General features: G+C 73.5%; 36 protein-coding genes, 1 tRNA gene and 1 riboswitch (1 of these 38 running past the window's edge). Of the genes, 19 read left to right on the top strand and 18 right to left on the bottom strand.

Going from position 1 to position 42,376, the window contains the following annotated elements; all coding sequences use genetic code 11:
- Window positions 1–143: 143 nt before the first annotated feature.
- Window positions 144–974 (bottom strand): SAM-dependent methyltransferase, encoded by an 831-nt coding sequence (locus OEB99_RS12415; protein WP_263577578.1) that lies wholly within the window; start codon window positions 972–974, stop codon window positions 144–146.
- A gap of 259 nt (window positions 975–1,233) precedes the next feature.
- Here OEB99_RS12415 and OEB99_RS12410 point away from each other — a divergent pair, with 259 nt between their 5' ends.
- Window positions 1,234–1,917, top strand: a complete 684-nt coding sequence (locus OEB99_RS12410) for a MafI2 family immunity protein (RefSeq protein WP_263577577.1) — start codon at window positions 1,234–1,236, stop codon at window positions 1,915–1,917.
- 169 nt (window positions 1,918–2,086) lie between these two features.
- Here the strand turns inward: OEB99_RS12410 and OEB99_RS12405 are convergent, their stop codons facing one another.
- The gene (locus OEB99_RS12405) at window positions 2,087–2,482 is read right to left on the bottom strand and encodes a hypothetical protein (RefSeq protein WP_263577576.1); all 396 of its coding nucleotides are present in this window, start codon (window positions 2,480–2,482) and stop codon (window positions 2,087–2,089) included.
- 1,377 nt (window positions 2,483–3,859) lie between these two features.
- Between OEB99_RS12405 and OEB99_RS12400 the strand changes: the two genes are divergently transcribed.
- Genes OEB99_RS12400 through OEB99_RS12390 form a run of 3 tightly spaced genes read left to right on the top strand, consistent with a single transcriptional unit; the run spans window position 3,860 to window position 6,312 of the window.
- Entirely contained in the window at window positions 3,860–4,072 is a 213-nt protein-coding gene (locus tag OEB99_RS12400) for a helix-turn-helix domain-containing protein (protein WP_263577575.1), read from the top strand.
- A complete protein-coding gene (locus tag OEB99_RS12395; protein ID WP_263577574.1) occupies window positions 4,072–5,208 on the top strand; it encodes a tyrosine-type recombinase/integrase in 1,137 nt (378 codons plus the stop codon). The genes OEB99_RS12400 and OEB99_RS12395 overlap by 1 nt, the downstream gene beginning before the upstream one ends.
- Before the next feature lie 33 nt (window positions 5,209–5,241).
- A complete protein-coding gene (locus tag OEB99_RS12390; protein WP_263577573.1) occupies window positions 5,242–6,312 on the top strand; it encodes a hypothetical protein in 1,071 nt (356 codons plus the stop codon).
- 481 nt (window positions 6,313–6,793) lie between these two features.
- Here OEB99_RS12390 and OEB99_RS12385 read toward each other — a convergent pair.
- A tRNA-Arg gene (locus tag OEB99_RS12385) sits at window positions 6,794–6,866 on the bottom strand.
- A gap of 227 nt (window positions 6,867–7,093) precedes the next feature.
- On the opposite strand from OEB99_RS12385, the gene OEB99_RS12380 reads away from it, so the two are divergent.
- Together OEB99_RS12380 and OEB99_RS12375 are read left to right on the top strand one after the other, a co-directional pair.
- Complete coding sequence (locus OEB99_RS12380) at window positions 7,094–9,406, top strand: putative bifunctional diguanylate cyclase/phosphodiesterase (RefSeq protein ID WP_263577572.1); 2,313 nt, start codon at window positions 7,094–7,096, stop codon at window positions 9,404–9,406.
- A 101-nt stretch (window positions 9,407–9,507) separates the two neighbouring features.
- Complete coding sequence (locus OEB99_RS12375) at window positions 9,508–10,392, top strand: hypothetical protein (protein ID WP_263577571.1); 885 nt, start codon at window positions 9,508–9,510, stop codon at window positions 10,390–10,392.
- 9 nt (window positions 10,393–10,401) lie between these two features.
- Here OEB99_RS12375 and OEB99_RS12370 read toward each other — a convergent pair whose 3' ends face one another.
- Complete coding sequence (locus OEB99_RS12370; protein WP_263577570.1) at window positions 10,402–11,391, bottom strand: aldo/keto reductase; 990 nt, start codon at window positions 11,389–11,391, stop codon at window positions 10,402–10,404.
- A 66-nt stretch (window positions 11,392–11,457) separates the two neighbouring features.
- Between OEB99_RS12370 and OEB99_RS12365 the strand changes: the two genes are divergently transcribed.
- The 3 genes from OEB99_RS12365 to rocD all read left to right on the top strand — a co-directional run bounded on the left by OEB99_RS12365 (window position 11,458) and on the right by rocD (window position 14,267).
- A complete protein-coding gene (locus OEB99_RS12365) occupies window positions 11,458–11,949 on the top strand; it encodes an SRPBCC family protein (protein WP_263577569.1) in 492 nt (163 codons plus the stop codon).
- A gap of 262 nt (window positions 11,950–12,211) precedes the next feature.
- A complete protein-coding gene (gene ddaH / locus OEB99_RS12360; protein ID WP_263577568.1) occupies window positions 12,212–13,033 on the top strand; it encodes a dimethylargininase in 822 nt (273 codons plus the stop codon).
- Window position 13,034: 1 nt separating this feature from the next.
- Complete coding sequence (rocD, locus tag OEB99_RS12355) at window positions 13,035–14,267, top strand: ornithine--oxo-acid transaminase (protein WP_411910691.1); 1,233 nt, start codon at window positions 13,035–13,037, stop codon at window positions 14,265–14,267.
- 68 nt (window positions 14,268–14,335) lie between these two features.
- On the opposite strand, the gene OEB99_RS12350 is transcribed toward rocD, so the two are convergent.
- Window positions 14,336–16,168: a S8 family peptidase gene (locus tag OEB99_RS12350; protein WP_263577566.1), complete on the bottom strand. Its 1,833-nt coding sequence runs from the start codon at window positions 16,166–16,168 to the stop codon at window positions 14,336–14,338.
- A 240-nt stretch (window positions 16,169–16,408) separates the two neighbouring features.
- Here OEB99_RS12350 and OEB99_RS12345 point away from each other — a divergent pair, with 240 nt between their 5' ends.
- On the top strand, window positions 16,409–16,897 hold the full coding sequence (locus OEB99_RS12345) for an Lrp/AsnC family transcriptional regulator (protein WP_263577565.1): 489 nt from the start codon (window positions 16,409–16,411) through the stop codon (window positions 16,895–16,897).
- 99 nt (window positions 16,898–16,996) lie between these two features.
- Here OEB99_RS12345 and OEB99_RS12340 read toward each other — a convergent pair whose 3' ends face one another.
- The 4 genes from OEB99_RS12340 to OEB99_RS12325 all read right to left on the bottom strand — a co-directional run bounded on the left by OEB99_RS12340 (window position 16,997) and on the right by OEB99_RS12325 (window position 20,525).
- Complete coding sequence (locus OEB99_RS12340; RefSeq protein ID WP_263577564.1) at window positions 16,997–17,965, bottom strand: universal stress protein; 969 nt, start codon at window positions 17,963–17,965, stop codon at window positions 16,997–16,999.
- An 81-nt stretch (window positions 17,966–18,046) separates the two neighbouring features.
- On the bottom strand, window positions 18,047–18,583 hold the full coding sequence (locus OEB99_RS12335; protein WP_263577563.1) for an HNH endonuclease: 537 nt from the start codon (window positions 18,581–18,583) through the stop codon (window positions 18,047–18,049).
- 180 nt (window positions 18,584–18,763) lie between these two features.
- The gene (locus tag OEB99_RS12330; protein WP_263577562.1) at window positions 18,764–19,534 is read right to left on the bottom strand and encodes a C40 family peptidase; all 771 of its coding nucleotides are present in this window, start codon (window positions 19,532–19,534) and stop codon (window positions 18,764–18,766) included.
- Window positions 19,535–19,692: riboswitch (cyclic di-AMP (ydaO/yuaA leader) on the bottom strand.
- Between the two features lie 146 nt (window positions 19,693–19,838).
- A complete protein-coding gene (locus OEB99_RS12325) occupies window positions 19,839–20,525 on the bottom strand; it encodes an iron-dependent transcriptional repressor DtxR (RefSeq protein WP_263577561.1) in 687 nt (228 codons plus the stop codon).
- Window positions 20,526–20,646: 121 nt separating this feature from the next.
- Here OEB99_RS12325 and serC point away from each other — a divergent pair, with 121 nt between their 5' ends.
- Entirely contained in the window at window positions 20,647–21,768 is a 1,122-nt protein-coding gene (gene serC / locus OEB99_RS12320) for a phosphoserine transaminase (protein ID WP_263577560.1), read from the top strand.
- Window positions 21,765–22,961, top strand: a complete 1,197-nt coding sequence (locus OEB99_RS12315) for an MFS transporter (RefSeq protein ID WP_263577559.1) — start codon at window positions 21,765–21,767, stop codon at window positions 22,959–22,961. The genes serC and OEB99_RS12315 overlap by 4 nt, the downstream gene beginning before the upstream one ends.
- A gap of 9 nt (window positions 22,962–22,970) precedes the next feature.
- Here the strand turns inward: OEB99_RS12315 and OEB99_RS12310 are convergent, their stop codons facing one another.
- The 4 genes from OEB99_RS12310 to OEB99_RS12295 all read right to left on the bottom strand — a co-directional run bounded on the left by OEB99_RS12310 (window position 22,971) and on the right by OEB99_RS12295 (window position 27,936).
- Window positions 22,971–24,314: an MFS transporter gene (locus OEB99_RS12310; RefSeq protein ID WP_263577558.1), complete on the bottom strand. Its 1,344-nt coding sequence runs from the start codon at window positions 24,312–24,314 to the stop codon at window positions 22,971–22,973.
- Entirely contained in the window at window positions 24,311–24,769 is a 459-nt protein-coding gene (locus OEB99_RS12305; RefSeq protein ID WP_263577557.1) for a MarR family winged helix-turn-helix transcriptional regulator, read from the bottom strand. Before OEB99_RS12305 ends, OEB99_RS12310 begins: the two co-directional genes overlap by 4 nt.
- A gap of 219 nt (window positions 24,770–24,988) precedes the next feature.
- Complete coding sequence (locus OEB99_RS12300; protein WP_263577556.1) at window positions 24,989–26,302, bottom strand: UDP-glucose dehydrogenase family protein; 1,314 nt, start codon at window positions 26,300–26,302, stop codon at window positions 24,989–24,991.
- A gap of 137 nt (window positions 26,303–26,439) precedes the next feature.
- Entirely contained in the window at window positions 26,440–27,936 is a 1,497-nt protein-coding gene (locus OEB99_RS12295; protein ID WP_263577555.1) for an NCS2 family permease, read from the bottom strand.
- 143 nt (window positions 27,937–28,079) lie between these two features.
- On the opposite strand from OEB99_RS12295, the gene OEB99_RS12290 reads away from it, so the two are divergent.
- Window positions 28,080–28,301 carry a DUF2530 domain-containing protein gene (locus OEB99_RS12290; protein ID WP_263577554.1) on the top strand — a complete coding sequence of 74 codons (222 nt, stop codon included), beginning with the start codon at window positions 28,080–28,082 and terminating at the stop codon, window positions 28,299–28,301.
- 11 nt (window positions 28,302–28,312) lie between these two features.
- Here OEB99_RS12290 and OEB99_RS12285 read toward each other — a convergent pair whose 3' ends face one another.
- From OEB99_RS12285 to OEB99_RS12270, 4 genes are all read right to left on the bottom strand, one after another.
- Window positions 28,313–31,216 carry a sacsin N-terminal ATP-binding-like domain-containing protein gene (locus OEB99_RS12285; protein ID WP_263577553.1) on the bottom strand — a complete coding sequence of 968 codons (2,904 nt, stop codon included), beginning with the start codon at window positions 31,214–31,216 and terminating at the stop codon, window positions 28,313–28,315.
- Entirely contained in the window at window positions 31,213–32,166 is a 954-nt protein-coding gene (locus tag OEB99_RS12280; RefSeq protein WP_263577552.1) for a DUF3027 domain-containing protein, read from the bottom strand. Before OEB99_RS12280 ends, OEB99_RS12285 begins: the two co-directional genes overlap by 4 nt.
- Window positions 32,166–32,549, bottom strand: coding sequence for a cold-shock protein (locus OEB99_RS12275; RefSeq protein ID WP_263577551.1), 384 nt, complete (start codon window positions 32,547–32,549; stop codon window positions 32,166–32,168). The genes OEB99_RS12280 and OEB99_RS12275 overlap by 1 nt, the downstream gene beginning before the upstream one ends.
- Before the next feature lie 80 nt (window positions 32,550–32,629).
- Window positions 32,630–32,974, bottom strand: a complete 345-nt coding sequence (locus tag OEB99_RS12270) for a hypothetical protein (protein WP_263577550.1) — start codon at window positions 32,972–32,974, stop codon at window positions 32,630–32,632.
- Window positions 32,975–33,034: 60 nt separating this feature from the next.
- Here OEB99_RS12270 and OEB99_RS12265 point away from each other — a divergent pair, with 60 nt between their 5' ends.
- Together OEB99_RS12265 and OEB99_RS12260 are read left to right on the top strand one after the other, a co-directional pair.
- Window positions 33,035–35,383, top strand: coding sequence for a helicase-associated domain-containing protein (locus OEB99_RS12265; RefSeq protein ID WP_263577549.1), 2,349 nt, complete (start codon window positions 33,035–33,037; stop codon window positions 35,381–35,383).
- Between the two features lie 50 nt (window positions 35,384–35,433).
- Window positions 35,434–37,083: a DNA repair helicase XPB gene (locus OEB99_RS12260; protein ID WP_263577548.1), complete on the top strand. Its 1,650-nt coding sequence runs from the start codon at window positions 35,434–35,436 to the stop codon at window positions 37,081–37,083.
- Window positions 37,084–37,108: 25 nt separating this feature from the next.
- Here the strand turns inward: OEB99_RS12260 and OEB99_RS12255 are convergent, their stop codons facing one another.
- A complete protein-coding gene (locus OEB99_RS12255; protein WP_263577547.1) occupies window positions 37,109–37,873 on the bottom strand; it encodes a type 1 glutamine amidotransferase in 765 nt (254 codons plus the stop codon).
- Window positions 37,874–38,071: 198 nt separating this feature from the next.
- Between OEB99_RS12255 and OEB99_RS12250 the strand changes: the two genes are divergently transcribed.
- From OEB99_RS12250 to OEB99_RS12235, 4 genes are all read left to right on the top strand, one after another.
- On the top strand, window positions 38,072–40,090 hold the full coding sequence (locus OEB99_RS12250) for a TPM domain-containing protein (protein ID WP_263577546.1): 2,019 nt from the start codon (window positions 38,072–38,074) through the stop codon (window positions 40,088–40,090).
- Between the two features lie 75 nt (window positions 40,091–40,165).
- Complete coding sequence (locus tag OEB99_RS12245) at window positions 40,166–40,900, top strand: PspA/IM30 family protein (RefSeq protein ID WP_263577545.1); 735 nt, start codon at window positions 40,166–40,168, stop codon at window positions 40,898–40,900.
- A 158-nt stretch (window positions 40,901–41,058) separates the two neighbouring features.
- Complete coding sequence (locus OEB99_RS12240) at window positions 41,059–41,781, top strand: response regulator transcription factor (protein ID WP_263577544.1); 723 nt, start codon at window positions 41,059–41,061, stop codon at window positions 41,779–41,781.
- Window positions 41,778–42,376 carry the beginning of a sensor histidine kinase gene (locus OEB99_RS12235; RefSeq protein ID WP_263577543.1) on the top strand. It continues 1,024 nt past the right edge of the window, so the window shows 599 of its 1,623 coding nt (coding positions 1–599); its start codon is at window positions 41,778–41,780; its stop codon lies off the right edge, out of view. Before OEB99_RS12240 ends, OEB99_RS12235 begins: the two co-directional genes overlap by 4 nt.

Raw genomic sequence — 42,376 nt, 5'->3', positions numbered from 1 at the left:
CCCCCCCCCCACCCCCCCCCCCCGGCCCACCCCCCCCCCCCCCGGGGGCCCCCCCCCCCCCGCCCCCCCCCCGCCAGGACTCGCACCTCAGGAGCCGGCGTCGCCGGCCCGGCCTGGGCCTTCTCTGCGCTCCCCGTCCTGGTTCATGAGCGCGCCCGGTCAGAGGCCGCTTCGACGCCGGCAAGACCGCTGGGGCCCTGTCCACCGTCGGCTGGTGCGCTCGTCGGCTGTCGAGCGATCAGGGCGAACAACCCCCACCCGAAATGCGTGCGCGTGTACGCCGCGTACTGCTGCGGCTCGGTCGCCAGCAGACGGCGAACCTCGTCGTGCAGCTCGTGCCCGCGATGAGCGTCCGCCCACCGGCGCATCGCCAACCACTGCGGCGCCTGGTAGCGATCCCACGACTCCTCGGTGGCGCAGACCATCTCCACGACGTCCCAGCCCAGGCCGCCGAGCGACGCGAGGAGGTCCGGCAGGGTCAGGTAGTCCTCGACGGATCGCACCCCGCAGCCTGCCAACGCCTCCGCGGTCGTAGGAACGGCGCGCCAGTACGGCTCGCCGATCAGCAGCATCCCGCCGGGCTTGAGGCTCTTGCGCAGCAGGTCGAGCGTGCCGGCCAGGCCACCACCGATCCACGTCGCGCCGACGCACGCCGCGACGTCCACAGCGTCGTCGGCCACGTAACCGGTCGCGTCGGCCTCCACGAAGCGGACCGAGTCCGTCACTCCGAGCTCGTCGGCGCGGGCGCGGGCGTGGGCGATGAAGTCGGGGTTGGCGTCCACCCCCAGGCCGGTGACGTGATGGTCGCGGGCCCAGGTGGACAACAGCTCCCCGGATCCGCAACCCAGGTCGAGGAGGCGAGCGCCGGTCGGCAGGTCGAGCGCCCCGCCGAACGCGGCGAGCTGCGCCTCGGTCAGGGGGTTGTGGATGCGGTGGCCGGACTCACGGATGGAGAAGATGCGAAGGTCGAACACGAGGATGCTCCTTGGACGGGTACGAGTGGTGGGTCGGGTACGAGCGGAGAGGTCCGCTCACCGGCACCGGGACCGTCATCGGGCATCAGACCTTCTGTGATCGCCCGGTCCGCTGTCGCGCGACCGGGCGGGGCTCCGTGCGAGCCACTCGTGACGGTAGGGGGGAGCCTCGCCGGACGGCCAGGGCTTAATGCGGTCCGCTCGGCTCGCTCGCCTGGAACCCGCCGGTGCCTGCACCAGCTGTGGGACGGTGGGCTCCGTGAGCGTTGAGCGGGTCGACGTCCTGTTGTCGGCGCAGCGAGCGTTGTGGGAACAGGTCACCCCGAACCTTCGCGGTGTCGCCGTGGCGCTGCACTCCCTGCCCGGGGATCAGGCGGTCTCCGCACGTTTCCTCTACGACGGCGGCATCGGTGAGGTCGAGCGGGAGTGCGTCTCGCTCGCGGAGACGCACTGCATTGCGGACTTCGGGCCTGACGTCGCCATCAGGTTCACGGCCGTCGAGGAAGCGGCCAGAGAACTCGTTGGTGACGAGGAGTGGATCTACCTCCGCCACGAAACCGATCCCGCCGAGCGGGCCCGGCCGGGTGCTGGCGATCCGCCCGAGGTCGTCGACAACCCGTTCCCCTGGTCGTTCGTGCTGTCGGTGATCGAGGACCGGCTCGGGATGTGGGTTGGTCGACCGACCTACGAGCGGGCGGTGGCGCTGGTGATCGGGTTCGACATGGCGCAGCCCGAGAGCATCGGTGGTTCCATGCAGAGGCGCGTCTCCGAACGCCTCGGCAGTGGATCGCGCGGCTGGCCGTGGGTACTGATGGACGAGGCGATCGGCGAGAGCCCGAGCCGCGGTCGCGACCTGAGCGAACTCACGGCCGAGCAGGACTCGCTCGCGATCGCGCACCTCGTGAGCGAGCTGCGGGCCCTGCTAGGGGCCAGAGCAGACTGAGACAACCCGCAGATCGACTGGAAGCCGAGCCTCCGAAGATCCCCTGCGCCCACGCCGCTCTGTGCGCGTCTCGGCCGGCGCCTCGGGGTGTGGCGCCGCTCGCGCGAGGGGATCGGGCCGGGGGCGGATCGGCCCCCGGAGCCTCTGGACCTGCGAGCCACGCTCCCGATCAGCGGGCCGCCATGGCGACAACGACCTGGCCGGCCAGTTGTGGCGTGACCGCGGACGTCCCTAGGAACACGAGCACGCCGACCCGTGGCCTGCTCTCGATCCCTTCGTCCCGCCGGCTCGCGGGGCTCGCGCGGTGGCGCCCCTCGCCTGCGCCACCATCACCGTCCACGACGGGCCGGCCGCGGGACCGACCCGGGTGCTGGCCGAGCCAAGCACGGATCGCCGTCCCGGCGGCCGCGTAGCGTCTGCTGGGCACGCCCATCTGCAGCACCGAGCCCTGGTACGCGGTCGAACCGACCAGATGCCCCCGGCGGGTGCGCACGTACACCCCGTTGTCGGAGAACACCTCGGCGACGGCGGCAGCCGGCACCGACGTCCGGACGAACAGGTTCACGAACACGAGCGCCTCACCGGCTGCCGTGATGCGCGAGGTTGCCGCCGACCAGAAGGCAGTCCAGATGATGGCGAGCGCACCCCAGTAGCTGTAGACAGGCAGGCCGTGCCGTCGCAGCGAAGCCCGCCGAGGACGGACACGGACCGACCAGTGGTGTGCACCTCCTGAGGGGGATGGGGTACGAGGGACTTGTCCAGGTCCAGCTGTCCTGGTGGGAAACTCCCACCATGGTTGCTCTGCGGCCGAGCGGGAGCGAGGCCAATCCTCCGCGTGCCATCGGTGAGCCCTGGCCGCTCCCGGGGCCGGCGTCGACGGACCGCATCGGCACCGGGTTGGGCTTTGCTGTTGAACTCGCGGTGGGACTGCTCTCCCTCGGTCTCGGATCGCCTCTGAGCGAACGAGCACCGTCTGTCGAAGCCTCGATCCGGAACCTGAGAGAAGGCGGAGAGGAGAGCTTCTCCGCGGCAGCGTTCGGAACCGCTACCTGGTGCCCGCGGTTTCCCGACGTTGGATTGCTGAGTGTCGCTGCCGGCGCCGCGCGCTACTCCCAGGGACTCCCCCGGGCCGTCCCGACCGCTGAGCTCTCGCCGCGGCAGGTGCATGCACCCAGGATGGCCTCCGCGCCCCTGCGGCTGCCGCGTTCGTGGTGGGTCCTCGAGGTCGGCGGCCCGTCCGGGGGCGCATTCATCGCAGCGCCTCTCGACGGCCTGGCGATTCTGGGAGCTGCCGCGGCCTGGCCTGTCCCACGCGGCTGGCCCCACCCCGACGTCAACCGCTCACGCGAGAACCAGTAGGCGAGCAGCACAACGCGGCGTCTGCCGCGGATGGTGCGTGTCGAGCGCGAGTCGCAGTGCCTGCTCCACTTCGTCCGTCGCCGGCCTCCCCATGCCGAGCCACGATGCCCCGAACCGAGAGCACGAGGGCGCAGTGGGGTCTGCGGCACGGACAGGTGACACCCGCGCACCCGCAGGTCGGCCCCCCGCTCTCTCGCAATGGGGTCGCCGGTTGGCCATCCGACACGGCGCGCACCGCTCTTCCGGAGCGGAGCGCTCGCGCCACACCAACCGCGCCTACGTCGTCGTCGACCAAGGCGAGCCCGAGTGCCTGCCCGGCCAGGCGCCGTCGTCGGGCCGGGAGGTGCTCGAGCAGATCCTCGCCACCAGCCACGCCGAGCCCAGCGCCACCGAGACCTGGGACACCTACCACCCGGGCCGCGCCGCGCCGATCGTGCCGCCCGTGCATCCACAGCAACCTCGGAACCCCTGGCCTCCACAGCCTGCGCCGCACCGCTTGACCCCAGCGCCGCCGTCGTCCGCCGATGGACCGGTGCTCGGCCGCTGACCACCGCCACACCCAACCAAAGAGAAGGAGAAGGTCATGACCACCACCGCACAGCACACCGTCCCCGCCACCCCGGCCCGGCAGTACTACCGCGTGAAGGACGCCGCGCGCGTGCTCGGGGTGCCGCCCCGGACGCTGTACCACCTGGTCGAGCACGAGCAGATCCCGTACCGGCGGCTCGGCACGGTGATCCTCCTCCCGGCGTCGTGGGTCGAGCGCGAGCCGACGATGCCGGCGAAGCGGCGCTGATGTCCGTCACCAGGCGGGCGCACCCGACGGGCAAGGTGACCTGGCGCGCGAAGGTGTTCTTCGAGGGCCGGGTCATCGCGCAGCGGTCGTTCGGGCGCCGGGTCGATGCCAAGCGCTGGGAGGCGGACCAGCTCGCGAAGCTGGACGCTGGCTCGTGGATCGACCCGGCGCGCGGGCGGATGACGTTCGCGGCGCTGGCCGAGGAGTGGCAGGCCTCGCGTGGTCACCTGGCGGTGCGCAGCCAGGAGACCACACGGTTCCTGCTGGACAAGTACGTGATCCCGGAGATCGGGGCGTACCCGATCTCCGGGATCTCGGCCGCCGACGTCGAGCGGGTCATGTCGGCACTGACCGCACGCGGGCTGGCCACGGCGACCCGGCGTCGGGCGCTGTCGATGATGCGGCTCGTGTTCGACTACGCGATCCGCGACCGGCGCCTGTCGGTGAACGTGGCGCGGATGGTTGCACTGCCCCGCGGGGGCACCAAGCGCGAGCCGCATTGGCTGCGGCCGGAGCAGCTCGGCCGGTTGGTCATGGCGGTGCCCCCGCTGTGCCAGCCGGTCGTGCTCTTCCTCGGGACGACGGGATGCCGGTTCTCGGAGATGGCCGCGCTGCGGGTCGACGACGTCGTGCAGACGCCACACGGGCTCGGGGTGCGCGTGCACCGGGCCGCAACCCAGTCGAAGCGGACGAGCGGGGCGGTGTTCGGGCCGACCAAGACGCACCAGACGCGGACCGTGCCGGTGCCGGCGGCGCTGGACGAGTACGTGCGGACGCGCGTCGCCTTCACCGCGCCGGGCGGGTTCCTGTTCCCGAGCCCGACCGGGGCCGTGTGGACGAACACCAACTTCCGGGCGCGGTCCGGGTGGATGGAGGCGACCCGACGGGCCGGCATCGAAGGGACGACGATCCACGACCTCCGGCACACCGCGGCGTCGCTGCTCATCGCGGCCGGGGCGGACGTGAAGGCCGTGCAGGTGATCCTCGGGCACTCCACCGCCACGATGACGATGGACCTGTACGGGCACCTGTTCAGCGAGGCCACGTGGCAGGCGATGGAGCGACCGGTGATACCGCTGATGGGGGCGCCGCGGGCCATCGAGGGACCAGGCGAGCTTTCCGGCGCTTCAGCGTGAACAGGTACCCCAGCGAGTGTCTACCGTTGGCGCATGGCAGAGGGACCGATCGACAAAAGGGCCGGTGACGAGCCCGGTTGGGCTGACGCTGAGCGCGAGCTGGTTGACGCCATAACTCAGTTGCCGGCAGAGGACCGCCTCTTGGTACCCACCGACGCCGATGGAAAGCCGCGTGTCGAAATTGTGCATGCGCTCTACCGGTATGAGAGCGCTCAGCCGGGCATGGTCAAGTGGATTGAGGTCCGCGAGCTAAGTCGTACAGAATGGAAGGCGGTCGAAGCCGCCCATCGTGAAGTTTGCCGTTTCACCCGCGGGCTTGACCGGTACCCCGCTTTCGCTTGGGGCGATCTGAGTGCGGCGCGGGACGAACTACGTCGACAGGTCCGCGAACACACGCGGCCAAACGAGTGGATGCCCCACCTGATCGAATATCGGATCCTCGCGTTCAGTACCGCTCTGAGACTTTACCAGGATTACGCCACGACTCGCGCGAGTCGGGCTGGTGACAAATCGCTCCCATCCCGCGCAGCCTCAATCTTCTCCGAGGTGTACGACGGGAGTTTCGCCTACCGACTCATGTACTCGATGCGGAACGTCTTCCATCATGGGATGCACGACTTAGTGACCCTGCATATGACCGCCAGGTTCGCGGAGGGGTCCGAAACGGAGCGGGAATCGGAAGTACATGCTTACCTCAACAAGAGCGCCTTTGCTGCAAGCCGTGCCAACGCCGCAGTCCGCACCCAGGTGCGCGAGACGACCGATGACATCGACCTCTTCGAGTTCAGTGAACGGGCGTTCACAGATCTGCGCGACGCTCATCTTCGCATCGGACCTCTACTGCACCCCGCGGCGCCTGAGGCAGCGAAGCTGCTGGCCGGCTACATCGAGGAAATCGGCGGCGATAGAGCCCACTTCCACGAGTACGTCCGAGGCCTGCCGACAAAGGGGCTCCTTGGGACAACCACCCTTGACCGTGCCGGGTTTGACTATGTCGCCCGGCAGGCTGGCAAGCGAGCAACCTTCGAGGACGGGGAGCCCGCAGATCCCCTGACGGTGCTTCCCACCTACCCGCTCGCTGACCCGTCGGCTAGTTCTACATAGTCAGGACGCTGGTGACTTCGATGGCCGTTAGCGACAGCCGAACGCCCGGTGGGGCTGTAGCTCGCCGAAGGCGCCCAATGCGGAGGACATCGCGTCTCACGCAGGCGCCAGGCTTAACCGGCATGGACGCCAGCGCCTGATCGACCGGGCCGTCTCTAGGGGCGCCGAGCCGCCACGAACCCGGTACGTCCACGTCAAGAACCTTGGTGGCGTCCCCGACGGCGGCGGGGGCTCGCGGCCACGAGAACCGCTACAGGCCCAATTTGCCGGACCGGGTAGGCCCTGACCACGTGTCGGGCCCTCGATGCCTCCGGGCTCCAAGTCTCGGGAACGTCCGCAGACGTCCGTCCATGTCCTTGACGGGCCGTCCACGTCCTGAGACAAGTCGCTGACCACAGGCTGACCAGTGCCCGCAAATCGGGCACCAGCCGGACCGCCGTCGCGGCGCCAATACCGCCCCTCACCTGCGATAACACCTCTGTGCGCCTGGGCAGATTCGAACTGCCGACACCCGCTTTAGGAGAGCGGTGCTCTATCCCCTGAGCTACAGGCGCTCGGAGCGCGCGATCGACCCCCGCGGATCGACGACGATCACCCGCCACCGACCCAGAGCTGCTCGCGCTCCCCGTGCAACGACGCCCGACCCTGCTCGGGGGCCGGATCGCCGCGGGCGAGTCTACCCAGCCGGACGAGGCTGCGCCGAGGCGCTCGACCCGAACGTGACCGACTGGGCATGTCCCGATTCCTCACGACCTGGCCATGATCAGCCGATACATCCCTCGTGCCCCTGCATCCGACCGACTCCGCCCAACGGGGTCGGTCGTACCCGGGCCGCACGGGGCAGGTCGTCGCCGTCGGACTGACCGCGAGCGCCGCGGTCGCCTACGCCGGATCGGCGTCGGTCGGCATGCGAGGCACTCCCCTGGTCGCTCTGCTCGCCGCCATGCACCTGGGTGGAGCCCTCGTCCTGATGGCCCGAAGCCTGTACGTGCGCCGCGAGCGCAGGGCGTGGGCGGCGTTCGCGGCCGCGTTCGTGGCGGCTGCCTGCGGCGATGCTGCGTGGGCCGTCGCGGGCGGCAACGCTCCACCGCCGCTCCCGAGCGTCGCCTGCTACCTGGCGGCCGTGCCGCTGCTGTACGTGGGCATCGTGCGCCTCATCCCGCGCAGCGAGCACCTGCGGTGCCCCAGGTTGTGCCTCGATGCCCTGATCCTCGGCCTGGCCCTGGGTGGGCTCACCGTCGGCGCCGCCGACCGGTTCACTCACCTCGCCGAGCGCCCAGCCGGAGCCTTGGCAGCGCTGCTCGTCGCCCCGATGGCGGACCTGCTCCTCGGATCGCTGCTGCTCACGATCCTCATGCTCGGCGGGTGGCGCCGGGACCCGCGTCTCGCGCTCCTGCTGCTCGCGGTCGGCTCGATCGGGATCTCGCACACCGCGATCGCGTTGGCCGGGCGGGGCGCTGCGGACCCGCCACCCGTCGCCGCCGCCTTCACGGCGCTCGCGACCGTGCTCGTAGTGGCCGCGGCCTGGAGCAGCCAGGCCCGTCGACCCGTGCTCGCGCCGCGCGCGTGGGTCGTTCGGGCCGGTCCGACCATCAGCCTGGGACTCGCCATCGTGGTGGTCGCCGCGGGCGGCCTCGGTCACATGCCGCGAGTCTGCGTGCTGCTCGGCACCGCGGCGATGGTCGGGATGGTCGGGCGGCTCCACCTGACGCTCGCCGACGAGCGACGCGCCGCCGACGAGGCGCTGTGGCTCGCGAGCACCGACACGCTCACCGGGCTGGCCAACCGGCACGCGTTCGTCACGCAGGCCGGTCAGGTGCTGGACGCCGCGACGAGCAGCGGGCAGTCCGTCGCACTCGTCATGGCGGACCTCGACCGCTTCAAGGACGTCAACGACAGCCTCGGCCACGCCGCCGGTGACGACGTCCTCGTCGCGGTCGCGAAGCGACTGCGCGACTGCGTGGACGCCGACGACGCGTTCCTCGCCCGGTTCTCCGGCGACGAGTTCGCGATCCTCCTGCCCGGCGGCGACCGCGACCGGGCGGTCGAGCTGTGCGAGCGAATCCGGGGGGCCCTCGCAGACCCGGTCCACGTGGACGGTGTGACGATCGCCCCCACCGCGAGCCTCGGCGTGGCCGTCGCGCCGTCCGACGCCACCACGCTCGCGCTCCTGATGCGCCGGGCCGACATCGCGCTGGACCGCGCGAAGTCCGGCCCGGGCGCCTACGCCACCTACGACCCGTCGCTCGGCGACCCCGAGGGCGAGAACCGGCTGCAGCGGGCCGCCGCGCTGCGCGCCGCGATCGCCGGGGGCGAGGTGGTCCCGCACTACCAGCCGAAGGTCGACCTGGCGTCGGGCCGGGTCGTCGGTGTCGAGGCCCTGGTGCGGTGGGAGCGGCCCGGCTCGGAGACCATCCAGCCGGCGGCCTTCCTGCCCCTCGCCACGGCCGCGGCCCTGATGCCCGAGCTCACCACCTGCGTGCTCGAGGCCGCCGTCGTGCAGCTCGCGACCTGGCACGCCACCGGCCGCGACCTCGAGGTCGCCGTGAACATCGCCACCGAGACCATCACCGACCCGGACTTCGCCGCCCGCGTGCTGGCGACCCTCGACCGGCACGGCGTCGCCGGGCAGCGGCTCGTGCTCGAGATCACCGAGGACTCGCTGATGCGCGAGGCCGACCGGTCCGCGGCGGTGCTCACGCACCTGCGCCAGGCCGGCATCCGGATCGCGATCGACGACTTCGGGCAGGGGTACTCCTCGCTCGCCCGCCTGCGCGACCTCCCGGTGGACGAGCTCAAGCTCGACCGGGCGTTCATCTCGACCATCGGCCAGGATGCCGGCGCGGCGGCGATCGTCCGCTCCACGGTCGACCTCGCCCACTCCCTCGGTCTGCAGATCGTCGCCGAAGGCGTCGAGGACGCCACCGCCGCCGCGCTGCTGCAGGACTTCGGCTGCGACACCGCGCAGGGCTTCCTGTTCGCCACGGCGCTCACCCCGTCGGCGCTGACGGTCTGGCTGGACGCCAGGCTCGACGAGGCCACCGACGCGCTCCCGAGGCCCCGCACCCCGTTCGAGGACGCCGCCGCGGTGTAGGGCTCGGCTCCGGCCTCACCCGACCGTCGCCTGCCCACGCCGGCACCGACCTCACCCACCCGCCCGGGCGGCTCCGGCGGCCCCATGACACCATCTCCACCATGCCGCTCCGCCGACGTCGCAGGCTCGACAGCACGGACCTCACCGCCGTGAGCCCGTCGCGCCGGCACCGCGCGCAGCACGACCTCGAGCTCGCCGAGGACCACGGCGAGCAGGCGCCGCCGCGCACCCCGCCCGACCCGGTGACCGGGATCAGCGTCCTCGACGCCCTGCTCGACAAGGCCGTCGCGATCCCCTCGGCCACGATCCACGAGCACGTCATGCGGCTCCGCGCGCGCAACCCGTACGCGAGCCCCGCGCAGATCCTCACGTTGCTGGAACGCCAGTACCTGCTGGCGGTGTCGACCTCCGGCGGCGCGGTCGGCGCGGTCGCTGCGGCGCCCTCGGTCGGCACCGGCGTCGGGATCGCGCTCACCACGTCCGAGGTCGCGACGTTCTTCGCCGCGTCGTCGGCCTACTCGCTCGCCGTCGCGAGCGTCTACGGCATCGAGGTCGAGGACGTCACGCGCCGCCGCACCCTGCTGCTGGCCACCGTGCTCGGCGAGCAGGGCGCCCAGACCATCGGCGCGCAGACCGGGCTCGGCACCAAGGCCTGGGCGCGGAGCCTCCTGGTCAACATGCCGACCTCGACCATCAAGCAGGTCAACCGGGTCCTGACCCGCCGGATGGTGCGCAACCAGGCGACCCGGCAGAGCGCGCTCGCGATCGGCCGGCTCGCACCGTTCGGGATCGGCGCAGTGATCGGGATCACCGGCGCCCGCGCACTCGGCCGGACCGTGATCACCGGGGCCCGCCGAGCCTTCGGACCGCCGCCGGATCGGTTCCCCGAGGTCCTCGAGCTCACGGCCGACGCCCGCGACGAACGCCCCGCCGAGCTCCCGGCGGGCGTCACGACCCCGGACGGCTGGCGCCTGCCCGGGTCCTGACGGCGAGGTCTACCAGCGGGAGTGCACGTGCTCGCGGATCCGCGAGTCGTACACGTCGCGCAGACCGGCGAGCGTCGCCTCGTCCAGCGGCGCCAGGTCGGCCGCCGCCGCGTTCGCCCGGGCCTGGTCCGGACGACTCGCGCCGGGGATCACGGTCGTGACGCCCGGCTGGTCGACGATCCACCGCAGCGCGAGCTGTGCGGTGCTCCGACCCTCCGGGGTGAACCGCGCGACCTCGGCGGCCGCCGCGACCCCCACCTCGTAGGGCACGCCGGCGAACGTCTCGCCGACGTCGAACGCCTCGCCGTGCCGGTTGTAGGTGCGATGATCGTCCGCCGCGAACGTCGTCGACGCGTCGAACTTGCCGGTCAGCAGACCCGACGCCAGCGGCACCCGCGCGATGATCCCGACCCCCGCCTCGACCGCGGCCGGCAGCACCTCCTCCAGCGGCTTGCGCCGGAAGATGTTCAGGATGATCTGGACGGTCGCGACGTTCGGCCGGGCGATCGCGGTCAGCGCCTCGTCGACGGTCTCGACGCTCACGCCGTAGGCCTTCATCACACCCTCGTCGACCAGGGTGTCCAGCGCGTCGTACACGTCGTCCTGGCGGAACACCGACGTGGGCGGGCAGTGCAGCTGCACCAGGTCGAGGGTCGGCATGCCGAGGTTCTCCCGCGACCGGTCGGTCCACACCCGGAACCGGTCCAGCGTGTACGCGCTCGCGACGTGCGGCGCGGCCCGGCGCCCGAGCTTGGTCGCGACCGTCAACCCCGCGTCCGGCCCGCGCTCGGCGAGCAGCCGGCCGATCAGGCGCTCGCTCCGCCCGTCCCCGTACACGTCTGCGGTGTCCAGGAACGTGACCCCGGCATCCACCGCCGCGTCGAGGATCGCCATCGCGGTGTCCTCGGTCACGTCACCCCAGTCGGCGCCCAGCTGCCAGCAGCCGAGCCCGATCACCGACACCTCTCGTCCGGTCCGCCCGAGCACCCGTCGCTCCATGGCCACGAAACTACCGCCGTTCGCGCCCGGCGCGCCGACCCCGCGCCCGGGTGCGACGCTGGCCCGGTGCCCGCCGCTCGCACCGTCCTGCTCCCGATCCCCGCGGAGCAGGCGTTCGCGCTGCTGACCGACATCCGCCGGCACGCGGACTGGGTGCCGCTGACCCGGATCGACGTGCTCGGCCCGACCGACGACGACGGGCGCCTCGTACCGGGCGGCGAGTTCGTCGCCACGACCGGCCCACTGGCCAGGTCCGGCGCCCCGGGCCTGGCCGACCGGATGCGGCTCACCGAGCTCCGGCCGCCGCGCACCGACGCCCGCGCGTCGGGCACCGCGCGGTACACGAAGGTCGGCCCGGTGCTGACCGGCTGGGCGGTGCTCTCGGTGCACCCGCTCGGCGTGGCGTGCAGCGAGGTCACCTGGACCGAGCGGATCGGCGTGCGCCGCATCCCGGCGGCCGTCACCGACGCCCTCGGCACGCTGCCCACCACCGGGATGCTGCGCACCGTCCTCGGCCGCGTCGCGCGCGAGGTGGCCGCAGCCCCGCACCCCGGCTGAACCGGGAGCCCGCGCCCCGCAGCGCCCGCTCATCGGCCAGGCGAAGGCCGGTCGCGGACCGCTCCCGCGCACCGCCCCACACGCCCGCGCAACGAATCGCCGTGAAGTCGCCATCCTGCGCAACGGATCGCCACCCGACACACATCTCCCGCACGGGACGCGCCGCAGCCCGACCACCTAGCCTCGAACCAGCCAACGTCGGCTCCCCAGCCCGCCGCCCCGGGAGGCCCACGAGGCCCCGGGCCCGACCCGCGAGGACCTCATGGAACGCATCTCGACACCGCGCCACTTCCTGATGTGCCGGCCGACCTACTTCACGGTCTCCTACGAGATCAACCCGTGGATGAACAAGACCATCGAGGTCGACACGGACCTCGCGATCCGCCAGTGGGACACGCTGCGCGAGACCTACCTGTCCTGGGGCCACACCGTCGAGCTGATCGACCCGCTGCCCGGCCTGCCGGACATGGTCTACGCAGCGAACGGCGCGACCGTGGTCGACGGCCTGGTCTACTCCGCGAACTTCCGCCACCCCGAGCGCCAGCCCGAGGGCCCCGCCTACCAGAAGTGGTTCGCCGACGCGGGATACCTCACCCACACCGCGGCCGAGATCAACGAGGGCGAGGGCGACATCCTCGTCGTCGGCGACGTGATCCTCGGCGGCTCCGGCTTCCGCACCGATCCGGCCGCGCACCGCGAGCTCGCCGACCTCACCGGGCACGAGGTCATCTCGCTCGAGCTGGTGAACCCGCACTTCTACCACCTGGACACCGCGCTCACCGTGCTCGACTCCGACCCCGCCCACCCGATGATCGCGTACCACCCCGCCGCGTTCTCCGCCGCGTCGCAGCAGGTGCTCGCCGACCGTTTCCCGGACGCCATCCACGTGTCCGCCGCAGACGCCGCCCACCTCGGGCTCAACGCGGTGTCCGACAACCGCCGCGTCGTCGTCGCACCGCTCGCCACCGGCTACGCCGCGCAGCTGCGCGCGGCCGGCTTCGAACCGCACCCCGTGGACACCTCCGAGCTGCTCAAGGGCGGCGGCGGGGCGAAGTGCTGCACGCTCGAGATCCGTGAGGCCTGAGATGACCATGACCGACATCGCCCCCACCACCGGTCCGGACGACGCGCACGCATCGCACCTCGCGCACAACTATCACCCGCTGCCGGTGCGCCTCGTCGCCGGCGAGGGCGCGTGGCTGCGCGACGCCGACGGCACCGCCTACCTCGACCTGCTCGCCGGGTACTCCGCGCTGAACTTCGGCCACCGCCACCCGCGACTGATCGCGGCGGCGCACGCCCAGCTCGACCGCCTCACGCTCACCTCGCGCGCGTTCGACCACGACCTGCTCGACGTGTTCGCCGACCGGCTCGCCGCGCTCCTCGCGCCGCACCTGCCGGCCGACCTCGTGCTGCCGATGAACACCGGCGCCGAGGCCGTGGAGACCGCGATCAAGGCCGCGCGGCGCTGGGGCTACACGGTCAAGGGTGTCCCGGCCGACGCCGCGACGATCGTGGTGGCCGACAACAACTTCCACGGCCGCACCACGACGATCGTCTCGTTCTCGACCGACCCCGACGCCCGCGAGGGCTTCGGCCCGTACACGCCCGGGTTCCGGGTGGTGCCGTACGGCGACGCGGACGCGCTGGCCGCCGCAGTCGACGAGACCACCGTCGCCGTGCTGCTCGAACCCGTGCAGGGCGAGGCCGGCGTCATCGTCCCACCGGCCGGCTACCTGGCCGCCGCGCGCGCGGTGTGCGACCAGCACGGCGCGCTGCTCATCCTCGACGAGATCCAGTCCGGCCTCGGCCGTACCGGGTCGACCCTCGCCTGCGAGCGCGCCGGCGTCCGGCCGGACCTGGTCACGCTCGGCAAGGCCCTCGGCGGCGGCATCGTGCCGGTGTCCGCCGTGGTCGGCCGCGGCGACGTGCTCGGCGTGCTGACCCCGGGCACGCACGGCTCGACGTTCGGCGGCAACCCGCTGGCCTGTGCGGTCGCGCTCGCCGTGATCGACGAGCTCGAGACCGGTGAGCACCAGGCGCGGGCGCGTGACCTCGGGGACCACCTGCACGGGCGGCTCGCCGAGCTGGTCGACGAGGGGCTCCTGGTCGGCTCGCGCGGGGTCGGGCTCTGGGCCGGCATCGACGTCGACCCCGCGTGGGGCACCGGGCGGGCGCTGTCCGAGGCTCTGCTCGCCCGCCGCGTGCTGGTCAAGGACACCCACGGGTCGACCGTCCGGATCGCGCCGCCGCTGACCATCGAGAAGGCCGACCTGGACTGGGGCCTGGACCAGCTGGCGGCCGCTCTGCGGGGCTGAGCCCACGCGCCCGAGCGCGACGACGGGGCCGCACCTCCTCGAGGTGCGGCCCCGTCTCTGTGCAGCGGCTACCAGGACAGGCTGAGCCCGTAGGTGCCGCTCGACCCGGTCGCGCCGGAGTAGTAGACGACCCGCACGTAGTACGTCGCCGTCTTCGACCCGGTCGTGTAGCTGATCGAGTCGACCTGGCCGGTGCCGTTGATGCTCCGCGCCACCACCCGGCCCGACGAGTTGTACAGGTAGAGGTCGTAGTCCGAGCTCGACGGCGGGGTGAGGGTCACCGACAGGCTCGTCCGCGCCGCGAGCGAGACCGAGTAGTAGTCGGTGTCGCTCGAGGAGCCCATCGTCCCGGTCAGGTCACCGGGAGCCGAGACCACGTCGGCCGTCGAGCGCGAGTCGTTCGGCTCGGTCTCGCTGACCGCGGGGTCGGGGTCCGTCCCCGGGTCGGGCACCGTCCCGGTCGCGGCGGCGACCGCCGTGGCCGCGTCCAGCATGCCCGCACCGCAGCCCGAGCAGCTCGCCACGAACGGCTGTGCGCTCGACTTCAGCAGGCTCTCCACCTGGTCGGGCGTGAGCGACGGGTTCGCCGCGATCATCAGTGCCGCGACGCCGGCCACGTGCGGCGTGGCCATCGAGGTGCCCTGGTAGTACTCGTAGGAGTCCGCGCCCGGCGTGGTCGCACCGCTGTTGAGCGTCGAGATGATGCCGTTCGAGGTCGCCGAGCTCATGTCGCCACCGGGTGCCGCGAGGTCGACCAGCGAGCCGTAGTTCGAGTAGTACGCCCGCGCACCGGTCGGCCCGTACGCGGCCACCGCGACCACGCCGGAGCAGTTCGCCGGGCTCGAGCTCGACACGTCGGTCGCCGAGTTGCCGGCCGCGACGACCACCACGGCGCCGTTGGCCCGAGCGGTGTTGATCGCGTTCTGCGACGTCGAGTCGCACGAGCCCGAGCCGCCGAGCGACAGGTTCAGCACCCGCGCCGGGTTCGCGTTGGCCGGGACGCCGCTCACCGAGCCGCCGGACGCCCAGACCATGGCGTCGGCGATGTCGGAGGTGTAGCCGCCGCACTGGCCGAGCACGCGGACCGGCAGCACCTTGGCGGCCGGTGCGATGCCGGCCACGCCCGCGCCGTTGCCGGTGACCGCCGCGATGGTGCCTGCGACGTGCGTGCCGTGCCAGCTCGAGTCGTACCCTGGCCAGCCGGTGCCGCACTGGTTGGCGACCGTCCAGTCGCCCGGGTCGCTCGCGTCCGAGTCACGGCCGTTGCCGTCGTTCGAGATCGAGGTGTCCGCGATCATGTCGTAGCCGCCGACGATGTTCGCCGCGAGGTCGGCGTGCGGGCGGTACCCGGTGTCGATCACCGCGACGGTGACGCCGGCGCCCTGCGTGGTGTCCCACGCCCCCCGGACGTCGATCCCGACGGCGCTCGTGGCAAGGTCCCACTGGGAGGACCACAGCGGGTCGTTCGGCGCCTCGGCCATCGGCACCATGATCCGGTCCGGCTCGGCGTACTCGACGCTCGGGTCGGCCGCCTCGACCGCCGCGGCGATCGCGGCGACGTCCGAGTCGGAGAGCGTCCGGTCCAGCTGCCACACCTGCGCGCCGCCGGTCATCGCCCGCGAGTACTCCGCGGCGACGCCGTGCTTCGCGGCCTCGGCGACCACGGTGTCCCGGCGCTTGGACTCCGCCGCCACGCCCGCCGACCCGCCCGGCGTCGCGGTGCGGTAGCGGACGATCAGCCGGTCGGTGACCGACGCGGGCGTCATGTCGACTCCCGGAGCGTCCTGCCGGGCGGGTGGCGACTGCGGGGCGGCGGCCTGTGCGGTCGCGACCCCGGTGAGCACCACCACGGTGCTCAGACCGGCCGCGAGCGCGGCCCGAGTGCTGGAACGACGGATCATGGCGTCTCCTGCCTTCTCGTGGACGTGGGCACGCCAAAGGCAAGATCGGCGAACACATTCGCGCAGGTCGGAGCACGTACAGCTCCGCCTGTGTTCCCCCCTGCGGACGGCCCGTGCGGTACGTCGCGCCACACAGTAGAGACGGGTACGACATCGGTCAAGGGTTCTGTTACCGACCGGTACGAATCCGTGCGGCGGGCCCCGCGCCAACCGCGCACCCGAGTCGGGCATGCTTGGCCCGTGGCCACGACCCACGGCGGCTCCACCGGCGACGGACCGCTCGACCCCCTCGACGCCGCGATCCTCGCCGTGCTCGCCGAGGACGGCCGCGCGAGCTTCGCCCGGATCGGTGCCCGGGTGAACCTCTCGGCGCCCGCGGTCAAGCGACGGGTGGACCGGCTGCTCGCCCGCGGCGTGATCGACGGGTTCACCGTGCGGCTAGACCCCGATGCGCTCGGTTGGGGCACCGAGGCCTTCGTCGAGGTGCACTGTGCCGAGCAGACCAGCCCGGCGCGGATGCGGGAGAGCTTCGAGGCCTACCCCGAGGTGGTCGCGGCGTCGTCGGTCACCGGCGAGGCCGACGCCGTGGTCCAGGTGCGCGCGCACGACATGCGGCACCTCGAGGAGGTCGTCGAGCGGATCGCGGCCGAACCGTTCGTCCGGCGGACACGGTCGACCGTCGTGCTCAGCGCCTTGGTCCGGCGGGACCTCCCGCCGCCGCGCGCCTGAGCGGCCGACCCCCGCTCACCACTGCGGTTCGATCAGCACCCGGTTCGATCAGCACCCCGGTTCGATCACGACTGCGGTGCGATCACCACTGCGGTTCGATCACCACTGCGTCCCGGCCGCCTCGTCGTGCGCGCCCTTGGTGGTCACGACCATGACCGGGCAGGCCGAGTGGTGCAGCACGGCCTGGCTGGTCGAACCGAGCAGCAGCCCGGCGAACCCGCCGCGGCCGCGCGACCCGACCACGAGCAGGTCGACCGCGGTGGAGAACTCCGTGAGCAGCGCCGACCCGGTGCCGTCGAGCACGTGCCGGCGCACCTGGAGGTCCGGATGGTTCGCGAGCGCGCGGTCCACGACCACGTCGAGCCCCTCGGCGACGTCGTGCAGCACCGACTCGTGGTCCACCGCGGCCGGCAGCCAGGCGAGCAGCCCCGCACCCGTCCCGACCGGCACCGCGGCGACGGCGGTGAGCTCGGCGCCCCAGGCCTCGGCCTCGACGATCGCCCGGTCGAGCGCCAGCTCGGCGGACGGGGACCCGTCCACACCGACGACGATCCGCCGGACCGGCAGGACCTCCCGGTTGACCGGCCAACGGTGCTCGGGCTCGCCGCGCTCCGTCCCGCCGCTGCCCTCCGGGACGCGGTACGGCACGACGACCGTCGGGCAGTGCGCGTGCGCCGGCAGCGCGGAGGACACCGTGCCCAGCAGCCGCTCCGCGAAGCCGCCCCGGCCGCGCGTCCCGACCACGACGAGCGAGGCGCCCGCGGACAGCTCGACCAGCACGGCCGCGGCGTCCCCGCTCGCGGTCGCCGACGTGACGGTGATCCCGGCACCGGCGATCCGTGCGACCGCCTCCTCGAGCACCGCATCGGCACCCTGGGCGAGCACCGTGTCGTCCACGGCGGCGTAGCCACCGTCCAGGCCGGCCGCCGCGAACGACGGCACCGAGTACGTGCAGACCAGGTGCACGGACGTCGAGTGCCGCTGCGCGTACGCCGCAGCCCAGTCCACCGCGTTGAGGCTGGCCGGAGACCCGTCCACGCCGACGATCACGACCCCGGTGCCGCTCATCCACGCCTCCCGTTCGAGGTAGTCCCATACTGCCCCGCACGACCGGGCGTGCGCAGCCCGTCTCGTCGCATCGCGCAGATCTCAGGCCGCGAGGTAGGCGGACCAGGTGGGGTGTGGCCGGGTCAGGGCGGACAGCACCACGGACCGCTGCGGCGCGGACGGCGCGACCCGCAGCACCCAGCCGATCTCGGAGAGCAGCCGGTCCGCCTTGCGGTGGTTGCACCGCCGGCAGGCCGCGACCACGTTCGTCCACTCGTGAGCGCCCCCGCGGGACCGAGGCAGGACGTGGTCGACGGTGTCGGCGGGTCCCTCGCAGTAGGCGCACCGGTGGGCGTCACGCTGCAGCACGGTCCGTCTGGTGGGCGGTACGACACCCCGGTAGGGCACGTGCACGTAGCGGGCCAGCACGAGCACCTGAGGCGTCGGCAGCGAGAGCCGCTCCGAGCGGAGCATGGCACCGTCGTGCTCGAGGACCAGGGCCTTGCCGGTGAGCACCAGGGTCACCGCGCGGTGCAGGCTCACCACGCACAGCGGCTCACGGCTCGCGTTGAGCACCAGCACCCGACGCCGTCCGGCGTCGCCGGTCCGGTGCCCGGTGTCTTCCTCCGTCACGGTCACGGCAGGCTCCTCGCCCGGTCGGACCCGGCTGGCTGCGCGGGTCTCCTGCAGCGTGCCCAGAGTACGTGAGCATCCTCGACGCGCCAGCAGGCGCGCGCCGGGCGGCCCTGCGGCCCCCCCGACCCGCGGACGCCGAAGGCCCGGACCATCCGGTCCGGGCCTTCGTCGAGGTTCAAGGTGTCAGCCGATGCGCACGAACACCGGGTTCGACTGCCAGATCGCGCGGAACTGGATCGTCTTGCCCGGGCGGGGCGCGTCGATCTGCAGGTTCCCACCGGCGTAGATGCCGACGTGGCCGGGCGACCAGATCAGGTCACCGGGCAGCGCGTCCGCGCGCGAGACGGCCTGGCCCGCGTTGAGCTGGGCACCCGTCGTCCGCGGCAGGGAGATGCCGAGCTGCGCGTACACGTACTGGGTGAACCCGGAGCAGTCGAAGCCGCTCGGGCTCGAACCCCCGTGCACGTACGGGACACCGACGTACCGGGCCGCGATCTCGAGGACCGCGTTGCCGGAGACGCTCTGCGGGATCGGGTTGTTGGCGACCCGCACCGCCGAACGCGACGCCGAGGAGGTCGTCGTGCGCTGGACCACGACCGGCTTCGGGTTCTCGGTGATCGTGATCGACGGCGCCGTGTAGTCCCAGGACGCGTCCTGCGGCACCTCGACGATCGGCGACGTCGCGAGCGCGGCGACCACCGGCGCGGTGAGCGCCGTGGTGTCGACGGCCGGCAGGGCGTCGGCGTGGTTCTCCGACGGCGCGGCCGCCGCGGGCAGCGCGCTCGACACGGCGATACCACTCGCGGCCGCGACGATCGCTGCGCGGCGGGACGCCACGGCGGTCTTGCGGCCGACGACGGCGATCGAACCCGTCGCAGCGATGGCTAGGTCATCCAGGGCCGTCACAGGACGGCGAGCGGCCCGGTGTCGGGCCTGCTCCGTAGTGCTGGTCACGCGTTGCCTCTCCGTTGCCTACGAGGTGAGCTGTCGGGTTCGGGTGGGAGATCACCCGGCTTCGGTCGTATCCGTGGACACGGCCTCGGCTTCACCCCAAGGGCCCCGGAGACCGAGACCCAGCGTGGTTCCCCCGCTCCTGCCGGCGAGTTCAACGGACCCCGATCGGCGGCAGGACTAGACATCCCGATCAGGGGCGCACCCGGAGGAGGGTTCCGAGACGCAGTTGCGACCGTACCTGACGGATCACGGAAATGTCACGTTCCGGTCACGGTCAACGGGTGTGGCGTTCGCCACGAATCGGTCAGCCGCGCCGCACGAAGACGTGCCTGGCGATCTCGTCCGGGAGGTCCAGCACGAGGTCGGCGCCCGGCACCGCGAGGGTCACGCCGGGGCCGTCCGGCCGCACCTCGACCTCGACGCCCGGCAGCACACCGGTGTCCACGAACCGGGCGAGCATCTCCGGCTCGGTCTGCACCGGCTCGCCGAGCCGGGCCACCACCGCACGGGTCCCCGGCTCGACGTCCGTGACCGCGACCACGCCGTCGAGGAACCGCTCCCCGGCCGGGTGCTCGCCGAGCTCGGCCAGCCCCGGGATCGGGTTCCCGTACGGCGAGTGGTCGGGGTGGTCGAGGAGCTCGACGAGGCGCTGCTCGACCCGCTCGCTCATCACGTGCTCCCAGCGGCAGGCCTCGTCGTGCACGAGGGACCACTCGAGGCCGATCACGTCGGTCAGCAGCCGCTCCGCGAGCCGGTGCTTGCGCATCACGCGCGTGGCGAGGGCGCGGCCGTGCTCGGTGAGCTCCAGGTGCCGGTCGTCGGAGACCACGACGAGACCGTCGCGCTCCATCCGGGCCACCGTCTGGGAGACCGTCGGGCCGGAGTGGCCCAGCCGCTCGGCGATCCGCGCCCGCAGCGGGACGATCCCTTCCTCGTCGAGCTCGTAGATGGTGCGCAGGTACATCTCGGTGGTGTCGATGAGATCGCTCAACGCCGTCCGCCTCCCGTGCCCGTCGCGGGCCCAAGCCTAGGGGCGCGCGGCCCCGCGCGCCGAGCCGACCGAGGGCCGGACCTCGGCGTGGCGCGAACCCCGCTCGCCCTAGAGTGACGGCGTGGAGCCGGACGCCATCACCATCCCCAGCCACCTGCTGCCGGCCGACGGGCGGTTCGGGTCCGGACCCTCGAAGGTCCGGCCGGCGCAGGTGGACGCGCTCGCGGCCGTGGGTCGCACGCTGCTGGGCACCTCGCACCGCCAGGCGCCGGTGCGCAACGTGGTCGGCCGGGTGCGTTCCGGTCTCGCCGAGCTCTTCGACCTGCCCGCGGGCTACGAGGTCGCGCTCGGCAACGGCGGCTCGACCGCGTTCTGGGACGTCGCGACGTTCGGCCTGATCGAGCAGACCGCTCAGCTGTGCAGCTTCGGGGAGTTCGGCACCTCGTTCTCGACCGCGGTGCAGCGCGCCCCGTTCCTCGCCGAGCCGCAGGTGCGCACCGCGGCTCCCGGCGGCCTGGTCACCCCGGTCGCGGCGGACGGCGTCGACACGTACGCCTGGCCGCACAACGAGACCTCGACGGGCGTCATGGCACCGGTGGTCCGACCCGAGGGCAGCGACGGCGCGCTCGTGCTGGTCGACGCCACCTCGGGCGCGGGCGGCCTCGCGGTCGACGTGGCCCAGACCGACGTGTACTACTTCGCGCCGCAGAAGTCGTTCGCGTCGGACGGCGGGCTCTGGCTCGCCCTGCTGTCGCCCGCCGCGATCGAGCGCGCCGAGCGCCTCGCCGCCGAGCGCTGGACCCCGCGGTTCCTCTCGCTGGCCGTCGCGCTGGAGAACTCCCGGCTCGACCAGACGCTCAACACCCCCGCGATCGCGACCCTCGTGATGCTCGCCGAGCAGGTCGACTGGCTGCTCGACCACGGCGGGCTGGCCTGGGCCGCGGCGCGCACCGCCGAGTCGGCCGGCCACCTGTACTCCTGGGCGGGCTCGCGCGACTGGGCCACGCCGTTCGTGGCCGACCCGGCTGCCCGCAGCACGGTCGTCGGCACCATCGACCTCGAGGGCGTCGACGCGGCCGCCGTGGCGCGCGTGCTGCGCCGGCACGGTGTGGTGGACGTCGAGCCCTACCGCCGGCTGGGCCGCAACCAGCTGCGCGTCGCGATGTTCCCCGCGGTGGACCCGGCCGACGTCCAGGCACTGACCGCGTGCGTCGACCACGTGGTCGACCAGCTCCGCGGATGACCGCCCTGCCGGCGTCGCCCGGCCGCCGGCTGGTGCGTGACCGCACCACGGTCGCGCTCGATGCGACGTTCCTGATCTGGGGCTGGTTCCTCTACTGCTTCTCCCCCACCGTGCCGCTGCTCGCGACCGAGCAGGGCGTCTCGCTCGGCACGGCCGGGCTGCACGGCACCGCGCTCGCCGTGGGCACCGTCATCGCCGGGCTGCTCAGCGAGCGCGTCGCGCGCACGCTCGGGCGCCGCCGGCAGATCGTGCTCGGCGCCGCGACCACGTCGGTCGGCGTCGTGGCCCTGCTGATCGGCCCCGGGCTCGCCTGGACGCTCTCCGCCTGCGTGATCGCGGCGGTGGGGGGCAACCTCACCCTGGCCGGCAGCCAGCCCGCCCTGCTCGACCACCACGGTCCCGCCGGGCCCGCCGCGGTCACCGAGGCCAACGCGTACGCCACCGCCGTGGGCCTGCTAGCGCCGCTCGCGCTCGGCCTGACCGTCGGGGCCGGCCTCGGCTGGCGCCCCGCGGTCGCGATCACCCTGGTCGCCACGCTGGGCAGCTCCCTGCTGGTGCTGCGCGAGCCCGGTACCGGTGCGCTCGGCGTGCCGGCCGCACCGCAGACCACGACCCACCATGAGCGGTCCGGCCTCGGCCCGACGTACTGGTGGCTGTGGGTCGCGACGGTCTCCGGGGTCGCGATCGAGCTGAGCACGACCTTCTGGGCCTCGGAGCTGGTCCGGGAGCGCGCCGGAGCCACCGAGGCGGTCGCGGCCTCCGTGGTCGCCTCCCTGCTGGCCGGCATGACCGTGGTCCGCCTCGCGGTCCCCCGGCTCACCCGGCGCACGCCGGCCGCCATGCTGCTGCTCGCCGGCTACGCCGTGGCGGCCGCCGGCTGGCTGGTCTTCTGGCTCGCGACCACACCCTGGCTCGCTGTCGTGGGCCTGTTCGTGGCCGGTCTCGGGTACGGCACGCACTACCCGCTGGCGGTGTCGTTGCTGATCCGCGCGGCCGGGGACAGGCCGGACCTCGGCCAGGCGCGCGCGCTGCTCGGCGTGGGCGCCGCCGTGGGCGTCGCACCGTTCCTGCTGGGCGCGGCAGCCGACGTGGTCGGCGCGCACACCGCGTTCCTGCTGGTCCCGCTGCTGCTCGTGGTCGCGACCGCGGCCCTGACCAGGGTGCTGCGCACCACGGGCGCCGGCGCCCTGTAGGGCGCCGGCTCAGGCGGCCGTCGCGTCGTCCCGGGTCCGCTCGGCGGCGAGCGCCAGCCGGGCCTCCTCGCGGGCTGCCCGCTCGACGGCCGGCGTCGGGTGCCGGACCTCGAGCAGGGGCCGCGAGCGCAGGTGGTACCGGACCTCGACGTGCCAGGCCCGCTTGGCCCAGACGGCCGCTGCGAGCGCCACCGCCATCGACGCGATGCCGCCGACCGCGACGGACCACCGCGCGCCGAACACCTCGCCGATCCAGCCGATGATCGGCGACCCGATCGGGGTCGCCCCGATGAACACGACCATGTACAGCGCCATGACACGCCCCCGCATCTCGGGCGGGGTCGAGACCTGGATCGCCGAGTTCGCGGCAGTCATCATCGTCAGCGACGCGAGGCCCACCGGGATCGACATCACCACGTACGTCCAGTAGGTCGGCATCACCGACTGCACCGCCATGGCGAGGCCGAACGCGAACGCGGCACCGATCACCAGTCGGACCCGGGGGCGCTCCCGCCGGGCCGCGAGCAGCGCGCCGGACAGCGAGCCGATCGCCAGGACCGAGCCGATGATGCCGTACTCGCCGGCGCCGCGGCCGAACTCGGTCCGCGCCATCATCGCCGAGGTCAGCTGGAAGTTGAGCCCGAACGTGCTGACCACGGCCATCACGGCCATGATCACCATGATGTCGGTGCGCCGCCGCACGTAGCGCAGGCCCGCGCGGAGCTGGCCGCGCCGCGACCCGGTGGCGCGGTCGACCCGGTGGAGCTCGGACCGCCGCATCATCACCAGCGACAGGATCGTCGCGCCGAACGAGAGCCCGTTGATGACGAACACCCAGCCCGAACCCACCGCGGCGATGAGCAGCCCGGCCAGGCCGGGGCCGATCAGCCGTGCGGCGTTGAAGGACGCCGCGTTCAGCCCGACCGCGTTGGACAGCCGCTCCGGCGGCACGAGCTCCGCGACGAACGTCTGCCGCGCCGGGGCGTCGAGCGCGGAGACCACGCCGAGCAGCGTCGCGAACACGTAGACGTGCCACAGCTCGGCGCGCCCCGAGAGCACGAGCGCGCCGAGGCCCAGCGCGAGGACGCCCTGTCCGGCCTGCGTGGCCGCGAGCAGCGCGCGCCGGGGCAGCCGGTCGGCGAGGACTCCCGCCCATGCACCGAGCAGCAGCGTGGGCAGGAACTGCAGCGCGGTGACCAGACCCACGGCCACGCCGGAGTCGTCCGACAGCTCGGTGAGCACCAGCCAGTCCTGCGCGACGCGCTGCATCCAGGTACCGGTGTTGGCGACCAGGGCCCCGGCGAACCACAGCCGGTAGTTCGGGTAGCGCAGCGAGGCGAACGTCGGGCTCATCGCACCACCACCCGGTCCAGCAGCACCGCAGCCTGCGCGAGCACCTCGCGCTCCTCGGGCGTCAGCTCGGCGAGCCGGGACGAGAGCCACTCGTTGCGCCGACGCCGGGTCTCCTTGACCTCGACCAGGCCGGCCTCGGTGATCGACACCAGGACCTGACGGCCGTCGCTCGGGTCGGCGTCGCGGCGCACCAGGCCGGCGTCGGCCAGTGCGGTCACGGTGCGGGTCATCGGCGGCGCGGCGACGTGCTGGTCCTCGGCGAGCGCAGAGGGGGTCATCGGGCCGCGGTTGGCGAGCGCGGCGAGCACGGAGTACTGGCCGTCCGTGATCTGGTCGCTGCTGCGCTCGAGGCGCAGACGCCGGACGGACCGGGTCAGCGCGATCCGCAGGTCGCTCGCGAGGGGCGCCGGCCGGCACGCCTTCGCGGGGACGTGCGGCGTGGGCGAGGAGGACATGTGCTTATCGTAGGTCATTACCTCGGGTAACGACATCACTCATGGGATCATTCCCCCGGACGGCCCACCGAACGCACCCGACGGCCCGGCGACGCACCGGGCGGCCGCCGCGGCGTGCGGCGCGCTGCGTGCGGCGCGCGGCCTCCCGCACCATGCGCCCGGGACGCAGGACGGCCCCGCCCGGTGATCGGGCGGGGCCGTCCTCGTGGACGCGTGCGGTCAGTGGCGGCCGAGTGCGCGGTAGGTCCAGCCGGCAGCCCGCCAGGCCGCCGGGTCCAGCACGTTGCGGCCGTCCACGATCCGCTTGTGGCCGACGATCTCGCCGAAAGCCTCGGGGTCGAGGTCGCGGTACTGGCGCCACTCGGTGGCGAGCACCACGACGTCGGCACCGGCGGCAGCCTCCTCGGGCGTCGCGGCGTAGCGCAGGTCCGGCCAGGCGCGCCGCGCGTTGGCGACGGCCTGCGGGTCGGTCACGACCACCCGGGCGCCCTGCAGGCCCATCTGGGCCGCGACGGACAGCGCCGGAGAGTCACGCACGTCGTCGGAGTCCGGCTTGAACGCGGCGCCCAGCACGGCGATCTTCTTGCCGACGATCGAGCCGTCGCAGACCTCTCGCGCCAGGTCGACCATCCGGACCCGCCGGCGCATGTTGATCGCGTCGACCTCCTTGAGGAACGACAGCGCCTGGTCGGCCCCGAGCTCACCGGCCCGCGCCATGAACGCGCGGATGTCTTTCGGCAGGCAGCCGCCACCGAAGCCGAGACCGGCGTTGAGGAACCGCCGGCCGATCCGGGCGTCGAAGCCGATCGCGTCCGCCAGACGCGTCACGTCGGCGCCGGTGGCCTCGCACAGCTCCGCCATCGCGTTGATGAACGAGATCTTGGTGGCCAGGAACGAGTTCGCCGCGACCTTCACCAGCTGTGCGGTGGCGAGGTCGGTGATCACCTGCGGGGTGTCGTCCGCCAGCGGGGCGGCGTACACCTCGTCCATGATCGCGGTGGCGCGCTCGCCGTCCGGCCCGGCCGGGACGCCCAGCACGATCCGGTCCGGGTGCAACGTGTCCTGGACCGCGAAGCCCTCCCGGAGGAACTCCGGGTTCCACACGACGGTCGCCTCCGGCTGTGCCGCGGCGACCTGCTCGGCGATCCGCTCCGCCGTGCCGACCGGGACCGTCGACTTGCCGGCCACGACGTCTCCGGGCGACAGGTACGGAAGGAGCGACTCGACCGCGCCGTCGACGTAGGCGAGGTCCGCCGCGTACTCACCGCGCTTCTGCGGCGTGCCCACGCAGATGAAGTGGACGGCCGCGCCCTGCACCGCGGCCATGTCGGTGGTGAACGTGAGCCGACCCGTGGCGCCGACCTCGGTGAGCAGCTCGGGCAGACCCGGTTCGAAGAACGGCGCCTGGCCCGCCGCCAGCAGGGCGACCTTCTGGGCGTCCACGTCGACACCCACCACCTCGTGGCCGAGCTCGGCCATCGCCGCAGCGTGCACGGCACCCAGGTATCCGCAACCGATCACCGACATCCGCATGGCATCGCCTCTCTCCCGTCTGCCCCCTTACGGGCAACCTGCGCGTGCTCGATCCTTGCACGTCCCACGGCCGGGTGCGGTCCGGGAAAGCCGGTGGCCCCGACCGTCGGTCGGGGCCACCGGGACGAGCGCAGGGATCAGACCCCGAGCATGGTCTTGATCGGACCGAGCACGAAGTACACGACGAACAGCGCTGCGGTGCCCCACATCAGCGGGTGCACCTCCTTGGCCTTGCCCGCCGCGACCTTGAGCACGACGAACGCGATGAAGCCCGCGCCCATGCCCACCGTGATCGAGTAGGTGAACGGCATCAGGATCATCGTGAGGAACGCCGGGATGGCGACCTCGTAGTTGCGCCAGTTGATCCCCGACACCTGCATCACCATGAGGAAGCCGACCACCACGAGAGCCGGGGTCGCGGCCTCGAACGGCACCATGTCGACCAGCGGCGACAGGAACGTCGCGAGCAGGAACGCGATGCCGGTGACGACCGACGCGAGACCCGTGCGGGCGCCGTCACCGACGCCGGCGGCGGACTCGATGTAGCTGGTGTTCGACGAGACCGAGCCGGCGCCACCGGCCGCCGCGGCGAGCGAGTCGACGATCAGGATCTGCTTCGTCTTCGGCGGGTTGCCCTGCTCGTCGAGCAGGCCGGCCTCGCCGCCGATCGCGACCATCGTGCCCATCGTGTCGAAGAAGTCCGCGAGGAGCAGCGAGAAGACCAGCAGGACGACCGCGACGATCCCGATCTTCTCGACCGAGCCGAACAGCGAGAACTGGCCGAGCAGCGAGAAGTCCGGCGTGGCGACCAGGCCACCGTCGGGGATGGCCGGGGCGTTGAGCTCCCACGCCTTCGGGTTCGAGCCGTCCACCGGCTGCGAACCCAGGTGGGCGATCGACTCGATGATCACGGCGAGCACCGTCGCGGAGAGGATCGAGATCAGCAGCGCGCCGCGCACCTTGCGGAGCATCAGCACGATCGACAGCACCAGGCCGACGACGAACACCAGCAGCGGCCAGCCGGCGAGCGAACCGCCGATGCCCAGCTCGACCGGGGTCGCGAGGCTTGCCGGGATGCGCACGAACCCGGAGTCGACGAGACCGATGAAGGCGATGAACAGGCCGATGCCGACGCTGATCGCGGTCTTCAGCTCGTGCGGGACGGCCTTGAAGACCGCCGACCGGAACCCGGTGAGCACGAGCACGAGGATGATCAGGCCTTCGAGGACGACCAGGCCCATCGCGTCCGGCCAGGTCATCCCGGGCAGCGCGGCGATGGAGAACGTGACCACGGCGTTCAGGCCGAGACCGGCCGCCAGCGCGATCGGGAAGTTCGCCACGACACCCATCAGGATGCTCATCACGCCGGCGATGAGGGCCGTCGTCGCAGCGATGGCGGGCAGGTTCGGGGCGCTGCCGCCACCGAGGAAGTTGCCGCTGAAACCGTTGTCCTGCACGGTGCCGATGATCAGCGGGTTGAGCACGATGATGTAGCCCATCGTGAAGAAGGTCACCAAGCCGCCGCGGACCTCGGTCCCGATGGTCGAGCCGCGCTCGGTGATCTTGAAGAACTTGTCGAGGGCACCGACCTGCGTCGTGGCGGAGGGCGGGGCTTCGGAGGGGGTGTGCGCCATGGCGCACAGCCAAGCAGACCTGTGTGTCCACCATGTGAAGACGTACACATGATGAACGCCGGGTCGAACCGGCGCAAAGCCACCTCGGCCGCCGGCGGGCGCACCACCCCGATCCACGGCCGCCGTGGCCCTACGCTGAGCGGGTGCGGATCCTCGAGCCGAGCCGGGTCGCCCCGCTCCAGGTCGACCTGCGACGGGTGTTCTGGGGCGGCATCGCGATCTGGGTGGTCGCCCTGGTCGTGATCGGTGTGCTCGCGCTCGCCGGCGTCTCGACCGGCCACGGCGTGTGGGTCTGCCTCACCGGGATCGCGCTCGGCGGCTTCGGGCTGCTCTGGGAGCGCCGGCACCGCAGCGCCGCCGGCTGACGTCGACGGCCTCAGTCCAGCGAGTCGAGGAGCGCCTCGGTCCGGGCGGCCGCCGCCTGCGACGGATCCGGCCCTGCGGCCAGGACGCGGGCGAGCACATGCCTGAGGTGCCAGCCCGCCACGGCGGCGAGACCGTCCGCGAGCCCGTCGTCGGTCACGTGGAGATCGTCGGCGAGCCACCACGCGAGCCGGTGCCCGTCGACCTCGAGGGTCTCGTGGTGGATCACCGAGCCAGGAAGCCCGGGGACCAGCCCGACGACCGCCTGCGACACCGGCCGCCGGGTCCCGCCCGAGGCGACCTCGCCCGGCGCCCGGTCGGCCGCGAGGTCCAGGCCCAGGGCGTCGGCGACGGCCTCGGCGAGGCCGGCCGGCGCGGGCAGCACCGGCCACGCCGCGGGGTGCCGCCGCCACTGCGGATCGGCGACCACCAGCTCGTCGGCCGGGTAGGCGCGCGCGCCGCTGCCGTCCCAGCCGGGCAGGGTGGGCACCTCGGCGAGCTCACCCAGGTCGTCGACGTGCGCGGCGAGCGCGCGCCACACGTCCACCGCGAGGTCCAGCGGAACCGCGTCGCCCTCGACCAGGTCGTCGAGCAGCAGCGCCCAGTCCTCGGTCGCCAGCCCGTCCGCCCCGCCGACCCCGCCCAGGGCGCGCAGCAACGGCTCGGCGTGCGGGCCGAGCCCGGCCAGCACCGCCGGCGTGGGGTCCAGGTGCGCGAGCACGCCGGCCGAGCGGTCCGCGCCGGGCAGCGCGAACGGCCGGCCGGTGCCGAGCCCGGGCTCGTCGCGCAGCCGCCAGGCCACGTAGGACGGCACGAGGGCGCCGTCGGCGGCCCGCACCGGAGCGATCAGCTCGGGGTGGTCGGCGAGCGCCACCAGGACGCCCGGCCAGTCGCGGACGGCATCCAGGTCCGCCACCACGAGCAGCTCGCCGTCGTCCACCGCACCGGTCGTGTCGAGGTAGTCCTCCCAGCCGTCGAGCGCGTCGGCCACGAGGTCGTCGACGCGTTCCACGACGAGCCCACCGCGCACCCCGACGCGTTCCAGCACCTCGCCCCAGCGGGCCACGACGGCCGCGCCGACGGGCGGCAGGACCTCGGGGTCGAACCAGCCGGCGGCCGGGCTGCCCGGCAGGACCAGCTCTCGTGCCGGAGCGATCTCGCCGTCCGCGTCTCCGCCGCCGACCTCGAGCAGCACGTGGGACCACCAGCCCGGGTCCTCGGTGGCCGGCGCCGCCTCGACCAGGCCGAGCAGCACATCGGCGGCATCGGGGTCGCCGTCCAGGACGTGGTCGCGCAGCACCGGGTGGCAGGCGAGCTCGCCCGCCCCGGCCCGCACCGCACCGAGCCGTTCGAGCACCGGGTGCGCGGCCTCGGGGTGCACCACCCGCAGACCCCAGGTGACCAGCGGCGCGAGCACGTCGGCGCCGACCCCCTCGACCACGACGGTGCCGCGCGCACCGCGCACGACCCGACCGTCGACCAGTGGCACCGGGGCGGCGCCGAGCTCGTCGAGGTCGCCGGACGGGCTCGAGGCCAGCAGGCCGTAGACCTCGCGCAGCGCGGCCGGGTCGGTCACCGGCAGCTGCTCGACCAGCTCACCGAGGCCGACCGTCGCGACCTCGAGGACCCGGAGCTCGTCGCGCCGGCCCGGGCCGACCTGCACCAGGGTGTCGAACCAGCCGCCGAGCAGCCCGGCCGCATCGCCCCCGTCCCACGGCGCCGCCAGGGCGGCAGCCTCGCGCGGCGTCACCCAGGCCGACGCGGTCGGCAGCACCGGGGCGTCCCTGGTCGCGTCGACCACCGCCGTGCGCAGCGCCGCGTCGAGCGCTCCCGCCGGGAAGCCGGACGGCAGGAGGTCGAGCGGGTCGGGCGCCGGATCACCCTGCTCGGCCGCGCGGCGGCAGGCCACCAGGAGATCGGGCCACAGCCGCCCGGCCTCGGCCACGAGGAGATCGGCGATCGGGCCCGGCGCCACACGCCGGCGGCCGGGATCCAGCGGGAACGTGCCGATCAGCAGCGCGGGCACCCCACAGGGGTCGTCGGTGGGGGTCGGAGCGTGCACGACGCGGCGCACCCCCGCCCCCGAGGTCGGCACGGCCCAGGTGACACGCCAGTCGGTCCGCTCACGCTCCTCGACCGGCCGCTCGGCGAGCAGCCCGGGGTCCAGACGGCCGGTCGCCGTGACCGTGACCCACCGCGCGGCGACCTCCGCGAGCGTGCGCGAGGTGCCGTCCACCTCGATCTCGACCGAGGCCAGCCCGGGCAGGGCCAGCAGCAGCGCGTCGTCGAGCCCCATGAGCTGGGACCGGACCTCGGCGACCGCGGAGTCGTCGCGCAGGTGCAGCACGACCGCCGTGTCCCAGCCACCGTCCAGCACACCCTCCGCGGCCGGGCCGGCGCCGTCGAACGGCAGCCGGAGCACCGGTAGCGCGCCCGCGCGCGCGTCGACCTCCTCGACGAGCGCCGGCAGCGCCGCGAGCTCGATGGCCGTGCGGACCGCGGAGAAGTGCACGGCGCCGGTGGTCGAGACGACCGCGACCTCGTCGGCCACCGATCGCACCGCGGCGAAGCCGACGCCGAAGCGCCCGACGCTCGCGACGCCGCGCTTGGCCGACGCGCGCAGGGACGCGAGCGAGGTCAGGCCCGCACCGTCCAGCGGCGCCCCGGTGTTCGCGGCCACGAGCGTGCGGCCGTCGGCCGAGAGCCGGAGCAGCAACCGGCCCGGTCGGCCCGCGGCCTGCGCCGCGTCCGCAGCGTTCTGGGCGAGCTCGACGACCACACGGTCGCGGTACCAGCCCGCGGCGTGGTCCTCCTCGGCGTTGGCGTCCTCGCGGAACCGGCCGGGATGGTCGGCCCATGCGGCGAGCGTGGCCGCCCGTAGCCTCGCGGCCACGGAGGGCAGCGAGGTGCTGGTCACGCCTCCGGGTCCGCCGACTCGTCGACCGGCGCCTCGGCGGCGGGGGTGTCGTCGGCGGAGGCCCCGGCGTCGTCGGCCGGCGCAGCCTCCTCGACGGCCACGGGCTCGTCGACGGCCACCGGCTCGTCCGCCGGCACGTCCTCGCCAGGCAGCGCGTCGGCAGGCACGTCGTCCGACGCCTCCGCCGCGGGCACCTCGGCCACCGCAGTGTCGAGAGAGACGACCTCGACCTCGGCCGACCCGCTCGGCGGGTCGGGCCAGTCGCTCGCCGGCTGGGCGAGATCCGTCTCGGAGTGCGCCCCGCACCCGTGGTCCATGCTCACGACGCGACCGTCGTCCGGGGACCACTCGTTGGCGCACACGCCGAACGTCGTGCGCAACGACCCGGCGAGCAGCACCAGGAAGCCGCAGGTCGAGCACGGTGCGCTGGCGGCCAGCGCCGTCGGTGCCATCGGGCCGTGCGAGCCCGCATACCAGCGGTCCGCGGCGTTGGCGCGGCCGGCGGCGGACAGCACCCGGGGGCGGCCGAGGCCGAGCTCGACGACAGCCACCCGGTCGGCGTCCTCGTCACCCGTCGCCTCGTACCCCTGGTCCAGGCGCTCGTCGTCGGCGAGGAACGGCAGCACGTCGCCCGGCCCCAGGTCGCCGGGACGGAGCCGGTCGGCCCACGGCACCCAGGCCGGCGCGAGCAGCGCGTCGTCACCCGGGAGCAGGTCCACCTCGCAGACCGTCGCGGTCCGGCCACGCGGCACGCGCGCGACCGTGACCGTCCACGCCCAACCCGGGTAGCCCGAGGCCGTGGTCGCGAACCGGTGCGAGACCAGACGCTCGCTCTCGTGGACGAGGCCGAGGTGCTCACCGACGAGCCCGGGGTCGCCGGCGATCTCCTCCGCGGCAGACCGGGCGAGCTCGACCGCGGCGTCGAGGACGGTGTCCGTGGCGCTGGGCATCAGGCCTCGAGCTGCTCGGCGACGGCACGCAGGATCGCGCCGACCTTCTGGCCGCGAGCCCGCTCCGGGTAGCGACCGTGCCGCAGCCCGTTGCCGATCCGGTCGAGCTCCTTGATGAGGTCCTCGACGATGATCGCCATGTCCTCGGCAGGCTTGCGCTGGCCCTTCACGACCGACGGCGGCGGGTCGAGCAACGTCACCGACAACGCCGACGGACCGCGACGGCCGTCGGCCACGCCGTACTCCACGCGCGAGCCCGGCTTGGGCGGCGTGGACCCGGCCGGCAGCGCCGAGGCGTGCAGGAAGACCTCGCCGCCGTCGTCACCGGCGATGAAGCCGAACCCGCGCTCGGCGTCGAACCACTTGACCTTGCCCGTGGGCACCGCAGTCTCCTTCTGTCAGGGCAGGAACCAGGGTACCGGCCGGTTCCCCGGCCGGTCGTCGGGATTGCACCCGAACGGGCCTACCAGAACACCGCCAGCACGATGTTGAGCAGCGTGAGCCCACCGATCGCGCCCCACACCCCGGTGGGTACCCGCTCGCGACCGCGGAACACGAAGACCAGGCCCGTGATCACCAGCAGCACGGCCGTCTTCGTCATGATCTTCGGGTAGTTGAGCTCGTGCTCGCCGATCGCCTCGATCACCCCGACCAGCGCGACCCCCGTGACCAGCTGGGTCAGGGCGCCGTGCAGCATCGCCGGGTTGACGGTCTTCACCGCGGGCTTCATCTGCACCAGGAACCCACCCAGCAGGCTCGCGAGCCCGACGAAGTGCAGCACCAGCAGCAGGTTCTTGACGATCTCCACGGCGACGATGCTAAGGGCCCGCGCCCGGCCGGGCGCGACGGCCGCCGTATCGTGGTGCGGATGGCCACGTTCACCGAGCACCTGCGTGCGCTGGGCCCGGACGGCCTCGTCGCGCTGCTCGAGCTGCGCCGCGACCTGGCCGCACCGCCGCCCGCCTCCGTCCGCGCGCTCGCGGCCCGGGCGACGACCCGCGCGAGCCTCGACCGCGCGCTGGCCACCGTCGACGCGGGCGTCCTGGCGACGCTCGACGCGCTGCTCGTCCTGCCGGCCCCGGTGAGCGCCGAGGACGTCGCCGCCGCGCTCGGCGCCGACGCCGCCGACTGGGTCGCCGACGCCCTGGAACGGGCACTCGCCTGGGCGGACGAGGACGGGCTGCACGCGACCCCCGGGCTTGCGGAGCTGCTCGGCCCCTGGCCGGCAGGGCTCGGCCCGAGCCTGTCCACGACCCTCGCCCGCCGCACGCCCGAGACCCTCGCGGCCCTCGCGGACGTGCTCGGCGTGCCCGACCCGTCCCCCGAGGCGATCGCGGCCCACCTCGCCGACCCCGCCGCGATCACCGAGCTCCTGGACACGGCCCCGGCCGGGGCTCCGGCCGTCCTCGACGCGCTCGCGTGGGGTCCACCGGTGGGCCGCAGCCCGAGCCGCGACGCACCCGGGCACACCGCCGTCTCGTGGCTCCTGCAGCATGGACTGCTCGCGGTCGGCGACCCCCAGCACGTCCTCCTGCCGCGCGAGGTGGCACTCGCGCGGCGCGGCGGTCGTCTGCGGGCCGAGCCGCCGGTCCGGCCCCGTCTCGAGCCGACACCGGTGGACCCCGGGCTGGTGGCCGGAGAGGCCGCCCGCCACGCGCTCGAGGCCGTCCGACTGACCGCCGAGCTGGTCGCGACCTGGGGCCGGACCCCTGCCCCGGTGCTGCGGGCCGGCGGCCTCGGCGTGCGCGAGCTGCGCCGGGTGGCCGGCGCCCTGGACGTCGACGCGGGAACCGCGGCCGTGCTCGTCGAGGTCGCGGGAGCCGCCCAGCTGGTGGCCGACGACGGCGAGGAGGAGCCCGTCTTCTGCCCGACCACGCTGGCCGACGAGTGGGGTTCCCGAGGCATCGGCGAACGATGGGCGGAGCTCGCCGGCGCCTGGTTGGCCAGCGACCGTGCACCGTGGCTGGTGGGGACCCGCGACGACGCCGGCGCGCTGCGCTCCGCGCTCGACCCCACGAACCACCGGCCCTGGGCGGCCCGGCTGCGCGCGGCGGTGCTCCAGGTGCTCGCCGACGCGGGCGACGGCCGCCTGGACCCGGCCGACGTGCACGCCCAGCTGGCCTGGCGCACGCCGCGCACGGCACCCACCGAGCACGCGGTCCGCGCCGTGCTGGACGAGGCCGCCCTGCTCGGGGTCAGCGGAGCGGGCGTGCTGGCGCCGCACGCCCGTGCCCTGCTCGACCTGATCGACGGCGCCGTCGAGGCGTCGGGCACCGACGGCCGCCCGGACGAGTCGGACGGGTGGGCGAGCCGCACGGCCGACGCGCTCGAGGCAGTGCTGCCCGCACCGGTGGACGAGGTCCTGCTCGGCGGGGACCTGACCGGCATCGTGCCCGGCCGGCCGAGCGACCGGCTCTCAGCCCTGCTCACCGAGATCGCCGAGGTCGAGTCGCGCGGCGCCGGGCTCACCGTGCGCTTCACCGAGGCGAGCGTGCGGTCCGCGCTGGACAGTCGCACCGCGGAGGAGATCCTCGCCGCGCTCGGCGCGCACGCACGCACCGGCGTGCCCCAACCACTCGAGTACCTGGTCAGCGACGCGGCCAGGCGGCACGGCCAGGTCCGGGCCGGCAGCGCACTCGCCTACCTGCGCGGCGACCCGGCCGCGCTCGCCACGCTCACCGGCCACGCGGCGATGCGCGGGCTCGGCGCCCGGCTGGTCGCACCGGGCGTGCTGATCGCCACGGCGCCACCCGCAGAGCTCGTCGAGGCCGTCCGGGCCGCCGGGCTCCCCGCCGTTCTCGAGGACGCCGACGGCCTCGCCGTGCGGCTGACCCCAACGGCGCACCGGGTCCGACTCCGCCGGCGCACCGTGCCCGACCCCGCGCTCGGCCGACGGCGCCTCGAGCGGGTCGCGGCCGACCTGGCCGGGACACCGGACCCGGAGCCCGAGGACCAGGGAACAGCGGAGCCCGTCGAGACGTTGGGACTGCTGCGCGAGGCCGCCGCGGCCGGGCGCGAGGTCTGGCTCGAGGTGGCCGGCCCGTCCGGGCCCTCCCGGCGCCGGGTCCGTGTGCTCCGGGTCGACGCGGGCCGGGTCCGTGTGCTGGATGCCGAACGGGAGTCCGAGCTCATCGTCGCGGTGCACCGGATCGTCGGCGCCGAGCCGGCCGAGCCGAGCAGCGGCGAGGACCTGCACGCCGACCGCTCGGCAACCTGACCGATCGACAGCCTGACCACTCGACAACCTGACCACTCGACGGGAGAGGCATGGACGGACCGCTGATCGTGCAGAGCGACAAGACGCTGCTGCTCGAGGTCGACCACCCCGCAGCGGAAGAGGCCCGTCGCGCGATCGCCCCGTTCGCCGAGCTCGAGCGCGCTCCCGAGCACGTGCACACCTACCGGCTGACCGCGCTCGGTCTCTGGAACGCACGAGCGGCCGGCCACGACGCCGAGCAGGTGGTCAACGCCCTGATCGAGTACTCGCGCTACCCGGTGCCGCACGCCTTGCTGGTCGACCTCGCCGAGACGATGGACCGCTACGGCCGGTTGCAGCTGGTCGACCACCCGACGCACGGGCTGGTGCTGCACGCGCTCGACCGTGCGGTGCTCGAGGAGGTGCTGCGCTCCAAGCGGACCGCCGGGATGCTCGGCGCGCGGCTCGACACCGACGACGTCGCGGTGCACCCCTCCGAGCGCGGTCGCCTCAAGCAGGCCCTGGTCAAGCTCGGCTGGCCCGCCGAGGACCTGGCCGGCTACGTCGACGGCGAAGCCCACCTGATCGACCTGGTGACCGACGGCTGGGCGCTGCGGCCCTACCAGCAGCAGGCCGCCGACTCCTTCTGGCACGGCGGCTCGGGCGTCGTGGTGCTGCCCTGCGGCGCGGGCAAGACGATCGTCGGCGCGGCCGCGATGGCGCACTCCAAGACCACCGCGCTGATCCTGGTGACGAACACCGTCGCGGCCCGGCAGTGGCGCGACGAGCTGCTGCGCCGCACGACCCTCACCGAGGACGAGATCGGTGAGTACTCGGGCGCACGCAAGGAGGTCCGCCCGGTCACGATCGCCACCTACCAGGTGCTCACGATGAAGCGGAAGGGCGTCTACCCGCACCTCGAGCTGCTGGACGCCCGCGACTGGGGGCTGATCGTCTACGACGAGGTGCACCTGCTGCCCGCACCGATCTTCCGGATGACCGCCGACCTGCAGGCCCGCCGGCGGCTCGGCCTCACCGCCACCCTGGTGCGCGAGGACGGTCGCGAGGACGAGGTGTTCTCCCTGATCGGGCCCAAGCGCTACGACGCTCCGTGGCGGGACATCGAGGCGCAGGGCTACATCGCTCCGGCCGTGTGCACCGAGGTGCGCCTGACCCTGCCGGAGACCGAGCGCATGGTCTACGCGACGGCCGAGCCGGAGGACCGCTACCGGCTCGCCGCCTCGGCGTCCGGCAAGAACCGGGTCGTCGAGCAGCTCGTCGCGCGTCACTCCGACGAGCAGGTGCTGGTGATCGGCCAGTACCTGGACCAGCTGCACGAGCTCGCCGAGCACCTCGACGCCCCGCTGCTCACCGGTCAGACCACGGTCCGCGAGCGCCAACGGCTGTTCGACGCGTTCCGGGCCGGGGAGATCTCCCGGCTGGTGGTCAGCAAGGTCGCGAACTTCTCCGTCGACCTGCCGGAGGCAGCGGTCGCCATCCAGGTCTCGGGCTCGTTCGGGTCACGTCAGGAGGAGGCCCAGCGGCTCGGCCGGATCATGCGTCCCAAGGCCGACGGGCGTACCGCGCACTTCTACGCGGTGGTCGCCCGCGACACCGTCGACCAGGAGTTCGCCGCCCACCGCCAGCGGTTCCTCGCCGAGCAGGGCTACGCCTACACGATCGTGGACTCCCACGACCTGGAGGCCGACCCGGCCGAGTGACGCCTGCGCACCGCAGGCGATGAGCTCAGCCGACGAGCTCGGCGATCGCGGCGGCCTCGTCGGCCACCACCTCGGCGAACCCGAACGCCAGGGCGCGCCCGGCGTACTCGATCGCCTCGGCGTGCTCGGCCATCTCGGCCGCGACGGCGTCGGCGTCCACGTCCTCGAAGTCGCGCGCCCAGGCCAGCACAGTCTCGGCCGAGGCCTCCGGGTGGAACTGCAGGCCCCACGCGCACTCGCCGACCCGGAACGCCTGGTACGGGTACTGCGCGGACGACGCCAGCCAGGTGGCGCCGACCGGCAGGTTCACCACGGCGTCGGCGTGCATCGAGGGCATCTTGGCGAGCACGCCGCCGCCGGCCGGGTGGTCGGCCGGGACGTCGGCCGCGAGGCGGTCCAGCAGCGCGTCGTGCGCGGCGGCCGGTCGCGGCACGATGTCGATCACGCCGGCCTCACGTCCCGGAGGGGCGCTGACCTGGACGGTGCCGCCGTTCGCGACCGCGAGCAGCTGGGCGCCGAGGCACAGACCGAGCGTCGGGAGCCCGGAGCGGGTCGCCTCACCGAGCAGGGCACGGGTGGCGGGCAGCCACGGAGCCACGGCGTCGTCGTAGGCGTTCTGCAGACCGCCGAGCACGATGAGCCCGTCGCCGCAGTCGTCGAGGCTCGGGACCGCGTCGCCCGCCCACGGGCGGACCGTCACGATCTCAGGAGCCTGGGGAGATTCGGCGAGCCAACCGGCGAACCGGTCGAGCGGAACCGCCGCCACGTTTTCCAGCACTGTCAGTCTCACCCGGGAAGTGTACGGACGCGTTCGGAGCCAAACGGGGGTCCATCCGGTCACAGGCATGTGAACCTTCACACAGAACGCTGTGATTCTCGCCACGCCCCGGCCCGAGTCTGTGGCCGACCGGTCCGGGTGCCGTGCGGCGACCGTGGCCGCCCGGGTGGGCGTTGCGAGTCCCGTGCCGGGTGGTCGAGGATCATGGTCGTGATCGGCAGTGCAGCGCCCGGCCCCCGTGTCCCCCGACGTCGGGAGAGGTGGCGCACCGTCGCCGCCCTCGTCCTGACCCTCCTGGCCGGCACCCTCGCCGCGCCGGCGTGGGCCGACGAACCGGGGAATCTCCCCGCCGACCTGACCGACACGGCCGGCGTGCTCAGCGACTCCGAGGCCACGGAGGTGCAGGACGCCCTCGACCAGCTTCAGGCCGACACCGGCTACCAGCTGTTCGTCGCCTACGTCCCGTCGTTCGACGGCATGAGCGCGGCGGACTGGGCGAACGAGACCGCGACGGCCTCGGGCCTCGGACGGGACGACCTGCTGCTCGCCGTGGCGGTGGACGACCGCCAGTACCACCTCTCGGTCGACGACGCCATCGCCTTCACCGACGACCAGCTCGGCGAGATCGAGCGCACCGCCGAGCAGCACCTCGCACAGGACGACTGGGCCGGCGCTGCGATCGCCACCGCGAGCGCGATCGAGGATGCAGCGTCCGGCGGCACCGCCTCGGGCTCGTCCGGCGGCGTGAGCGGCCTGCTGGTCGCCGGGATCATCGGGCTCGTCGTGATCGGCATCTTCTGGTTCGTCGCCTCCCGCCGCTCGCGGAGTCGCGGGACCGCCGCCGACGACACGACGAAGCTGCCCACCGCCGAGCTCGGCAGGCGGGCGAGCGCCGCACTCGTCGAGCTCGACGACGCGGTCAAGACGTCCGAGCAGGAGCTCGGGTTCGCGCAGGCGCAGTTCGGCGTCGAGGCGACCCGCCGGTTCACCGAGGTGCTCGCGCAGGCCACGTCGTCGCTCGCGCAGGCGTTCGCCCTCCGGCAGAAGCTCGACGACTCCGAGCCCGAGACCGAGCCCCAGGCCCGCGCGATGATGACCCAGATCCTCGAGCTGTGCCGCTCTGCCGACGAGCAGCTCGACGCTCAGGCGGACGAGTTCGACCGTCTCCGCGACCTGCAGTCCCGGGCGCCGCAGGTGCTCGCCGAGACCCGGCAGCGCGCCGACGAGGTCTCCTCCCGGCTGGGCGGCGCCCGCGCGACGCTGTCCTCGCTGGCCACGACCTTCACCCCGGCAGCGCTCAGCTCCGTCGCCGACAACGCCGACCAGGCCGAGGCGCTGCTCGCCGGGGCTCGCGAGTCCGTGGACAGGGGGCTCGCCGTGGTCGAGACCGACCGGGCCGCCGCGGTCGGGCTGGCGCGGGCAGCCGAGGACTCGGTCGAGCAGGCGGTCCGTCTCCTCGACGCCGTCGACCACGCGCGTGCCGACCTCGCCGAGGCCGGCACCAAGGTCGACGCCGCGCTCGCCTCGATCGGTGCGGACGTCGCGGACGCCGAACGACTCGCGCCGTCCGACCCCGCGGTGACCGCCGCCGCGGGCGTGGCGCGCCAGGTGATCTCCGAGGCCACGGCGGCCCGGCAGGGCGGCGACCTGCTCGCGGCCCTGCGCCGGCTCACCGAGGCGGAGGCCGCCCTCGACGCCGCGCTCGGCCCGGCACGCGAGGCCGCGGACCGGGCCGAGCGGGCCCGCGCACAGCTCGCGAACACCCTCGGCCAGGTCGGCACGCAGATCCGCTCGGTCGCCGACTTCATCGAGACCCGACGTGGCGCCGTCGGAGCCGAGGCCCGGACGAGGCTCGCCGAGGCGGCCCGGCTCGCGCAGGAGGCCGAGAAGGCCAGTGCGACCGACCCGATGGTGGCCCTGCCGATGGCGCAGCGCGCCGGACAGCTCGCCGGCTCCGCGCAGCAGCTCGCCGAGGCCGACGTCCGGCAGTGGCAGGCGAGCCAGCAACGGGGTCCCGGCGGAGGCGGCAGCACCACGTCGATGGTCCTGGGCGGCATCCTGCTCGGCCAGGCCATGCGCGGCGGGACGGGCGGTTTCGGCAGCCCGATGCGCACGCCGCGCGGCTCGCGCGGTGGCGGCTTCTCCGCACCGCACCGCGGCGGCCGGTCCGCCGGGTCCTTCGGGGGCGGCGGCACGCGCGGACGCCGCGGCGGAGGGGGCCGCTTCTGACCTCCTCGACCCCCGCGACCTGACTCACCGGCACCCCGACGACCACCCGCACCGACACCGAAGGAAGGCATCACGATGGCCGAGAAGCAGACGATCCTCGGGCGCATCGCCCAGCTCACCAAGGCGAACGTCAACGCCCTGCTGGACCGCGCCGAGGACCCGGAGAAGATGCTCGACCAGATGATCCGGGACTACACGAACTCGATCGCCGAGGCCGAGGACGCGGTCGCCGTGACCATCGGCAACCTGCGGCTGGCCGAGGCCGACCACGCCGAGGACGTCGCCGCCGCCAAGGAGTGGGGCGCGAAGGCCCTCGCCGCGTCGTCCAAGGCCGACCAGCTGCGCGGCCAGGGCAACGCCGCGGACGCCGACCGGTTCGACGGCCTGGCGAAGGTCGCGCTCGGCAAGCAGATCCAGTTCGAGCAGGAGGCGTCCTCCGCCGAGCCGATGATCGCCTCGCAGACCGAGGTGGTGGCCAAGCTCAAGGACGGCCTCACCCAGATGAAGCTCAAGCTGGACCAGCTCAAGTCCAAGCGCGACGAGCTCGTGGCGCGCGCCAAGTCCGCCCAGGCGCAGGCTCAGGTGCAGGACGCGATCGGCTCGATCAACGTCCTCGACCCGACCTCCGAGCTGTCCCGCTTCGAGGAGAAGGTGCGCCGCGACGAGGCCCGGGTGGCCGGTCAGGCCGAGATCGCCGCGTCCTCGCTGGACGCGCAGTTCGCCGAGCTCGAGGACGCCGGCGAGACCCTCGAGATCGAGGCGCGGCTGGCTGCGATGAAGGCCGGCGGCACCCCGCAGCTCGACGCCTGACGCTCGGGCTCGGCCGAACGCGGCCGGGTGTGCGCGGGCGGCCCTCGACGGCCGCCCGGTGCGCACCCGGCCGCGTTCGTCGCAGTGCGTGCAGCACCGGGCGGACACACCCAGCGGGCTCCCAGGCGCTTCCCAGGTTCCGCGCGCAGACTGAACCCATGGCTGACTCCGCCGCGCCCGAGGCCAGGCTCGTCGTCGTCGACGACGAACCGACCATCCGTGAGCTGCTCACCACGTCACTGCGCTTCGCAGGTTTCGAGGTGCACCCTGCGGGGGACGGTGCGAGCGCACTGTCCACCATCGCGGACGTCAACCCCGACCTCGTGGTGCTCGACGTGATGCTCCCGGACCTCGACGGCTTCGCGGTCACCCGACGGATGCGCGAGCGCGGCCAGCACGTCCCGGTGCTCTTCCTCACCGCACGCGACGACACCAGCGACAAGGTGACCGGCCTGACCGTCGGCGGCGACGACTACGTGACCAAGCCGTTCAGCCTCGAGGAGGTCGTGGCCCGGATCCGCGCCGTGCTGCGCCGCACGGGCCGCGGGCCGGCCGACGACGCCTCGGTGCTGCGCTACTCCGACCTCGAGCTCGACGAGGACTCCCACGAGGTGACCCGCGCCGGACACCCGATCGAGCTGTCCCCCACCGAGTTCGCGCTCCTGCGCTACCTCCTGCTGAACGCCGGCCGGGTGCTGTCCAAGAGCCAGATCCTCGACCACGTGTGGCAGTACGACTGGGGCGGCGACGGGTCGATCGTGGAGTCCTACATCTCGTACCTGCGACGCAAGGTCGACCGCGACCCCGAACTCGGCGAGGTCGAGCCACTGATCCACACCAAGCGCGGCGTCGGGTACGTGCTGCGCAGCGCGCCGCGATGAGCGAGGACCGCTCCGCCTGGTCGCGACTGCCGCTGCGCACCCAGCTGACGGCGGTGTTCACCGGGCTGCTCGTGGTCGGCCTGCTGCTCAGCGGCGGCGTGGCCCTGACGCTCCTGGAACGCACGCTGATCAGCCAGATCGACTCCCAGCTGTCGACCGCGGCCCAGCCGGTGGTCGACCAGGCGCTGCACAGCGGCATCCGAGGGAACGAGGAGGCCGTCGAACGCGGCTTCAGCGACTACCACGTGACGTTCCTCGACGCCGAGGGCGGCACGCTCGACACCTGGTCGATCAACGACGACGGCGGCGCGCCGGTGATCCCCGCGCTGACGACCGACCAGGTGATCGCGCTGGACGGCAAGGCCTTCACGGTGGACGACACCACGGGCGACGGCCACTGGCGGGTTCTCGTCAAGCCCGCGAGCGGATCGGCCATCGTCGGCGCGGTAGCGGTCGCGCTGCCGCTCGACTCGGCCGAGGCGACCCTGCGCGAGATGAAGCTCTTCCTCGGCGGGATCGCGCTGGGCGTGGTGGTCGTCGGGGCGTTCGCCGGGTGGTGGGCGGTGCGTCGCTCGCTGCGCCCGCTGCGCCGGAT

The sequence above is a fragment of the Actinotalea endophytica genome (genome assembly GCF_025717005.1).
Lineage (GTDB): Bacteria > Actinomycetota > Actinomycetes > Actinomycetales > Cellulomonadaceae > Actinotalea.
This window is presented reverse-complemented; position numbering and strand designations above follow the sequence as displayed.

Coding starts and splice junctions, on each gene's coding strand:
- OEB99_RS12400 (WP_263577575.1), top strand. CDS start 3,860: ATGACCACCACCGCACAGCACACCGTCCCCGCCACCCCGGCCCGGCAG.
- OEB99_RS12395 (WP_263577574.1), top strand. CDS start 4,072: ATGTCCGTCACCAGGCGGGCGCACCCGACGGGCAAGGTGACCTGGCGC.
- OEB99_RS12390 (WP_263577573.1), top strand. CDS start 5,242: ATGGCAGAGGGACCGATCGACAAAAGGGCCGGTGACGAGCCCGGTTGG.
- OEB99_RS12375 (WP_263577571.1), top strand. CDS start 9,508: ATGCCGCTCCGCCGACGTCGCAGGCTCGACAGCACGGACCTCACCGCC.
- OEB99_RS12370 (WP_263577570.1), bottom strand. CDS start 11,391: ATGGAGCGACGGGTGCTCGGGCGGACCGGACGAGAGGTGTCGGTGATC.
- ddaH (WP_263577568.1), top strand. CDS start 12,212: ATGGAACGCATCTCGACACCGCGCCACTTCCTGATGTGCCGGCCGACC.
- rocD (WP_411910691.1), top strand. CDS start 13,035: ATGACCATGACCGACATCGCCCCCACCACCGGTCCGGACGACGCGCAC.
- OEB99_RS12350 (WP_263577566.1), bottom strand. CDS start 16,168: ATGATCCGTCGTTCCAGCACTCGGGCCGCGCTCGCGGCCGGTCTGAGC.
- OEB99_RS12340 (WP_263577564.1), bottom strand. CDS start 17,965: ATGAGCGGCACCGGGGTCGTGATCGTCGGCGTGGACGGGTCTCCGGCC.
- OEB99_RS12315 (WP_263577559.1), top strand. CDS start 21,765: ATGACCGCCCTGCCGGCGTCGCCCGGCCGCCGGCTGGTGCGTGACCGC.
- OEB99_RS12310 (WP_263577558.1), bottom strand. CDS start 24,314: ATGAGCCCGACGTTCGCCTCGCTGCGCTACCCGAACTACCGGCTGTGG.
- OEB99_RS12305 (WP_263577557.1), bottom strand. CDS start 24,769: ATGTCCTCCTCGCCCACGCCGCACGTCCCCGCGAAGGCGTGCCGGCCG.
- OEB99_RS12300 (WP_263577556.1), bottom strand. CDS start 26,302: ATGCGGATGTCGGTGATCGGTTGCGGATACCTGGGTGCCGTGCACGCT.
- OEB99_RS12295 (WP_263577555.1), bottom strand. CDS start 27,936: ATGGCGCACACCCCCTCCGAAGCCCCGCCCTCCGCCACGACGCAGGTC.
- OEB99_RS12280 (WP_263577552.1), bottom strand. CDS start 32,166: ATGCCCAGCGCCACGGACACCGTCCTCGACGCCGCGGTCGAGCTCGCC.
- OEB99_RS12265 (WP_263577549.1), top strand. CDS start 33,035: ATGGCCACGTTCACCGAGCACCTGCGTGCGCTGGGCCCGGACGGCCTC.
- OEB99_RS12260 (WP_263577548.1), top strand. CDS start 35,434: ATGGACGGACCGCTGATCGTGCAGAGCGACAAGACGCTGCTGCTCGAG.
- OEB99_RS12245 (WP_263577545.1), top strand. CDS start 40,166: ATGGCCGAGAAGCAGACGATCCTCGGGCGCATCGCCCAGCTCACCAAG.
- OEB99_RS12240 (WP_263577544.1), top strand. CDS start 41,059: ATGGCTGACTCCGCCGCGCCCGAGGCCAGGCTCGTCGTCGTCGACGAC.